Annotated in this window: 41 protein-coding genes and 4 pseudogenes (1 of these 45 running past the window's edge); 28 read left to right on the top strand and 17 right to left on the bottom strand. The window is 66.9% G+C overall.

The features are described 5' to 3' along the window. From AB0F29_RS38105 to AB0F29_RS38085, 5 genes and pseudogenes are all read left to right on the top strand, one after another. Nucleotides 1–96, top strand: a pseudogene (locus tag AB0F29_RS38105) (DNA recombination/repair protein RecA) (its annotated part extends 96 nt beyond the left edge of the window); the annotation flags it as partial. Nucleotides 97–210: 114 nt separating this feature from the next. Beyond that, nucleotides 211–954: a hypothetical protein gene (locus AB0F29_RS38100; protein ID WP_361882545.1), complete on the top strand. Its 744-nt coding sequence runs from the start codon at nt 211–213 to the stop codon at nt 952–954. Between the two features lie 130 nt (nt 955–1,084). Further along, nucleotides 1,085–1,375, top strand: coding sequence for a MafI family immunity protein (locus AB0F29_RS38095; protein WP_361882542.1), 291 nt, complete (start codon nt 1,085–1,087; stop codon nt 1,373–1,375). Nucleotides 1,376–1,424: 49 nt separating this feature from the next. After that, entirely contained in the window at nt 1,425–2,633 is a 1,209-nt protein-coding gene (locus AB0F29_RS38090; protein WP_361882540.1) for an Ig-like domain-containing protein, read from the top strand. A gap of 175 nt (nt 2,634–2,808) precedes the next feature. Continuing rightward, entirely contained in the window at nt 2,809–4,404 is a 1,596-nt protein-coding gene (locus AB0F29_RS38085; protein WP_361882537.1) for a CocE/NonD family hydrolase, read from the top strand. 32 nt (nt 4,405–4,436) lie between these two features. On the opposite strand, the pseudogene AB0F29_RS38080 reads toward AB0F29_RS38085, so the two are convergent. Further along, nucleotides 4,437–4,601 (bottom strand): annotated as a pseudogene (locus AB0F29_RS38080) (amino acid ABC transporter permease); the annotation flags it as partial. Nucleotides 4,602–5,071: 470 nt separating this feature from the next. Between AB0F29_RS38080 and AB0F29_RS38075 the strand changes: the two are divergent. Both AB0F29_RS38075 and AB0F29_RS38070 read left to right on the top strand, forming a co-directional pair. After that, nucleotides 5,072–6,058 carry an ATP-binding protein gene (locus AB0F29_RS38075; protein WP_361882534.1) on the top strand — a complete coding sequence of 329 codons (987 nt, stop codon included), beginning with the start codon at nt 5,072–5,074 and terminating at the stop codon, nt 6,056–6,058. Next, complete coding sequence (locus tag AB0F29_RS38070; RefSeq protein WP_361882531.1) at nt 6,051–8,693, top strand: S8 family peptidase; 2,643 nt, start codon at nt 6,051–6,053, stop codon at nt 8,691–8,693. Before AB0F29_RS38075 ends, AB0F29_RS38070 begins: the two co-directional genes overlap by 8 nt. Before the next feature lie 498 nt (nt 8,694–9,191). Here the strand turns inward: AB0F29_RS38070 and AB0F29_RS38065 are convergent. The 3 genes and pseudogenes from AB0F29_RS38065 to AB0F29_RS38055 form a co-directional block, all read right to left on the bottom strand. Then, nucleotides 9,192–10,414, bottom strand: a pseudogene (locus AB0F29_RS38065) (hypothetical protein). 131 nt (nt 10,415–10,545) lie between these two features. After that, the gene (locus AB0F29_RS38060; protein WP_361882529.1) at nt 10,546–10,863 is read right to left on the bottom strand and encodes a hypothetical protein; all 318 of its coding nucleotides are present in this window, start codon (nt 10,861–10,863) and stop codon (nt 10,546–10,548) included. A gap of 263 nt (nt 10,864–11,126) precedes the next feature. Continuing rightward, nucleotides 11,127–11,546: a hypothetical protein gene (locus tag AB0F29_RS38055; protein WP_361882526.1), complete on the bottom strand. Its 420-nt coding sequence runs from the start codon at nt 11,544–11,546 to the stop codon at nt 11,127–11,129. A gap of 289 nt (nt 11,547–11,835) precedes the next feature. On the opposite strand from AB0F29_RS38055, the gene AB0F29_RS38050 reads away from it, so the two are divergent. The 6 genes and pseudogenes from AB0F29_RS38050 to AB0F29_RS38025 all read left to right on the top strand — a co-directional run bounded on the left by AB0F29_RS38050 (nt 11,836) and on the right by AB0F29_RS38025 (nt 16,232). Further along, nucleotides 11,836–13,293 (top strand): hypothetical protein, encoded by a 1,458-nt coding sequence (locus AB0F29_RS38050; RefSeq protein WP_361882523.1) that lies wholly within the window; start codon nt 11,836–11,838, stop codon nt 13,291–13,293. An 89-nt stretch (nt 13,294–13,382) separates the two neighbouring features. Further along, nucleotides 13,383–13,634: pseudogene (locus tag AB0F29_RS38045) on the top strand (ISAzo13 family transposase); the annotation flags it as partial. Nucleotides 13,635–13,656: 22 nt separating this feature from the next. Next, entirely contained in the window at nt 13,657–13,860 is a 204-nt protein-coding gene (locus tag AB0F29_RS38040; protein WP_361882560.1) for a hypothetical protein, read from the top strand. 13 nt (nt 13,861–13,873) lie between these two features. Continuing rightward, nucleotides 13,874–14,626: a spermidine synthase gene (locus AB0F29_RS38035; RefSeq protein WP_361882520.1), complete on the top strand. Its 753-nt coding sequence runs from the start codon at nt 13,874–13,876 to the stop codon at nt 14,624–14,626. Between the two features lie 413 nt (nt 14,627–15,039). Further along, nucleotides 15,040–15,342, top strand: a complete 303-nt coding sequence (locus AB0F29_RS38030) for a transposase (RefSeq protein ID WP_361882517.1) — start codon at nt 15,040–15,042, stop codon at nt 15,340–15,342. Next, complete coding sequence (locus tag AB0F29_RS38025) at nt 15,339–16,232, top strand: IS3 family transposase (RefSeq protein WP_361882514.1); 894 nt, start codon at nt 15,339–15,341, stop codon at nt 16,230–16,232. The genes AB0F29_RS38030 and AB0F29_RS38025 overlap by 4 nt, the downstream gene beginning before the upstream one ends. A gap of 360 nt (nt 16,233–16,592) precedes the next feature. Here AB0F29_RS38025 and AB0F29_RS38020 read toward each other — a convergent pair whose 3' ends face one another. From AB0F29_RS38020 to AB0F29_RS37990, 7 genes are all read right to left on the bottom strand, one after another. Then, nucleotides 16,593–16,739 carry an ATP-binding protein gene (locus tag AB0F29_RS38020; RefSeq protein WP_361882557.1) on the bottom strand — a complete coding sequence of 49 codons (147 nt, stop codon included), beginning with the start codon at nt 16,737–16,739 and terminating at the stop codon, nt 16,593–16,595. Nucleotides 16,740–16,834: 95 nt separating this feature from the next. Further along, on the bottom strand, nt 16,835–17,593 hold the full coding sequence (locus AB0F29_RS38015; protein ID WP_361882511.1) for an alpha/beta fold hydrolase: 759 nt from the start codon (nt 17,591–17,593) through the stop codon (nt 16,835–16,837). Between the two features lie 17 nt (nt 17,594–17,610). Continuing rightward, complete coding sequence (locus AB0F29_RS38010; protein ID WP_361882508.1) at nt 17,611–18,831, bottom strand: cytochrome P450; 1,221 nt, start codon at nt 18,829–18,831, stop codon at nt 17,611–17,613. Then, on the bottom strand, nt 18,828–20,567 hold the full coding sequence (locus AB0F29_RS38005) for a non-ribosomal peptide synthetase (protein WP_361882554.1): 1,740 nt from the start codon (nt 20,565–20,567) through the stop codon (nt 18,828–18,830). Before AB0F29_RS38005 ends, AB0F29_RS38010 begins: the two co-directional genes overlap by 4 nt. A 132-nt stretch (nt 20,568–20,699) precedes the next feature. After that, entirely contained in the window at nt 20,700–24,716 is a 4,017-nt protein-coding gene (locus AB0F29_RS38000; protein WP_361882551.1) for an amino acid adenylation domain-containing protein, read from the bottom strand. After that, the gene (locus AB0F29_RS37995; RefSeq protein WP_361882505.1) at nt 24,637–25,401 is read right to left on the bottom strand and encodes a thioesterase domain-containing protein; all 765 of its coding nucleotides are present in this window, start codon (nt 25,399–25,401) and stop codon (nt 24,637–24,639) included. Before AB0F29_RS37995 ends, AB0F29_RS38000 begins: the two co-directional genes overlap by 80 nt. Then, nucleotides 25,398–27,041 carry an MBL fold metallo-hydrolase gene (locus AB0F29_RS37990; RefSeq protein WP_361882502.1) on the bottom strand — a complete coding sequence of 548 codons (1,644 nt, stop codon included), beginning with the start codon at nt 27,039–27,041 and terminating at the stop codon, nt 25,398–25,400. The genes AB0F29_RS37995 and AB0F29_RS37990 overlap by 4 nt, the downstream gene beginning before the upstream one ends. Nucleotides 27,042–27,475: 434 nt before the next feature. Between AB0F29_RS37990 and AB0F29_RS37985 the strand changes: the two genes are divergently transcribed. From AB0F29_RS37985 to AB0F29_RS37965, 5 genes are all read left to right on the top strand, one after another. Beyond that, nucleotides 27,476–28,288 (top strand): SDR family NAD(P)-dependent oxidoreductase, encoded by an 813-nt coding sequence (locus tag AB0F29_RS37985; protein ID WP_361882499.1) that lies wholly within the window; start codon nt 27,476–27,478, stop codon nt 28,286–28,288. Beyond that, nucleotides 28,278–28,787, top strand: coding sequence for a GNAT family N-acetyltransferase (locus AB0F29_RS37980; RefSeq protein WP_361882496.1), 510 nt, complete (start codon nt 28,278–28,280; stop codon nt 28,785–28,787). The genes AB0F29_RS37985 and AB0F29_RS37980 overlap by 11 nt, the downstream gene beginning before the upstream one ends. 4 nt (nt 28,788–28,791) lie before the next feature. Continuing rightward, entirely contained in the window at nt 28,792–30,528 is a 1,737-nt protein-coding gene (locus AB0F29_RS37975) for a carbamoyltransferase N-terminal domain-containing protein (RefSeq protein WP_361882493.1), read from the top strand. Nucleotides 30,529–30,626: 98 nt separating this feature from the next. After that, nucleotides 30,627–33,152 carry a non-ribosomal peptide synthetase gene (locus AB0F29_RS37970; RefSeq protein WP_361882490.1) on the top strand — a complete coding sequence of 842 codons (2,526 nt, stop codon included), beginning with the start codon at nt 30,627–30,629 and terminating at the stop codon, nt 33,150–33,152. A gap of 46 nt (nt 33,153–33,198) precedes the next feature. Further along, nucleotides 33,199–35,751 carry an alpha/beta fold hydrolase gene (locus AB0F29_RS37965; RefSeq protein ID WP_361882487.1) on the top strand — a complete coding sequence of 851 codons (2,553 nt, stop codon included), beginning with the start codon at nt 33,199–33,201 and terminating at the stop codon, nt 35,749–35,751. 19 nt (nt 35,752–35,770) lie between these two features. Here the strand turns inward: AB0F29_RS37965 and AB0F29_RS37960 are convergent, their stop codons facing one another. Further along, nucleotides 35,771–39,610: an amino acid adenylation domain-containing protein gene (locus AB0F29_RS37960; RefSeq protein WP_361882484.1), complete on the bottom strand. Its 3,840-nt coding sequence runs from the start codon at nt 39,608–39,610 to the stop codon at nt 35,771–35,773. 535 nt (nt 39,611–40,145) lie between these two features. On the opposite strand from AB0F29_RS37960, the gene AB0F29_RS37955 reads away from it, so the two are divergent. The 9 genes from AB0F29_RS37955 (at nt 40,146) to AB0F29_RS37915 (ending at nt 50,481) form a co-directional block, all read left to right on the top strand. After that, on the top strand, nt 40,146–41,411 hold the full coding sequence (locus tag AB0F29_RS37955) for an MFS transporter (protein WP_361882481.1): 1,266 nt from the start codon (nt 40,146–40,148) through the stop codon (nt 41,409–41,411). A gap of 25 nt (nt 41,412–41,436) precedes the next feature. Beyond that, nucleotides 41,437–42,012 (top strand): thioesterase domain-containing protein, encoded by a 576-nt coding sequence (locus AB0F29_RS37950; RefSeq protein WP_361882478.1) that lies wholly within the window; start codon nt 41,437–41,439, stop codon nt 42,010–42,012. Between the two features lie 3 nt (nt 42,013–42,015). Next, nucleotides 42,016–42,180 carry a hypothetical protein gene (locus AB0F29_RS37945; RefSeq protein ID WP_361882475.1) on the top strand — a complete coding sequence of 55 codons (165 nt, stop codon included), beginning with the start codon at nt 42,016–42,018 and terminating at the stop codon, nt 42,178–42,180. A gap of 64 nt (nt 42,181–42,244) precedes the next feature. After that, complete coding sequence (gene gntD / locus AB0F29_RS37940; RefSeq protein WP_361882472.1) at nt 42,245–43,282, top strand: guanitoxin biosynthesis L-enduracididine beta-hydroxylase GntD; 1,038 nt, start codon at nt 42,245–42,247, stop codon at nt 43,280–43,282. 70 nt (nt 43,283–43,352) lie between these two features. Beyond that, on the top strand, nt 43,353–47,063 hold the full coding sequence (locus AB0F29_RS37935) for an amino acid adenylation domain-containing protein (RefSeq protein ID WP_361882469.1): 3,711 nt from the start codon (nt 43,353–43,355) through the stop codon (nt 47,061–47,063). Further along, nucleotides 47,060–48,298, top strand: coding sequence for a cytochrome P450 (locus AB0F29_RS37930; protein ID WP_361882466.1), 1,239 nt, complete (start codon nt 47,060–47,062; stop codon nt 48,296–48,298). Before AB0F29_RS37935 ends, AB0F29_RS37930 begins: the two co-directional genes overlap by 4 nt. Before the next feature lie 267 nt (nt 48,299–48,565). Continuing rightward, nucleotides 48,566–49,600 carry a transposase gene (locus tag AB0F29_RS37925; protein ID WP_361882463.1) on the top strand — a complete coding sequence of 345 codons (1,035 nt, stop codon included), beginning with the start codon at nt 48,566–48,568 and terminating at the stop codon, nt 49,598–49,600. Then, complete coding sequence (locus AB0F29_RS37920) at nt 49,597–50,181, top strand: transposase (RefSeq protein WP_361882548.1); 585 nt, start codon at nt 49,597–49,599, stop codon at nt 50,179–50,181. Before AB0F29_RS37925 ends, AB0F29_RS37920 begins: the two co-directional genes overlap by 4 nt. A 93-nt stretch (nt 50,182–50,274) precedes the next feature. Further along, nucleotides 50,275–50,481, top strand: coding sequence for a hypothetical protein (locus AB0F29_RS37915; protein ID WP_361882460.1), 207 nt, complete (start codon nt 50,275–50,277; stop codon nt 50,479–50,481). On the opposite strand, the gene argB is transcribed toward AB0F29_RS37915, so the two are convergent. From argB to AB0F29_RS37890, 5 genes are all read right to left on the bottom strand, one after another. After that, on the bottom strand, nt 50,478–51,398 hold the full coding sequence (gene argB / locus AB0F29_RS37910) for an acetylglutamate kinase (RefSeq protein WP_361882457.1): 921 nt from the start codon (nt 51,396–51,398) through the stop codon (nt 50,478–50,480). The two genes, AB0F29_RS37915 and argB, sit on opposite strands and share 4 nt — an antisense overlap. A gap of 8 nt (nt 51,399–51,406) precedes the next feature. Further along, the gene (locus AB0F29_RS37905) at nt 51,407–52,975 is read right to left on the bottom strand and encodes an AMP-binding protein (RefSeq protein WP_361882454.1); all 1,569 of its coding nucleotides are present in this window, start codon (nt 52,973–52,975) and stop codon (nt 51,407–51,409) included. A 16-nt stretch (nt 52,976–52,991) separates the two neighbouring features. After that, nucleotides 52,992–53,645, bottom strand: a complete 654-nt coding sequence (locus AB0F29_RS37900; RefSeq protein WP_361882451.1) for an FMN-binding negative transcriptional regulator — start codon at nt 53,643–53,645, stop codon at nt 52,992–52,994. A gap of 2 nt (nt 53,646–53,647) precedes the next feature. Next, a complete protein-coding gene (locus AB0F29_RS37895; protein WP_361882448.1) occupies nt 53,648–54,940 on the bottom strand; it encodes a SidA/IucD/PvdA family monooxygenase in 1,293 nt (430 codons plus the stop codon). Nucleotides 54,941–55,201: 261 nt separating this feature from the next. Beyond that, nucleotides 55,202–55,936, bottom strand: a complete 735-nt coding sequence (locus AB0F29_RS37890; RefSeq protein ID WP_361882445.1) for a methyltransferase — start codon at nt 55,934–55,936, stop codon at nt 55,202–55,204. A gap of 641 nt (nt 55,937–56,577) precedes the next feature. Here AB0F29_RS37890 and AB0F29_RS37885 point away from each other — a divergent pair. Beyond that, nucleotides 56,578–57,397 (top strand): IS5 family transposase gene (locus AB0F29_RS37885; protein ID WP_361882442.1). Its coding sequence is split into 2 segments (ribosomal slippage): nt 56,578–56,919 and nt 56,921–57,397, totalling 819 coding nucleotides; the frame shifts between segments, so codons are not numbered across the junction. Nucleotides 57,398–57,671: the final 274 nt, after the last annotated feature.

The following is a 57,671-nucleotide window of genomic DNA, read 5'->3' as shown; positions in this document are numbered from 1 at the left end:
GGAATCGGGGTAGCGGTGGCGACTGCGGTCCCCGAGGGCGCGAGCACCGCCCCGGCCCCCGAGGCCGTCCGGGCCTCGTCGGGAAACGCCGCCTGACAGGCATCGGCACGACCCGGCCGGGGCCCCGGTTCGCGAAAGGCGGCCCCGGGGGAGCCGGATCGTCAGGACCGCCTCGAACGGTTACCCGAATGACCGATACCATGCGCGCCCATGACGGACGACGTGCGCAACATCGTGCTGGGCGTGATAGCCGCCGGGATCAGTGCCTCGCTGGGCTGGCTCGCCCGGACCTACCTCTGGCGGCGGGGACTCCGCCGCAAACAGACCTTCTTCGGACTGCCGGCGAACTCCGAATGCCTGCTTGTCGTCAACCGCTACGCGGGCGCCGAAGGGTCGGTGCACCGTCACGACGCGTTCGCCCTGCTCGAACTCTCCGCCCTCATCAAGGACTGTGCGGCACACGCGCAGATCGTCACGCACGACACGGCCCAGCAGGGGTTCGGGGAGCGCACGGAGTTCTGCGTCGGCGGCCCGACGTCCAACCAGCGGATGGCCGCGCATCTGCGGACCCTGCTCCCCGGGGTGCGGATCAACGTCGAGCAGGACCCGGGCCCCGACCGGGTGGCGTTCCAGATCGGCTCGGAGCGCTACCGGCTGGAGCCGGGGACCTCCGAGTACGTCCTGCTGGCCCGCCTGACGGGCAGTCAGGAGTCCCGCCCGGTCTTCCTGTTCTGCGGTCAGCGCGCCATCACCAACCAGGCGGCCACCCGCTACGTCACGCGCAACTACGAGAAGCTGCGCCGCAAGCACGGCGCCAAGTCGTTCTGCCTGCTGCTGAGGGTCGTCAACTCCGGTGCGTACGGCCCCGATGTGGTGGAGCTGATCGGCGATGTGACGCGCGAGGCCCAGGCGCCCGTGCCCAGCACGCCCGCTTCCCACCGGGCGGGCGGCTGACCGGGCCCGACGTCGGCGGCGCACCCGCGCCCGGCCGGCCGGACATCGCGACGGCCGGGCAGAAGCTGAGGACGGGAGCAGGGAAAGCTGCGCTGCCCGTCCTCACAGCTGACCCGTTCAAGGCCGGGCGATGGATGGGAAATCAGGTGCCATGATGCAGAATCCACGCTATCGAACCGTGATCACGGAACTCTTGACCGACTCCCCTGTCGTCCGGGAGCAGGTGGTCAAGGACGTGAGAGAGTTCCTGGCGGTCGGCGAATACGCCTTGGCTTGTGAAACGCTCTGCGGGTGGATCCACGAAGATGACCTCGCGATCTCTTCTGCCTTTCACGAACGACTTCGGCAGCCGGCCGACGGTGGAGCGTACTCCAGGCCGAGCAGTGAGGTTTCTCCGGGGAAAGGAAGGAACCCGACATGAGGGAAATGCCTCTCCCCTGGTGAGCACACCCGCCCTGGAGGTTTTTCCGTTGAGTTCCGCACGTCCGCGCATCCGTCGTTCCGTCCCGGCCGGCCGGAGGGCCCGGCTCGCCCTCACCGGGCCGGCGGCCCTGCTCGCCGCCGCGCTCACCGCGTGCGCGGGAGACCCCTCGGGCTCCGCCGAGGTGGGCGGCGACGCCAAGGCGCCCGGCACCAGCGTCTCGGTGAACCTCAAAGGCGCGGCGGCGGCCCCGGGCGGACCGGTGAAGGTGACGCTGGCTCACGGAGAGCTGAAGGCGGTGTCGGTGACGGCGGGCAAGGGCGGCGCGCTGGCCGGAAAGATATCCGCCGACGGCCGGACCTGGACGTCCGATCGGGTCGCCGCGCCCGGCACCGCGTACACGGTCGAGGCGCGGGACACGGACGGCGGCAGTGACCGGGCCACGTTCGCCACCGCCGAGGCCGAGAAGGTCAACAAGCTTCTCCTCGCGCCGGGGAAGAACACGACCGTGGGTATCGCCCAGCCGCTGTCCGTCGTCTTCGACCACCCCGTGAAGGACAAGGCGGCCGTCGAGAAGGCCCTGAAGGTCTCCACCTCCAACGACACCGAGGGCTCCTGGGGCTGGCTCCAGGACTACTCGGGCAAGGACCGCGTCGACTGGCGGCCCAGGGAGTACTGGAAGCCCGGCACGAAGGTCACCCTGGACGCACAGCTGAACGGGGTCGACACGGGTGCGGACGGCGGCTGGTTCGTCCGCGACTACACGACGACGTTCACGATCGGCGCGGCCCAGGTGGTCAAGGTCGACCTGGACCGGTCCCGGCTCGCCCTGCACCGGGACGGGAAGCAGGTCCTGGACATCCCGATGTCGGCGGGCACCCCGGGCGGCGAGAAGGCTTCCTGGCGGGGCACGGCGGTGCTGATGTCGAAGGAGGGCACGATCAACATGCGCTCCGAGACGGTGGGCCTGGGCGACGCCTACGACAAGATGGTCGACTACTCGATGCGGCTGACCTGGTCCGGGATGTACGTGCACGCGGCCCCGTGGAACGCGGGCGTTTTCGGCCAGGCCAACCGGAGTTCGGGCTGCGTCGGGATGAGCGACGCGGACGCCGCGGCCCTGTACGGACAGGTGCGGGTGGGCGACCCGTTCGAGATGACCGGCACGCAGGCCAAGGGGACGGTCGCCGAGGGCAACGGGTACGGCGCGTGGAACCTGTCGTGGGAGGACTGGGCGGCGAAGAGCGCCCTGAGGTGAGCCGGTAGCGCCCGCTGCGGCCCGGAGCGCGTGCGGGGCGCTCCGGGCCCGCAGCACTACTGACACCACGTCCAACAATCGTTACCTTCACGCAACGCACCCGGTAGTTACCAACGGTAAACAACCGGGGTTACCGTCGGGTCACTTTGCACTGACACGCGTGAGGAGTGACCCCGTGGCACGTCCGAAACCGGCACTGCGCACCACCGCTTCGATCACCACCGCCGCCGTCCTGCTCGCCGGGGCCGCGCTCGCCGCCGCCCCGGCCGCGACGGCGGCCCCCGGCACCCCGCCCGCGGGCGCGACCGCCCAGGGCCTGACGTTCCACGACATCCCCGGGTCCGGGGGCATCACCCTGAAGGGCAACGTCTTCACGCCCGCCGGGGCCGCGACCGGAACGAAGCATCCGCTGATCGTCTTCCCGACGAGCTGGGCCATGCCGCAGATCGAGTATCTGGCCCAGGCCCAGAAGCTCGCCGACTCCGGTTACGTCGTGGTGAGTTACACCTCGCGCGGCTTCTGGCTCTCGGGTGGGGAGATCGAGGTGGCGGGCCCGCCGGACATCGCGGACGCCTCCGCCGTCATCGACTGGGCGCTGGAGCACACCTCCGCCGACCCGGACCGCATCGGCATGGGCGGCGTCTCCTACGGGGCGGGCATCAGCCTGCTGGCGGCGGGGCACGACGCGCGGATCAAGGCGGTGGCCGCGCTCAGCGGCTGGGCCGACCTGATCGACTCGATCTACAGCGGGCGCACCCAGCACCTCCAGGCCGCCGCCCTGCTCGGCGGCGCGGGCCTGGTCACCGGCCGCCCCGGCGACGAACTCAACCGGACGCTCAAGGACTTCCTCGGCTCCAACCTGGAGAAGGAGCCGGAGATGATCGCCTGGGGGAAGAAGCGCTCCCCCGCGACGTATCTGGACCGGATCAACGCCAACGGCGCGGCGATCATGATGGGCAACGCCTGGGGCGACACGATCTTCCCGCCCAACCAGTACGCCTCGTTCTACGACAAGCTCACCGGCCCCAAGCGGCTGGAGTTCCGCCCCGGCGACCACGCCACCGCCGAGGCCACCGGCCTGCTCGGGCTGCCGAACGACACCTGGACGAGCACCCGCCGCTGGTTCGACCGCTATCTCCGGGGCGAGCCCAACGGCATCGACACCGAACTGCCGGTCCAGCTCAAGTCCCGTACGGAGCAGGGGTACGAGGGCTATCCGGACTGGAAGTCCGTCGGTGCCGTGAAGAACCGGATCCCGCTGGACGGCACCAAGAAGGTGTGGGCAGGCGTCGACTCCGGCGCCAACGGCGGCATCGCGATCCTGTCCAACGCCCTGGACCAGTTCCTGAAGCTGCCGCCGACGGTCTCCGTGCCCCTGCTGCCGCGCACCTTCGCGAGCGTCTGGCAGTCCACGCGGTACACCACCGAGCAGCGGATCCGGGGCACGTCGGCGCTGCACACCACGGTCACCAGCACAGAGCCGAGCGGCACCCTCGTCGCGTATCTCTACGACGTGGGGCCTCTCGGCATCGGCAAACTGGTCAGCAACGCTCCGTACACCTTCCACGGGCAGACGCCGGGCCGGCCGTTCCCCGTCGACCTGGAGCTGTACTCCACGGCCTACGACGTCCCGGCCGGTCACCGGCTCGCCCTGGTGATCGACACCGTCGATCCGTTGTACATCGAGCACAACCCGACCGGCGCGCAGCTGACCTTCTCCTCGCCCTCCACGGACCCGAGTCATCTCTCGGTCCCGCTGCGCGAGAAGTGATCACCGACTGCTGCCGGGCGGGCAGGGCCCGGCTACTGCCCTCCTGGCAGCAGCGTCCCCGGTTCGGCCGGGGCCACCCCCACCGCCTCCGTCCTCGGATTGCGCCGCTGACGGCGGGCCACCCAGGTGGCGAACCACGAGAGCAGCATGCACATCCCGATGTAGATCGGGAGGATCAACATCACGACGGAGATGAAGGACACTGAACTGCAACGAAGCAGATTTCTCGGTATCACTTGGGAGATAGATGAGAAAAGGGGCGACCAGCTGTGCGACTCGGCAGGCTCCTGCATGGCCAGGGCGCCGCGCCGGACCAACGTATTCTTGGCTTCCGCCCTGATGACCACGGGGCCAGCGCCCCCCGCGACCAGGCCTCGATGCTGCTCGACGGCCGCATCGACGTTGTCTATGTGCGGCTCTATATAGACGAGACCACATAGATCGAAGATCACCGGCAGACTGCTCTTCCGCGGCCTGGGCAAGACGGGTTCCAGGCCAGCAGGCCCGGCGGCGCTCTGGCGCCGCGATTCACTCATCCGGACATCTCGGTCGGCGCTGGATCCGGGCAGCAGCCTGGTGCCCAGGGCCGTACGATGCAGGCGCAGGGGCCCGCTGGTTTGGGTATATCTCTTCTTACAGGCAGTCCACATCGGAGGGTGACAGGCGTATGGCGGCGAACGCCGATCACCTGAAAGCTCTGGTGCGGGCGCACTCCGAAGCCAACGATGACCTCTTCTACAGCGTCGCTCTGCAGGTGGCGGCGAAGTCCGCCCGCCAGGGGCAGGGGAAGTTCGCGGTAGAGCTGCGTGAGCTGGTCGAGGCCGCCCAACAGCGGCAGGGGAAGCCGGGCACCCAGCGTGCCGCTACCCCGGTGGTGCAGCCGCGTGGTGAGCTGACCAGTCTCCTGACTGCAGGCTATCCGGACACCCAGCTCGACGACATGACCCTGGAAGCCGGACTGCGTGCGTCACTGGACCGCGTGCTGCACGAACAACGACAGCGTGCACGGCTGGAGCGCTTCGGCTTTACCCCGGTGCACCGCATTCTGCTGTCCGGGCCTCCTGGGACGGGCAAGAGCATGACGGCAGCGGCCCTGGCCGGAGAGCTGAAACTGCCCCTGTTCACCATTCGCCTGGACGGTCTGATCAGCCGGTTCATGGGTGAGACCGCCGCCAAGCTGCGTCTGGTCTTCGACGCCGTGGCTCAGACCCGTGCGGTCTACCTGTTTGACGAGTTCGACGCTCTGGGAGCCGAACGGGCGGCAGGCAACGACGTCGGCGAAGCCCGCAGGATCCTCAACTCATTCCTGCTGTTTCTTGATGAGGCGCCCTCCGAGAGTCTCGTGGTGGCAGGCACCAACCACCACCAGCTTCTGGACCAGGCTCTGTTCCGTCGCTTCGACATGATCGCCACCTACGGCCCTCCCACCGGGGAGGAAGCTGTACAGGTGCTGCAGCGACGTCTAGCCGGAATGGACACAAGCACACTACGGTGGGGCCTCGTGACAGAACGTGCATCGGGCCTGAGTCACGCCGAGCTGGTCAAAGCGGCGGAAGCAGCAGCCAAACGAGCCATCCTGGCTGACCGGGACGTGGTGGACGAACAGCTGCTGCTGGAGGCCCTGACCGAGCGCCACGCCTCCCACCATGCCTGAGCCCGACTCTTCCGCACGGCTCAGCCCGCACCTGATCGTGCCCTGGGAGGCCACCACCCTCACCCCGCGCTCCGAGGCTGCCGGTGGAAGCGGCCCGGCCCTGGTCCAGCACACAGACCGGCAGGGGCACGCCGATGCTTTGGTGGATGGGCTGGAGAAGGCCCGCCGTGAGGCAACCCAGTCCATGCAGCAGACGCCCGAGGAGCGTCAGCCTGATGGTTTCGCGGTGCGTATCGAGGCGGCTCGCGACCACCCTCTGGACCTGGAGCGCCTGGACGCTTCCGGCCTGACACTCATGAGCAGCCACCCGCAGACCGAGAACAGTCAGCAGGACGCGCTGGTCTGGATCCCCTTCGACAAAGTCGCCTCGTTCACCCAGCGGATCGCCGACTTCACGGACAACACCCCCCGCGGCAACCCCAAGCAGGCCGTGCTGGTGGCCAATATGGAACAGGTCCAGCGGGCTCTGCTGGAGCACCTCTGGCAGGAGCGGCAGGATCTGCCGCCGCTGGATGAGGAGCGTTGGTGGGAGCTGTGGTTCGATCCGCGGATCTCGCCGACGGCGGTTGACACCTTGCGTTCCCTGGCCGAAGAGCGTCGCTGGCGGGTCAGCGAACGGGCGATCCATGTCGGGGAACGCCTGGTGGCGCACGTCGCGACGACCGGCAACGAGCTGGCGTTCCTGTTGGCAACGAACGCCTGCCCTGCTGAGATCCGCAGCCCTACCTTCGCCGAGGGCCTCTACGCCGTCGACCGCGAGTTCCGACTGGACCTCGTGAAGGATCTCGCCGCGCGCATCGAGCCTGCCGCACCGGAAGCCCCGGCGGTATGCATCCTGGACACAGGGATAGCCCAGGAGCACGCCCTGCTGAAGCCCGCGTTGCACGAGCGCGCCTACAGCGTGCTTCCTGGGAGTACTCCGGCCGACCGGATTGGGCACGGCACGCAGATGGCCGGGCTCGCCCTCTTCGGGGACTTCGCCGCAGCCCTTGAATCGCAAGGTCCCGTCGTTCTCAGTCACGGTCTTGAGTCCGTGAAGATCCTCAACGACGCTCACACACTTGACGCATCCCCGCGCACCTGTGCGGAGACGACTGCGAACGCGGTCGCGACCGCCGAGATCGGCAACGGAGGCCCCGCACCGTCGGGACGGGTCTTCTCGATGGCCGTCACCCGGCAGTCCGGGGAAGGGGAGAACGGCGTAGACGGCACGGCCACCCTGTGGTCGGCCACGCTGGACGCCCTGGCAGCAGGCACGGACGTCACCGTCCGGGACGACCGGATCGAGCTGATCGGAGCACCCGATCCCGAAGCCTCACGTCTGATCATCGTCAGCGCCGGCAACATCCGCGGTGCCGTCCCCCACCAGATGCGCCGCGACGACGGCACGCTGGATCCGCTGCTTCTGTCCGACCTGTCACGCATCGAGGAACCCGCCCAGGCACACAACGTACTCACCGTCGGGGCGTGCACGCACATGGACGCCGTCCCCGATTCCGCCCTGTTCAGCGGATTCCGTCCGCTGGCCGCTCCCGGTGCTCTGTCCCCCTTCAGCCGGACCTCGGTGGCGCTGACCAACGGCTCCATCACCAAGCCCGACATCGTTCTGGAGGGCGGCAACATGCTCGTCGCCCCTGACGACAGCATCCTGGACGCACACGATCTGGTGAGCGTGGCGACCACCCACCACGACCCTGCGCGTCAGCTGACCTGGACGAACGCCACGAGCGCCGCCACGGCCCAGGCGGCTGCACTCGCCGCCACGGCGATGAGCGCCTACCCCGGACTGCGACCGGAGACGGTCCGCGCCCTTCTCGTGCACGAAGCCCAGTGGACCCCGGCCATGGTCGAACAGGGCCTGTTCAAGAAGACCGGCGCCCCCAAACTCGCCAAGGGCGACGTGATGAGACAGGTGATCCGCCGGTACGGATGGGGCATGCCCACCGCCGAACGGATCCGCAGCAGCGCCTCGAACGCCGTCACCATGATCATCCAGAACACCCTGGTGCCGTACAAGGTCAAGGGCGGGCAGGTTCGCCTGGCCGAACTCAAGCTGCACGAGCTTCCGTGGCCCCTGGAACAACTGCGCGACCTGGCCGAGACCACCGTCGACCTGCGCGTGACGCTCGCCTACATGATCGAGCCCAATCCCGGCCGGCGCGGCATGCTCGGCCGCTACAGCTACGCCTCGCACGGCCTTCGCTTCGCCATCAAAGGCCCTACCGAATCCAGCGACTCCTTCCAGAGGCGACTGGCCGAACAGGCCGAACACGAGAGCGACGGCATCGGTAACCCCAAGGCATTCGAGTCCAACAGCAAGTGGCTGGTCGGCCCCCGGGCCCGCAACCTCGGCTCTCTGCACGCGGACATCTGGCGAGGATCGGCGACCGAACTCGCCGACTGCGGCACGCTCGCCGTCTACCCCGTCGGAGGCTGGTGGAAAGCGAACAGGCGCAACGACCGCATCGGCCTGCCCGTCAGCTACGCCCTCCTGATCTCCCTGCGCACACCAGAGGTCTCCACCGACCTGTACACGCCCATCGCCAACCAACTCGGCTTGTCGATCGGCGTGGCCCCACACGCCCAGACCGAAATCGTGGACGGCATCCCCATTCAGATGGAATTCGGCTGGTAGCTGGCCAGCCTGTTGGAGTTGCCTATCCGCCCTCCTCATCTGGGGCCTCCCGGTGGCGGACTGCGAACAAGGCGGCCGGTTGGGGCCCTTCCCCTATCCCCACGATGAGTACGACTGGTTGGCCCAACACGGCCAACGCCAGCGCGGCAGCCTGGACAAGGGCACTGGCCCAGATGATCGTGTCGGGGGCGACTGAACGCGGGAACCCAGCGAGTACGACGTTGGCCGCCAAAGCTGCTATCGCCACGCAGGAGAGCCGCAACGCGCCGCGGCACTGCGGATACCTCATACCTCCCGCATACCGTGACGATCACGAACCGTCAGCCCCTACGACAAGACGACTTCAAGGTCAGTGGATCCAGGTACCTGAACGCAGTCACAGTGAAGCCCTTCAGTCGGACACCCAGCAGCCCGGCACCCCCAGCACCCACCGGGGCGGACCACAGAAGGAGCCGCCGGGGCAAGCTCCGGGCATTGGGGCCCTTCGCCGCCCGCGGCCTACGGCACGCCCAGCACGAACAGCGCGTATCCCGCGTACGAACCAGAGGCCAGTGCCGCCGTGCCGAGGGCCGTGACGAGCGGGGCCCACTTCAAGCGACGCATGGCGAAGGCGAGTGGCACGAACAGGGGGAACAGCGGCAGCAGATAGCGGGAGACGTTGCCGAAGTACTGCTGCGTGCCCATCACCATGAGGTACGACAGCACCGTGTACACCACGAGCACTACAGGCGGGCGCAGTTGGATCAGCAGCACCGTCAGCACCGTCAGCACCGGCACCAGTAGCACCACCCCGACCCCGATCATGTCCTCGAAGGGCATCGCGAAGTGGTAGTCGTCGCGGCCCACCGCGACATTCGTGAGCACATCGAGACTGTGCCGACCGTAGTCGAACTTGTGAGCCCACGCCCCGTCCTGCAGCTTGCTGTAGCCGTTCCAGACGTCCATGCGGTAGCCGACCCAGCCGAGGTAACCGACCACACCCAGCGGTGCGATCGCCACCGCGACCAGCGGCCGGTGCCAGCGCTCCTTGTGGCGCCACACGGCAAGCAGCCCCGCCACGGCGAGGGCGGCGACCAGGGTGACGGCGGTGGGACGGGAGAGGCCCGCGGTGAAGGTCAGTGCTCCTGCGGTGAGCCAACGGCGGGTCATCACCGCGTAGCAGGCCCAGGCGGCCAGCGCCGTGTACACCGACTCGGAGTACACCGCCCACTCGGCGCCGGAGCCGGGCCACACCGCCCACAGCCCGACGGCGACCAGACCGGCCCGCCGGCCGGCGAGGCGTGCGGTGACCGCGTGGATGCCGAGCGCTGCGACGAAGGAGAAAAGGACCGAGACGGTCATGTCAGCACCGTAGGGGCCGAGCCCGGTGACCGCTGACACCACCTTCATCAGGGCCGGGTACAGAGGGAAGAAGGCCGCTGAGTTGGCCTCGATGGTGATCATGCCGTTGGCGCCGGACACCGGCTCCAACGCCGGATCGTAGCCGTGCAGCGCGATCTGCTGGTACCACCAGCCGTCCCAACTGCCCAGCACGTCCCAGGTGTGCTCGCCGCCGCCGAAGCGGGGGGGGGCTTCTCGCGGAAGTCCCCGGCCGCGTCCAGCAGATACATGAAAACGGCGAAACCAGCGAGCTTCAGCACTCCGTACGTCGCGAGCACGGGACCGTAGTGCGCGGCGGCACAGCGCCACCGCTCGCGCCACCCCGGCCACCCCGGCTGCACCGGCTGCACCGGCTGCACCGGCTGCACCGGCTGCACCGGCTGCACCGGGTAAGGAACGACCGGCCAGGTCGCGGGAGACGAGGACGCGGGCGGGAACGGGTGCCGATCGGCTCGGCCGGCGCCAGCGGTGGTCATGAGGCGGGGGATCCTGTCGTACGGCGGGAGCGGCGGCCGGGGAACACCCAGGCCCTCAATAGGAGGAAGCCCAGCAGGGTCGCGGCGAGGTTGGCGACGACCAGCGTCACCAGCTCCACGCGCGCACCGGCTTCCGACGCGACGCGGTGCAACAGGGCGAGGGAGCCGCTGGTGAGGGTGAGGCCCACCAGGAAGGCCGCCAGGCCCTTGAGCTGGTGCCGCAGCACATCGCCGCCTTCGCTCGCCGCGGCCCTGCGCCACATCCGCGACCACTCCGGCCGCGCCGTGACCGTGCAGTCCGTCGTCGACCGCACCCCTCTGTCGCGACCCGCCCTGGAGTACCGCTTCACCACCCTCCTCGGCCGGACGGTCCACGGCGAGATCCTGCGGGCGGTATGCCGGAGGTATGAGGTATCCGCAGGGAGGGGGTCTGACCGCGGAGAGGCAAGCATTCCGTGAGCGGGAGCGGATGCCCCACAGAGAGTTTTCCGTCTTCAGCAGCCAGGCGCGATGTGCGGCGTCGGCTTTCTCCTGCACGCGTTCCTGGGCTTCGCGAGGCTGGGGCAGGAAGTGGTGCTCAACTCGTAGGGCCTGGCGGTGGCGATGACGACGTATTGCGGAAGCGCCTCGCTGCGCACGATGCGGGGCCTTCCAGACCGTGGGCGCGGGTACCCAGATCGGTGGCACGCCGGGCGCCGTCTAGGATGAGATCCATGTTGACGGCGCCACCTGCGGTGTTTCCGGCGCCAGCGGGCTGGGGCACGCCAGCGAGGACATCGCAGATGTTACCGGCGGCCCACACGCCCTGGACGCCGGTGAATCCGGAGGGGTCGACGGCGACCTGAACGCCGGGGACGGCGGGGTGAGGGCTGAGGGTGAGGCCGAGATCTTCGAGGAAGCCGCCGCAGGCGGTAAAGGTGGAAGCGACGACAAGGGTGTCGAGGGGGATGACGATGCCGGAGGCCAGGCGGGGAATGCCGTAGCCGGCATCCACCACGACCAGGGCCTCCGGATCACTGTCCGTCCACTGCCCGGCCGCGACCAGTCGCTCGTAATCCGGCCCGCATCAGCCTCGCCGTGCGTATGGCACGGGGTGGACAACGTGCAGCGCCCGACCTGACGATGCCGGAAGTGCCCCTGGAGGATCAGCAGGGCTATACACCAAATGCCCTCGTCCGAGGCCGAGTTCAGCCTTGACACCACTCGTATGAGGGGCCAACGTACCTCGGTCGCCGCCGTTCCCCTCTACCTTGACAATCCCATCTGCACCCTAGAGCGGAGCCGGAGTGGTGAAGTACACGGTGCCTGCACCGCAGGCCGACTTGCTGCGCGAGCTCGCGGCGGCCTCCAATACCGTGCGCATTCCACCCGGCCGTACACAGGTCGCCAGGGCGCTGGAGCAACGGGGGCTGATCAAAAGGACCTGGCGCGGCAGTGTTCACGTCGCCGTGGTAACTGCGGAAGGCCGCTACTACCTCAAGCACGGCAAACATCCCCGGCAGGTCCAAGCGGAGAAGGAGCGGCTGGAGAATGACAGCGCTCAAGCCGCGCTCGCCCCGGCCGGCGGGACAGAACTGGTCTCCCGACTGCAATCGGCATCAGGGACGATCACGGTTCCTGATCCTGCGCCTCGGACCCGGGGGCAGTGGCGGGCCGCCTATTACGACGCACTCCACCACGGGCACCTCCCCGAAGGTCACAAAGTGCGGTGGAACGGCCGCCAACACGGCGACTGTGTCTTCACCCTGGTCAACGAAGAGGCCGAGAGAGCTGCCCAGCCCCCTCCGGTACCGAGCATCGACATACCGGAAGTTCTGGATCGGCCTCACCCTCTCGTCCGTGCGACGCGTAACGCCATGGGCCGCTCTCAGGGCACGGTCGACACCCGCGGCAGAGCGGGAGCCATCCCGTTGCATGTGTCGCGTCCGCTTGCCGACCGCGCCCTACGAATCATGCACGCGCTACTGACCAAAGCTGAGAGCCGCGGCTATACAGCTGAGTCTCAGACCGACCTCCAACGCGGGGAGGCCGTCCACACACTGGCGATCGTGATCCGGGGCCGAGCCTTTCCCCTCGTCCTCACGGAACGCACGGCCAAAGTCCCGCACGAGCCGACACCGAAGGAGGTACGCCAGAAGGAGCGCAATCCCTGGATCCGGCCCCCCAAGTGCGACGAGGAGTTCAACGGACGCCTCGCCCTCGGTGCACCCGCCAAGAGCCGGTACCAGCACTCGTATGCGCAAAGCGACGGGGCGCGCTGGACCTTGGAGTCGCGCCTGGGTCTCTTCCTACAGGACCTCGAACGTCTCACTGCTGAAGGCGAACGCAGGGACCGGGAGCAGGAACTCCTCGAAGCCGAGCGGCGGCGCCAATGGTATGCAGCTATTGCACAGGCTCGTGAGCAGCAGATCGCTCAGCAGCGCACGAAGGTACTCGCCGAACAGATGAGCGCCTGGAATCAGGCTGCCGAGATCCGCGCCTTCTGCCAGGCAGCCCGCGCTCGAACCGGCAACGCTCCGATTCCGGCCGGCGAGGCGGAGTGGCTGCAATGGGCGGAGGCGTACGCCGCACGGCTCGACCCGCTGCACCACGCGCTGGTTACTCCGCCGGATCCCCCGGCCAGGCGGGGGGTTCTTGGCGAACTTGTAAAGGTCGACGTCTACGCCTATCCGTGGCCGTTCGACGCTGACGGCCGCTGGGTGCTCCCCCAAGAACAGCCGACCGACTCGAACTCAAATTCGTGACCTCGTTCCGCGTGCAGAAGACTTTGCCCCCGTCCAAGCAGGGCAGGGGCGAAGGGCGTGCGGAACTCGCGGTCGGAGCACCAGCGCTGGGGCGGATACGTAGACCGGGCGGCGGGCGCAAGTCCGCCGCTGCTGAGCGCGACCCTGGTCTGCTGGCGGCTCTCGAAGTATTGATCGAGCCGCATGCGGTGGGTGATCCTGTGTTCCCGTTGCGCTGGACTATTGCCTCGTTGCGGGACTTGTCCCAGGAGTTGACCGTTGCTGATCATCCGGTCAGCGCTCCGGTGGTCGGCGGTCCGCTGCGTGCGATGGGATTCAGTCTGCAGGGCATGGCCAAGACTCGGGCGCCCGACTTCCCTGCCCGTGGATTCGAGCACGCCCCCCTTCGTGCCCGTGATTCCGCTTATCGAGATGACCCTGGCCGCAGCGGCGCAAGAGGGCATCGGCGAGCTCCATCAGGTTGAACAGCGCATCGCTCACGCCGTCGCCTCCTGGGCCTTCCGCAGCCACCGCCGCGAGCCGCCGATCATCCCGTCGTCATTGGCGTCTGACACCCCGTCACGCTAGAGGAGCCCCCACCATGACCACCCGCTTCGAGGAACTCGACTGGAAGCCGACACCGATCGGCGATATCAGCCTGCGGCGCCGGCGCGACCCGTTGTCGGGAGACGACGTGTACGAGGTGAAGCTCGGGGACGAGTTCCTGATGTCCAGCCTCTTCACCGAGGGCGAGATCGCCCTAGCCAGACTTGGCCTCGCCCCTCTCGCGCACCGCCCGGGTCTCGATGTCGCCGTCGGCGGCCTCGGCCTCGGGTACACGGCACACGCCGCTCTGGAGGAGCCAGGGGTCCGCTCGCTGATCGTCGTCGACACCCTCGGCGAGGTCATCGACTGGCACCGACGCGGTCTGGTACCGCTCGGCGCCGCGCTCGGCTCGGACGATCGCTGCCGACTGCTGCACGGCGACTTCTTCGCCATGGTGCGGGAGGGCCACGGACTGGACCCCCAACAAGCTCCGGGCCGCCTCTTCCACGCCATCCTGCTGGACGTCGACCACTCCCCCCGCCATGTGCTGCACCCGAGCCATGCCGCTCTCTACCAGCCGGGCGGCCTGAGCGCCCTTTCCCGCCACCTGCACCCCGGAGGCGTCTTCGCCCTGTGGTCCAACGACCCGCCCGACCACGACTTCATCTCCCTCCTCACCAACGCCTTCCAGCACGCCACCGCCCACGTGGTGGAGTTCCCCAACCCGCTGCGCGGCGGCACCTCGACCAACACCATCTACGTGGCCATGGCGGGTAGCGCAGGCAGCGCACCGGAACTGAAAGTCTGACCACCCTGCCTGGATTCGCCGGACGGCGCACACCGCAACGCTCCAGACTGCACTCTCCCGCCCCCTGCCCCGGTGTGCGCCTCCGACAGAAGCCCCACATGGATCTACGGCATCTGGGCCGCGATTCGGTCTATGGCCCACACGGGACTTGGCTACCCGGCTGCCCAGGCTCCGCAGACGGCCGGATCCGCAGTGCGGTCACATTTTGAAGGAGAGAGCACCAAGTAGGGAGCGGATGTCCGAGTGGTGCGCTAGAAAGCAGTACGGGACAGAAAATGTGGGGGGTTCGTGACGTTACCAGTCGCCTGTAGTGGGGTCCGCGGTCGCCATTGGGCCACGGCCGAGTGAAGCTCCCCCGTTGACCTGGACACGTGGACACTGGGACAGATGGGTCCCAGGGGAAGTAGTTCAGGTTGAGCAACAGCAACCGCAGCAAGCGGTACACGGAGGAGTTCAAGCGAGATGCCGTCGTGTTGGCGCTGGCCTCCGACAAGACGGTCACCGAGGTCGCCCGTGACCTTGGCGTGAGCCCAGAGGGGCTGCGGGGCTGGGTGAACAAGGCGAAGGCCGACTGCGGCCAGGGCCGGCCCGGTGAGCTGACCTCGGCCGAGCGCGAGGAGCTCAAGCGGCTGCGCAGGCAGAACGCCGAGCAGGCCAAAACCATCGAGGTGCTGCGAAAAGCGGCGGTCTTCTTCGCGAAGGAGAGCGATCGATGACCGGGCTCTACCGGTTCATCGAGGCGGAGAAGACCACCTTCGGCGTCGCTCTCCTGTGCCGATTGCTGAAGGTCGCCCGGTCCTCCTTCTACGCCTGGGCCGAGGGCGAGGCCGCCCGCCGGCGCCGCCAGGAGGCCGACGACGCGCTGGCTCACCAGATCACCGTGCTGCACGTCGCCTCGCAGCACACCTACGGGGCTCCTCTTATCCACGCGGAACTGGTCCGACTCGGGCACCAGGTCAACCGCAAGCGGGTGGAACGCATCATGCGGGAGCGCGGCATCACCGGTGTCACGCGCCGCAGGCGCCGATCTCTGACCAGGCCGGCGAAGCGGGCGGTGCCCGCCCCGGACCTGATCGGCCGAGACTTCACCGCCGCTGCCCCGGGTCTGAGGCTGGTCGGTGACATCACCTTCATCCCCACCGGGCAGGGCTGGCTCTACCTGGCGACCTGGATGGACCTGGCCACCCGCGAGGTCGTCGGGTACGCGATGGCCGACCACCACCGGGCATCACTGGTCGTCGACGCGCTCACCATGGCCGTCGGCCGCGGCGGCCTCGAGCCCGGCTGCATAGCCCATTCGGACCGCGGCAGTGAATACACTTCCGAGGAACTCCGGTCCCATATGAGGCGGTTGGGCCTGCGGCAGAGCATGGGACGGACCGGCTCCTGCTACGACAACGCCGCAGCTGAGAGCTTCTTCGCCGTCCTCAAGGCAGAGATCGGTATCCGCGTCTGGCCGGACCGGACCACCGCCCGAGCGGCGATCTTCACCTACATCGAGACCTTCTACAACCGACGACGGCTACGCAAGCACCCTCTGTGGGGCCACCTCACCCCGCACGAAATCCGACAGCGACACCAGCAAGGTCACTCCCTGGCAGCGTAAGCAACGAGTGTCCAAGGTCATGGGGGAACTTCACTGAGCCTCTACCGCATCGTCCACGAGTTACAGACCCTCCTCGCAACATGGGCCGGCGCCTGCCCCACCTGCCACCGCGACATACCCACCCCCGCACCAACATGACCAAGCCCTACTAGTGTTCTGAGTCGGAGACTCGTCGGCAGTAGTCATGTCCACGCGGACCCACTTTGGTCGGTTGATCGTGACCACGTGGCCTGCGGTTGTGGTGGTTCAGTCGGTCTTTGGTGGCGGTGGGGACGCGGCCAAGTTGCCGTCCTCGTCCGCGCATGCGGTAGGAGTCGCCTTTCAGTGAGTGGACTTCGGCGTGGTGGACGAGGCGGTCGATCATGTGGCGGCGGCCACGGCCTCGTGGCCGAAGACCTCGCCCCAGCGTCCGAAGGGCTTATTGCTCGTGACGATCACGGACGCGCGTTCGTATCTGTTCGAGATGAGCTGGAAGAACAGGTTCACGGTCTCGGCCTCGAAGGGGATGTAGCCGACCTCGTCTACGACGATCAGCGGATAGCGCGAAAGCCTGCCTGCGGCTCAGCCATCCCGGGCGTCGGACGGCACCCTCATGAGCGCGTTCAGGTCTCTGCGACAATCTCAGCCACCAGTCGTCGCAGCACGGTAGGTGCCTCGGGTCGTTCGAAAAGGTAGAAGTGACCGCCCGGGAAGCCGTGGAAGGTCACGCCGTCCGAGCTCTCGTCATCCCACGACCGCATGTCCTCCACAGTCAAGGCTTCGTCCTCGGTCCCGTACCAGACCAGGTACGGGATACCGATGGGTTGGCCGCCGACCGGCGCGTAGGTGTCCGCGAGGTGCAGGTCGTGGCCCAAAACATCGACGAAGTGCGCGACAAGTTCCGGGTCGTCGAACAACTCTGGTGGGCAGCCCCCGTAGCGGCCCAGCTCCTCGCGCACCGATTCCCTGGTCCGTGTCTTAAAGGGCGCTGCCGGCATCGTCGCGAGCCGCTCGGCGGACCGCGGCGACCGTGCCGAGGAGACCACGACGACACGGATCGCCTCGCGTTGCCGCGGTGCGAGAGAGCCGACGAGGTGGTGCGCGAGTATCGCTCCCATGCTGTGAGCCATGATAATGGTGGGCCGGTCGACCGCAGCACGGAAGTCTGCGGCGAAGCGCTCTACGGCGGCTGTGAAGTCCGGGGAACGGAGCTCTCGTTCGCCCTCGTCCCGGCCGGAGAGTTCGAAGAGAAGGGACTCACATTCCATCTGAACGATCTGGGCGATCGGCAGGAACGAACTCGCCGAGCCACCGGCGTGGTGGAAGGCCAGCAGCCGGACCGGTGCGTCCGCGTTCCCGACCCGAAGGTACGTCTGTGGCATACGGATCGGCCTCCGAGTCAGCGTTGGCTTTCGAAGTGGATCGGGAAGCTGGTGATGCCGTTGATAAAGTTCGACCGGAGGCGTTTGACGGGGCCCGCGAGAGCGGCGGTCATCTCGATCCCGGCGATCTTGCCGAACAGGATGGACAGCTCTGTGTGGGCCAGCATCGCTCCGATGCAGCGATGGAGGCCGGCACCGTAGGAGAGATGCCGGTTGGGCGTACGGGCGAGGTCGAACACCTCGGGTGCGTCGAACTGGGACGCGTCGCGGTTCGCCGAGACGTTCCACAGCGTAACGACATCGCCGCTTCGGATCGTCCTGCCACCAATCTCGACATCCTGGAGCGCACCACGCCGAACGTAGAGGTTGGTGGAGCTCCAGCGGAGGATCTCGTTCACCGCGCTGTCCAGTTGCCCCGGAGAGGTGCGGAGTTTCGCGTACTGACGAGGGTGCGCGATCAACGCCTCCACCCCGGAGCACGCCGTGTACGAGGAGGTCTCGTTGCCACCCACCACGACATTTAGACAGTTGTAGAGGATTTCATCCTCGGTCCAGGGACGCCCGTTCATCTCTGCCCCCAGCAGGAAGCTGACCAGATCCTCCCCCGGATTCTTACGGCGCTCCCGGACGATCTCGGCGAAGAACTCGAAGATGTCTGCTTGTGTCATGGCCAGATGCAGCCGCTCGTCCTCGGCCATGTCGCTGAGGCTGGGATCCCGGAAGCCGATCATCCGCCGGGTCATCCCGATGAGTTCGTCCGCGTCCTGGTGCGCGATCCCCATCATGGCCATGAGCGCCCCGGCCGGAAGCTCTGGCGCGATGTCGGTGGAGAAGTCGCAGCCTCCATCGGTGACGGCCCGGTCCACCGCAACGTCCACCAGCTCCGAGACCCGCTCGGCGATCTTCCTGAGCATGCCCTGGCTGAACGCCCAGTGCAGTTGCTGGCGAATCATGCGCTGGCGTGGGAGATCCGTGGCCACCAGCATCAGTCCGGCGGCGGGGTCCCGCTCGCTGCGGAACGACCCGCCCAGCATCGGCCCGCTCTCCGAGCTGAACGTCGCGTGGTCGAGGTAGGCCGCCGACACCTCCTCGTAGCCGGTGACCGCCCAGAAGCCGACGCCCGGCCCGGTCTCGTGCCAGTGCACCGGGTCATGCTCCCGCAGCCAGGCCAACATGGCGTGGTGTTCCTGCGCCACGAAGCGATCGGGGTCGGTCAGATCGATAGGTGGCCAGGTCATGCCTGCACCGGTTCCTTCCGGTCGCGGACGAGACTGGCGAGCGCCTCCAGGCGACTTGTGGTCAGCACATCGCGCGAGCTGAGGGTGACTCCGAGGTCCTTGGCTACGCGGCGAAGCAGCCGGAAGGAGAGCAACGAGTTTCCGCCGAGTTCGAAGAAGTCGTCCGTGGCACCGATCCGCTCGACCACGAGCAGGTCGCGCCAGACGCCAGCGAGGTAGTGCTCCTCGGCGTCGCGTGGCGGGACGTGGCCGACGGACCTGCGCCGGTGTTCCTCCGCGAGCCGCCCCAACTGTTCCAGATCACGCTTGCCATGGATGGTGGCGGGGATCTCGGACACCCGGATCAGGGAACTGGGCACCATGAACTCGGGCAGCAAGGCCTCCGCGTGCTTACGCAGGTCCCGGAGCGAGATCGCGGAGTCCGAGACGACGAGCGCGACGAGGTACCGGTCGCCCCCTTCCCCGGCCACCAGCACCGCAGCCTCGCGGACGTCGGACTGACGGGCCAGCATCCGCTCCACTTCGCGGGGCTCCACCCGGTATCCGCGGATCTTGACCTGATCATCCGTGCGACCCAGATAGTGGAAGTCGCCTTCCTTGTCCTGGTACACCAGGTCGCCGGTCGCGTACATCCGCGTGCCGTCCCCGGCGAACAGGTCCGGCGGGAATCGCTCCTCGGTCAGTTCCGGCTGGTCGAAGTAGCCGCGGGCCACTCCGGGGCCAGCCACGTACAGCTCGCCGGGGGCCCCCCGGGGCACCTGGGCCCGTGACTCGTCCAGGACGTACACCAAAACCTCGGCCAGCGGCCGTCCGATCGGTATCGAGTCGGCGTCGGGTGCTACGGACAGGACCTCGTGGGCAACGCACGCTGTGGTGGCCTCGGTGGGACCGTAGAGGTTGAACAGCCGGCCGGAGAACGAGCCGGCGAGAAGGTCACGGGAGGTCTGCGGGAGTACGACGTCTCCGCCCGTACACAGCACCCGCAGCGAGGAGAACGCCTCCCGGTCCTCCCGCACCACGTGGTTCAGCGCCATCGTAGGCACCAACATGACGCTGATTCGGTGCCGGCGTAGTTCACGCTGAACGTCCCGGTTGACCAGGTCCGGCATGCTGGGCAGCACCACGATCTCGGCTCCGCTCGCGAAGGCGGACCAGGTTTCGTAGTGGAAAGCGTCGAACGACAGACTCGACACATGACCGACCCGGTCGTCCGGCCGGAGTCCAGGCAGCGTCTCGTTGCGGGCGAAGTGACAGAGATTCCGGTGTTCCAGGACCACGGCCTTGGGCGTGCCGGACGATCCGGAAGTGAACAGCAGCGCGGCAGGCTGATCGGGCTCGACGACACCCGGATCGACCACGACCGACTCGTCACCGGCCGGCCCGGGAAGGCTCGGCGGATCGTACTCAAGGATGCCGACATCCAGCCCGGGCATTCGCTCGGCCCCGCCCCGCTCGGCCAGCACCAGCTTCGGCCGGCTCCGCACAATCATCAGATCGCGTCGGGCGTCCGGGTAGCGGGTGTCCACGGGTACGTACGCCGCACCGGTCTTCAGAATCCCCAGCAGCGCCGCGAAGACCTTCACACCGCGGTCAAGGTGGAAGGCGACCCTGTCTCCCCGGGCCACCCCAGCGCCTCGCAGCAGACCGGCCACAGCGTTCGATGCCCGGTCCAGCTCCCGGTAGGTGAGGCTCTCTTGGTCATGTCGCACGGCCGGCCGCTCGCCGTGCCGCCGCACGCTTTCACGGAACAGCTCGACCAAAGTTATTCCGGGCCTCGACCCGTTGATGTTTGAGGCGTTACGTTCCACAGCTCCAGGATTCCTGACTAGACGGCACCAGGTCTAAAAGATGCGACCTGAGGGGATTGTTCAGAAGTCGTATCGTGTCGAACTCCAACTCTGTTCCTTCGCTGCCCGCCCGGTGTCGGGCCTCGCTCCCGGTGCTCCGGAGCCGATCGGGGTCCGCGGGCGGCTCGCCGTCTCGGACACCAGCGAGGCGAGCTGATCGGAGAATGCCTCGGCCTCCTCAGCTGTCACCAAACGGTCGTCATAAGTAAGGTCGAGACGCAGGCGGTCGCCGCGTCGGCTCGCGTAGAGCCACAGGTCACTGCTCGCTGGCAAGTGGTCCGGCAGTACGTCCTCGATCAGGTAGGACTCTGGGCCCATCGTCGCGTTCTCCCAGCTCACCCCGAGGTCCAGCAGCACGCTGCGGCCCGGTCGGGCCGACAGCGCCAGTCGTTCGGCCAGGACGTCGAAGGGCAGTCGGGAGTGCTCGTAGGCCTCAACGATCCTGTCCTGGACGTGGCCGAGCAGCGTCGCCAGGTCGTCGCCCGGGTCGTACTCCAGCCGTAGCGGCACGGCGTTGGCGAGATATCCGACCAATGCGTCCGCATCGCTGTGCTGTCGCAGGCTGGCCGGGAAGCCGAGCACCAGATCGCAGGCTTGGGTGGCCCGGTGCACCATCGCGGTGAATGCCGTCACCACAACCGCGAACGGTGTACCGGCGGCCGTGCCGAGAACCGCCGCCGGGAGAGATCGCCGGACGAGCCCGGCGGTCCCGCGACGGGCGCCGCGGCGAGCGGGGTCGACCAGGTCAGGTGTCTTGACCACCCCGGCGAGGCGCTTGCGCCAGAATGACTCCTGCTGCCCGGCCTCGGCGCTGTCCAACCAGTCCCGCTCCTCCTCCGTCCAGTCGCGGAAGCTGTAGGTCAGCGCCGACAGCGCCGGTGACTCCCCCGCCACGGCGCGCTCGTACGCGGTGAACAGGTCTCCGAGCAGGACATCAACGCTGGCGCCGTCGTAAACGAGGTGGTGGGCGGTGACGGTCAGCAGGTCTCCGCCGACCGGCCCCTGGAGCAGGCGGATCTCGAACAGCGGGGCCCGCTCCAGATCGAAGGAGATCTCCCGGGCGTCATGCAGCGCGTCAGCCACGTCCGGACCGTACGGGTCGGCTCCGGGCAGCTGGATCACCCGTAGCGGTACGCCGTCCGCGAGCCCGTCCAGCACCACCAGGTCCGCCGAGTTACCGGCCGGGCGTATGTGCGCGCGGAGCATTTCCTGGCGGGCCACCACCGCCATCAACGCGGCTCGCAGAGCGTCGGCGTCGATTGTCCGACCGGTCCTGAGCAGATCGGATATGATGAATACGTCCGCCGAGTCACGGCGTGAGCTCAGCCAGACCCGACGTTGTGCGCGGGACAGCGGTGTCGCGCCGACAGCGCGGTCCGGCGGCACGGACCTGCGAGCCGGTGCAGTCGGCCAGGTGTCCCCGACCACTCGGGCCAGCGAGCGTACAGTTTGGTTCGCGAAGACTGTACTAACGGGGATTCCGAGTTCCTGCGCGATCCGGGCAGCGGCAAGACTGTGCCCACCGGACTCGAACAGGCCGGCGTCAGGACTGGTGACCGGCTGCTGGAGTAGCTCGGACCACAGGCGCGCGATGCGCTGTTCCGCGGCGGTGAGCGGCCCGGCCTCCTCGGACTCCGGCCGCCGCGGGCTGTCCTGCGGTGCCGGCAGTGCCTTACGGTCCAGCTTTCCGTTGGGAGACAGCGGGAGCGAGGAAAGCCACAGGAATTCCTCGGGAACCATGAACGCGGGAAGACGCCCGGCCAGGAAAGCGTGCAGTGCGCCGTGCTCGGCGTCACCCACCACGTACGCCACGAGCCGGAGTTCGCCGGACGCTCCTGGAATCGCGACGACGGCGGCACCCCGTACACCCGGCGCCTCCGAGATGACAGCGGCCACCTCTCCCGGCTCCACCCGGTTGCCCCGGATCTTCACCTGGTCGTCGATCCGGCCCAGGTAGAACAGACTCCCGTCGGGCAGCCAGCGGGCCAGGTCACCGGTGCGGTACATCCGTTCACCGCCGCGGACCGGACTCGTCACGAAGCGCCGCGCGGTCAGTTCGGTGTCCCCGCGGTACCCGCGAGCCAGACCGACACCGCCGATACACAGCTCCCCGGGTGCGCCGAGGGGGACGAGTTCGCCGCGCTCGTCGAGCAGGTCCACCCAGCGGTCGGGAAGCGGGCGGCCGATCGGCACCTCCGTATGTCCCGGCTCCAGCCGATGCAGAGTGGAGAGCACACTGTCTTCGGACGGGCCGTACTCGTTGTACAGCACCGACCGCGGCAACAGTTCGGCGTGCCGGTCCGCGAGCGCGTCGGTGACGCGCTCACCGCCGAGCACAATCTGCCGGACCGAGCCGAGGGACGATCCGGCGTAATCCAGCAGTAGTTGGTAGAGGCTCGGGACCATCAGCGCATGGGTGATCCGCTCGCGCCGGATGACAGCGGCGACCTCGTCCGGGTCGAGCAGCTGCTCCCGCGTGATGACCACCAGTGGGGTGGCGGAGGCGAGCGCGGTGAACACGTCGGCGATCCCGGCATCGGCGTAGATCGGATCCACCTGCAGTACACGGGAGTCCGGACCGAGCCCGTAGTAGCCCATGCGGAAGTGGACAGTGTTCAGGATGCCCCGGTGCTCCACCATGACGCCCTTGGGGGCGCCCGTGGATCCGGAGGTGTACACCACGTAGGCGAGATCCCCCGGGGCGGCCGGCCGGAACTTCGGCGCCGCGGCCAGCTCTTCCTCCATGCCCAGCACGGAGTCCAGGGAGACGGTCACGACCGGTGTGCCGCCTTCGGCCAGTGCGTCGGTCAGTGCGGAACCCAGTGCTGTGTCGACCAGTACTGCCGTCGCCGCACTGTCGCGCACCAGGCGGCCGAGGCGGTGCGGTGGTTGCTCCGGGTCCATCGGCAGGAAGGCCGACCCGCTCCTCAGAATGGCGAGCAACATCACCACCATTAGCCCCGACCGGGCGCACACGAACGCGACGACCCGGTCCTGGCCGGTCTGGGCGCCTTCGGCGAGCCGGGCCGCCAGGACCGAGGCCGCCCGGTCCAACTCGGCGAAGGTCAGCGTACGGTCGCCACAGATCACCGCATCGGCATCCGGCCGCCGCGCGATCTGTGCTTCGACGAGGTCGAGAAGGTTCCTCCCGGCGGGAAAGTCCGCCGTCCCACCGGATCCGAGCGCCAGCAGCTCAGCGCACTGCTCCGGCGGGAGACTGGGCAGCGAAAGGATCGGAACCTCAGGAGCCGAGATTATCTGCCCTACAAGAAAACGGAGTTGATCGGCGAATCGGCCGACCGAGGAGTGGTCGAGAACATCGGGACGGTAGGTGATCAGGACATCCACACGGCCGGACGTATCCGGTGCCGTGATCTCGAACACGAGATCGCAGGAGTGCGCCGGGCCGGAGGCCGGGAGATCCGCTGCAGGGCCGGACCCGGCCGACAGGACCAACACGTCGAAGACGGGGTGACGGTCGGCGATCTGTCCAGCGGCCAGCTCCTCGACGAGGGTCGCGAAGGGGTAGTGCCGGTGTTCATGGGCGTCGTCGGCCGAGCGGGCGACAGCGGCCACCAGGTCACGAAAACCACGCTCGGGCGCCAGCTCGGTCCGCAGCACAACGGCGCTGACCGGCCCGCGTCCCTCCGCATCGGCCACGAGAGTCCCCAACGGCACGTCCTCGGACCGGCACAGCCGGAAGAGCAGAACGCGCACTGCGGCGACCATCGCCGTGAAGGGGGTGGCCCCCAGTTCGTCGCACAACGCCAGGAGCCCGCCGGTGGTCTCCTCATCGACGGACACCCTTACAGAGCCGCGGGACTGACCGCGTGAGACCTCGCGGCGCCGGTCCAACGGCAGTTCCACAGAGGGAAGATCGGCCAGCGTCCGCCGCCAGAATTCCAGGCCTCGCTCGCCCTCCGGTACTGAAAAATTCTTATCCAACGTACAAAACCCTTCAGAAGTCAAGGCCCGAGAGATCCTCGGCGATGTCCCCGAGGAGCGCGGGAAGGTGCTCCGCCAGATAGAAGTGACCACCTGAGTAATGACGTTGTCTGAAGACACCTGTCGTTTCCTCGGACCACCCCGCCAGCTCCTGTGCCAGGACTCGCCTGTCCTCTTCCCCGACGAAGGCGGAGACCGGGCAGTCCAGCGGCGGCCTGCGCCGGTAGCGGTACGCCTCCAACCAGGCCATGTCGGCCCGCAGGGCCGGGAACATCAGTTCCAGGAGTTCGGGCCTTGCCAGCAAGTCGTCCGAGACACCGCCCTGATCGACCAGCCAGGCGAGCAGAGCGCTGTCGTCCAAGCCCGACACTGCACGACGCGGGACCACCAGGCTGGGATGCGGGGCGCCCGAGACGCCCAGGTAGACGGGGCTCGATCCTCCCTCCGTGAGCAGGTGCGCCAGCTCGAAAGCCAGTAGTGCTCCGTTACTGTGGCCGAACAGGACTAACGGGCGGTCACCCTGCTCGGCCAGGATCTCCGCCGCGATCGCGTCCAGGTCGATGTCGGGCCGCTCCCGCATCCGATTCTCCCGGCCGGGCAGCTGGACCGCCGCGACCGTGATCCAGTCGGGCAGGCCACGCGACCAGTCGCGGTAGGCCGACGCACCGCCACCGGCGTGCGGCAGGCAGTAGAGAGTCAGCTGTGGGTCCGGTCGCGGATGCGCCGTCAGAAAACAGTGGTCGCCTTCCGGCACCTGGGCAGCGGCGGGAGAGTTCATGTCACCTGGCTCCGGTATGGGGATTGGCAGGACCGGCCATCGACCGCCGACCAGACATGCTCAGCCTGTCGATAGAGCAGTTGCGAGCCGACGCCGCGTGCCGCGCTGAGCTCGATCAAGCGCTTGCTCTGCAGCACCGGTTCGGAATCGGCTTCGAACTCGGAACCCGTCAGGTGCTTGAGCCACGGTTCCAGGCCCATCGCGTAGGAGTAGACATGGGCCGCGCCTACCTGCTGTGCGAGACGGTCCGCCATGTCCGCGTCGGAGCCCTTCAGGCGCCGGGACTCATTGTGCTCGCGAGACAGCGGGGCCTCCATGATCGGTCCGTAGAGCCAGCTGAGTGGCGCACCCACACACTCGAGCCCGACAAAAAGGGCGTCCACTTGGCCGACGACGTCCTGCACGAGGCCGTATAGCGCGGGTTCCACCGGGGTGATGTCGGTCGCGAACATGAACGAGCGGCCCAGGGCCCGCACCAATGGGACCATCTTGGTCCGGATGTCGAGGTCGGCGTGCTCCCCGATGAAGGGAAGTGCCACCACCTGCATCCGCTCGGCGACATCGAAGGACTCCAACTCGCCTATCTCCCGCACCTGCTGGAAGCCCAGCGTCTCGAGCATGATCTTGAGGCTGGGGTCCTGGAGGGAACCTCCTGAAGCGCGAGGTACGAGGACGGTGCCCACCCGCGTGCGCAGCTGCAGCAGCGTCTCGAGCGAGAAGTGGTCGGAGTGGAAGTGGCTGATGACCACGGTGTCAACGAAAGGCGGCAGGTCCGCCATCGTCAGGTGCTCGTAGCCGTCACCGGTGTATCCGATCAGCGGGTCGAGCAGCACCGAGCCGACCGAGGTCTCCACCAGGACCGTGGCATGGCCAAAATACCGCATCCGGACCTCGTCCGGCCCCACACTCTGGTACGGAACTGGCTCCTCGTCACCGAAGAGTGTAGCGAAGAGTGCCGCGTCGCCAGGGTCGAGATTCAGCCGATCGGCCAGACCTGCCACATCCACGGCGTTGAGTCGAGCGGAGAAGACGTCGTTCCAGACGTCGTCGGCGAACGGGACACCGATGTCCAGCCGGTCCTGGTGCGGGAGGATCGGGCTGCCGTAGACAAACGGCTGGTCGCGCGCCGGGACCGCCGTTAGGGAGACCTTCTGGCTGTGCCGCTCGAAGGCCGGCGTCCGGTACAGCAGGGCCTCGAAGAACCTGAACGACGGCCGGTTCGCCGTGTCGTAGACAAGTTCCACACAGCCCCGCAGGGATTCCGGGACTTCGAGGTAGAGCCGCTCCAGTGAGCCACCGGTCGCCCGCTCCCGCAGCAGGCTCCGCAGCCTGTCCATGTCGTCCGCGAGTGTCAGGCGGGCCTGCCCGTCCCGCAACGTCGTCTCCAGAAGCGCCTCGACGTCGGCGGACGAGGCGTGCACGGGGTTGAGGAAGGGGCCACCGTACCGTGATGGCGAGGACAGCGCGCTCTGATGGACGCCGGGTGATGCGAGATAGCTCCGCATGATCGGCAGCAGCCGCTCACGCAGGTTCAGTGCTCCCGTGTGAGGCGCTATCAGATAAGGCCATGCATACCAGTGATGAAGCAGCGGTTGAGCCGCGACAGATTTGTGGAGATATAGCTTCCGGGCGGGTAACATTCTGGACAATCCCCCATATGTCTGGGTCGAATCGGATCCGCCAGTACTTTGCACACAGAAGGCGAGTTACAGATTGCCGCACAAGGGTCGGTTCTTCACGACCCGCCGGAAGGATCTGGCCGAGACTATCGGGGATCTGGCCGAAAAGCTCGCCATCTCGGGCGCATTTCACCCAACGAGGACTCAAAGGTGGCGTCACGCGAGGTCGGCTGTAGCTATGCCCGATCGAACGAAAATTGCGCAGATCTTCAGGCGGGCATCGGGTTTACCCGTCCGCCTACCGGGGAATTTTTTTACAGGTTACCTGACCCTGCGTTCGGTTCCGAGCGCGGAGTGGCCGCAAGATGGCTGGTATGCCACTTCCTTGAGGTTCGGTCCGGACGCGTAAATCAACAACGTGCTGAAATGAGTGCACGCCTCAAAGGGGATACAAAATGGGGCAGAATGGGCGTGATGTCGCGGTAGTCTCGGGGGCTTCTTCTGGTTTCGGCGCGCGGACAGCCGAGCTTCTTGCCGTCCGCGGGTTCACGGTGGTCGCCCTCGCCAGGCGTACCGAGCGACTGGAAGAGCTGGCGCGCCGATACTCCGGCGTTGTTCCGCTCATTGCCGATGTTCGCGACGCGAAAGGCCTGCGCGAGGCATTCACCCAGCTACCGGACGAGTGTCAAGATGTGTCCGTGGTCGTGAACAATGCGGGGTTGTCCAAGGGGTTCAGGACGATCCAGGACGGAAACCCCAACGACTGGCAGGAGATGGTCGATACCAATGTCACGGGTCTGTTGAACCTGACAGACCTACTACTTCCGGGGCTGGTTGCGCGTCGATCCGGTCATGTGGTGAATATCGGCTCCATCGCGGCTCGTTATCCGTACATGGGAGGGAATGTATATGCCGCGACCAAGGCGTTCGTGCACCAGTTGAGCCTCAATATGCGGGTGGACCTGCAGGGGACGGGCGTTCAGGTCAGCTGTATCGCACCGGGGATGGCAAAGACCGAGTTCGGGGAGGTGCGGTTCAACGGTGACGTCGAGCGCGCGGACGCGCTGTACGAGGGGGTTGTACCCCTCTCGGCCGACGATGTCGCCGAGTGCGTGCTCTGGTGCCTCTCGCGTCCGCCGCACGTCAACGTCAACATGATCGAAATCATGCCCGCCGACCAGCCCTTCGGGCTGGGCTTCGCGCAGACCGGACGGGGCCGCGCCGCGCCTGCGGGCGAATCAGCGGTCGGCGGTGTCGATGTGGGATGAGATGCTGGCGGTCGGCGGCTGCGAGGGAGTCTCGCCGGGGGTCGTGGTGCGGCCCGCGCGGACCGAGGACGCCGTCCTCATTGCCGAGCTTTCGGCTTCCTTCGTCGTCAGCGACAAGCTTGTCCGGAGATCGCTGAAGGAATTGAATGAACGCATCCATGAGCTCTCGGTGGCAACTCGGGACGGCATCCTTGTCGGCTGCATGGGGCTATCCAGGTACCCCCAGGGAATCCTCGTATACAACTTCTGTATAGCCCCTGATGCACAAGGACGCGGGATCGGCGGACTGCTGGTCGATCACGCGGCCGACTCGGGGCGACAGAGCGGATCCCGCCGACTGCTGGCCGCCTCAAAATATGCTGGCGACTGGTTCATCAAGCGAGGCTTCGAAAGGATCCTCCCGGAAAATATTCCCGATGAATGGCTGCAGTTCCTGTGTCCGGGCCGCGGGTCGCGCCTGTTTCAGCTCGAACTGCTCGGCCAGAACTCTTCCGATTAAGGTATTGAGTATCTCGCGCGAGGATGTGGACCTCTTGAAAACTTGCGGACTCAAGCTCACACATGACGGCGCTGTGGCGCTGCTCGAAGATGATCGACTGGTTTTCAGTGTCGAGATAGAAAAGCTAAATAATGGACGCCGATACAGCGCCGTCTCGGATTTCAGTCAGATTTCCGGCATCCTGGCCGATTTCGGCTACACGCCGGAAGATGTCGATGAATGGGTCATCGACGGGTGGGATGGTGACGTATCGGGGCAGGTCGAATTGCTCGACCATGGCACACCCGTATTAGTGAAGGTCGGGCCTTACCGAGAATCTTCCGCTTGCCCTAACCTGGTGAAACCCGGCGCTGACGGCGAGTTCACCATGAACGGACAGCCTTACACATACACCAGTTACGCGCACGCCGCAGGTCATGTGGCGAGCGCATACTGCTCCAGCCCCTTTGCCGCACGGGACGAACCCTCTTTCGTCCTGATCTGGGACGGAGGCCTTTTTCCCCGTCTGTACTGGGTCGATCCTGAGACGGGTCTAGAGTCCTGCGGCGAACTCTTTCCGGTCATCGGGCACGCCTATGCGGTGGCAGGGCACCACTTCGGTCCGTTCCGCCGGGAAATCCAGTCGCCTACGGTGGACGATCTCTCGGTGGCCGGCAAGCTGATGGCGTACATCGCCCTGGGCGAGGTCCGTGACTCCGTCCTGACCGTCCTGCGCGAGGAGTTCCACAGACTCTTCGAGGGCGAAAGCGAGCAGGCGGAGGAATACCGCCGGACGGTAGGTGGTTTCGGCAGCCTCTTCGAACCGTCCGTCCTGCCTGTACACGCCTTCTTCCAGGCGGTACGTGAACGAATCCCACCCGCCGAGACCTCCGATGAGGACGTGCTGGCCAGCACGCATCACTTCTTCGAGGAGTTACTCCTGGAGCGGATCGCGGACAAGGTCAGGACGTTGAAGGCCGACGGCCCCTGGAACCTCTGCTTCGCCGGGGGATGTGCGCTGAACATCAAGTGGAACAGCGCGCTGCGCTCGCTGCCCCTCTTCCGCGATGTGTGGGTGCCACCGTTCCCGAACGATTCCGGCTCCGCGATCGGTGCCGCTGCCCTGGGCATGATCCAGCAGCGGGGTTTTCGTGCCATCGACTGGAGTCCGCGTCTCGGACCCGCTCTCCACCCCATCGTGGATCTCCCTGACGGCTGGTCGGCCACTGCCTGCGGTATCGCCGAACTCGCCGGTGAACTGCACGAGTCCGGTGAGCCGGTGGTCGTTCTCTACGGCAGGGCCGAGCTGGGCCCGCGGGCGCTCGGCGGACGTAGCGTTCTCGCCCCGGCGACCGACGTGGCGATGAAGCAGAAGCTGAACCGGATCAAAGACCGCGAGCACTATCGTCCGGTGGCCCCGATCTGTCTGGTCGCCGAGGCCCCGAAGATCTTCGACCCGGGCACCCCCGACCCGCACATGCTCTTCGACCACGAGGTGCGTGCCGACTGGCTCGGCCGGATTCCCGCAGTCGTCCATCTCGACGGCACCGCGCGACTCCAGACGGTGGGAGAGGACGACAACCCGGTACTCGCGCAGCTTCTGACGGCGTATCAACGTCTTTCCGGTGTCCCCGTGCTCTGCAACACCAGCGCCAACCTCAACGGCCACGGCTTCTTCCCCGATGTGGCGTCCGCCATGGCCTGGGGGCAGGTGGACCGGATCTGGAGCGAGGAGACGCTGTACAGGCGCGTCAAGCACTGAGCCGCTCCGCGGCTGCCCCGCCCACCGGCTGGATCACCGAGGAATGCTCAGCCGACCGAGAACATGCTTGGAGTGGATACCGCATGCCTTCCCGACCGATGACGTCTCCCACTCGGATCCGCCCCCGGCTTACCGCGCCGCCTGCGGTGGAACGGGTGGAATCGGCGCTGCCTCTCTCCGACGCGGGCGAGCGGGGCCTGGCCCGGATTTCCGGAGGGCGACCGCTGGAGGAGTTGGTCGTGCTCGCTACGGCCGCGGCGTTGGTGGTCTCCGCGGCGGAGGACACGTCCGAACCCGCCGTCGGGGTTGAGGGGCCGGCCGGACCGGTCGTATTCTCCCTGGACGTGACGGCTCAGGCGTCGATCACCGAACTGGTGCGCGGCGTCGACTCCGCGCTCCGGCAGGCGCCGCCCGAACGGGGTGGTGCGGGGCCGGATCTGTCCGAGGGGCTGCTGGTCCGCTCGGAGCGGGTCGAGCCAACCGCCCGTACCGGGGGCAAGACAGCGGCCGCGCTGGAGGTGACGGTGACGAAGGCCGGTCCTGACGGTGGCCGTGTCATCAGCGCTGCGGCCGACGGGGGCCGGGTGGAGCGCTGGTTCCTGGACGTGCTGCTGCGGGCCTTGGCCGCCGCGGTAGCGGCCTTCGACGATCCGCAGCGTCCACGTGAGGAACTGCCCGGAGCAGCTGCCGAAGACCTCAAGACTGCGGTCCGCTTCGGCAGCGGCCACTTCCAGGACGCGATCGCGCGGACCACGCTGACGGCACCGGTACTCAAGACGGTCCGTGAACGTCCGGACGACCTGGCTGTCGTCGTCGGGAAAGAATCCCTGACGTACGCCGAGATGTGGGGCGAGGCCGAGCGAATCGCCGCCTGTCTGATCACGCTCGGAGTCGGCCCTGGGGACCGAGTGGCGCTGCTGACGGGCAAGTCCCCACATGCTGTCCCCGCGATGCTGGGGACCATGCTGGTCCGTGGGATCCATGTGCCTCTTGACGTCCAGTCTCCCCCGGCCCGGCTGGCCGAGATTCTAGCGGACGCCCGGTGCGCGGCGGTGCTGGTGACCGGCGACGGCGCAGGCAGACTGCCGTCCGATGCCGTGCCCATTGTCGATCTCGACACCGCCGTCAGCGCCTCCGCCGTCCTGACGCTTCCGGCGCCCCCCGGTCCCGACGACCCGGCCTACCTGATCTACACCTCCGGATCGACCGGCAGCCCCAAGGGGGTGGAAGTGAGCCACGGGGCAATTGCCAGCCACGTGCGTTGGAAGCTCGATTACTACGGGCTGGACTCCCGTACCCGGACGCTGCAGTTACCTTCACTCTCCTTCGACAGCTCAATGGGAGACATCTTCCCCACTCTCTCGGCGGGTGGATGTCTGGTGCTGGCGGACGCCGTCAAGCTGCTTCCGCGGCAGCTGGCCGAGCTGGTTTCGCGGCATCGGGTCACTCACATGCTGGTGGTGCCGAGCCTGTACCGGATGCTTCTGCCCGAGCTCTCCGGTGTCCGGGAGTCGCTACAGGTGATCACCGTGGCCGGGGAGGCGACGACACCCGATCTCGTCCTGCGGCACCACACGGACATGGGGGGGATCCGGCTCGTTAATGAGTACGGCCCGACGGAGAATTCTGTCGCAGCCACGGCATTCGATCAGGAGGCCGACGCGGGACCCGTATGCCCGATCGGACGGCCACTGCCCAACACGATGGTGAGCGTGGTCGGTCCGGACGGCCGGACACGCGCTCCCGGCTTCGTGGGGGAGATTCAGCTCGCGGGGCACGGACTCGCCAACGGCTACTGGAACCGACCCGGGCAGACCGCTGCCGCGTTCGTCACGGACACGAAGGTGCCAGGCAGCCGGCGCTACCGCACCGGCGATCTGGGGTGGTGGCGCCCGGACGGAATTCTGGAGTTCGCCGGACGCACGGACGGCCAGGTGAAGGTGCGCGGGCACCGGGTGGAGTTGGGCGAGATCGAGAGCGCGCTCAGCCGGATATCCGGAGTGGAGGCCGCGGTGGTGGTCGCCACCGCGGGCCCGGACGGCACGGCATCGCTCACGGCCTTTCTGACGGCAGAAGCGGGAAAGGACCCCCTCGTGGCCGAGGTGGTCATGGAAGCGGCTGCCACTCTGCTTCCTCCTGCGATGGTGCCCGCTCGCCTGGAGCTGATCCCCGAACTGCCCCTGCTGCTGAACGGCAAGCCCGACCGGCGTGAGCTCACCCGGCGCGCGGCGGCCGTGCCTGCCTCCGGGACACCGTCGCCGAACGAGCTCGGTGGGGGGAGTACGGACGAGTGCGAGAGGGCAATCACGAAGATCTTCGAAGAAGTACTCGGTGGCGGGGTGAGGGTTGGACTCGACGACGACTTCTTCCTCCTCGGCGGGCACAGTCTTATGGCGGTGACAGCCATCACAAGGATCGAGGAGGAACTGGATGTTCTCATCGATCTCGGGGAGTTCTTCACCCTGGCCACAGTGCGTGCGATCGCCGATCTGATACGGGCCGAGGAAGGGGCGTCCCCGGCAGGCCAAGTGCCAGCGGCGCACGCGGTGGAGGACCCTGACCCGCTGCTCAGGCTCCTGACCGGCTTCTCGAAGACGGACGATGACGGGCGTCAGGTCGGCTGAGCCCCACGTCGCGCCCCGAAATGACGGCCAAGCACCAGGAGTCTCCTTGCGGTACGGATATTTTGAGCGTTTCAGGGCTCTGCCTGCGGAAGACCAGGAGGATTTTCTGCGGAGCCTTTCCGCGGAACCTGCGGCCCTGCGCCAGGCGTCCCTGTCCTACACCCAGCGGAGGCTGTGGTTCCTCTACAAGTTGGATCCGCGGAGCGCGGTCTACAACGCGCCCGTGCTGCTCAGGTTCCGTGGTGGTGTGAACATCGAGGCTTTGCGACGGGCCGTCAACGGGGTGTGCGAGCGTCATGAAGTGCTCCGGTCACGATTCGTCGAGTGGCTGGGCGAGGTATTCGTCCTTACATCCGTCGAAGAACCGCCCTATGAGCTTGTCGAGTTGGACGAGGACGGAGCGGACGCGCGCGAGGCCTCCTGTATGCGACTCCTTGCCGACGAGGTCACCAGGCCCTTCGACCTGATCGGCGAATCGCCGATTCGTTGCCTGATCGTGAAGGTGGCCGACGACGACTTCGTCCTCGCTCTGAACATGCACCACATCGTGGTGGACGGCTGGTCCACGGGCATCATCTACCGCGACCTTGCGGCGCTCTACCGTGGGTTCTCCCGAAATGAACGGGTGTCCCTGCCGGAACCCCAGCTCAAGTACGTGGACTACGCGGCCTGGCAGAGCGGCCTCTTGCGGCAGGAACATGTGGAGCGGGAGGTCACGTATTGGCGGAACGCACTCGAAGGTGCGCCGACCACGCTGGAACTGCCGATCGACCGACCCTACCCCAGGCGGCCCAATTTCTGCGGGGACTCGGTCAAGTCGATCGTGAGATCCGATGTGGTGCGTCGCCTGCACGACATCGGACGCTCCCACGGGGCCACACCTTTCCTGATGTTCCAGGCGCTCTTCGCGGCGATGTTGATTCAGCAGTCAGGACGCGACAACGTTTTGGTGGGCATCCCAGAATCCGGTCGCGGCACCTCTGATTTTAGCCACGTCGTAGGTATGTTCGTGAACTCGGTCGTATTGCGGGCGGACGCGACGGGAAATCCGCCCTTCACCGAGTTCTTGAATCGGTCCCGCAAGACCGCTCTGGATGCTTATAAGCACTCCGTTCTGCCGTTCGACATGGTCGTGGAGCATCTGGGCGTGGTGCGGAAGAACGGCAGGAACCCACTGTTCCAGGCGTTCTTCGTCCATCACCCGCTGTCCAATTCTGCGGAGTTAGACGGGATTCCCGGCGAGCCGATCGAGATCGGGACGGACACCGCGAAGTTCGATGTGGAGCTGGCGGTGCTTGACCGTCCGGACGGGACTGCCGAAGCCATTCTCACCTATGCGACCGACCTTTTCGACCAGACCACAGCCGAGAGCATGATATGGCATTTCCACCGAATCGCCGAGGCCGTGGCCGCCGATCCTGAAAGGGCGATCGGCGCACTGCCTCAAGCGGAAGGGCTCAGAAGTCCCACGGCGGTGGGACTCCCGGATCCGGCTACCGACGCATCACGTGAGCGGCCGTGTGTGCCTCCGCGCAACGACACCGAGAGGCGACTCGTCACAATCTGGCACAGCCTCCTGGGCGAGCGGGAGATCGGGGTGTATGACGACTTCTTCCGACTGGGCGGCCAGTCGTTGCAGGTGGTGCGGCTGATGGCACACGTCAGGAAGCAATTCGGCGTTTCCGTGCAGATCTCCAAGCTCATCGAAGCGCCTACGGTCGCCGCACTCGCCGAACTGGTCGACGCGGGCGCCGCACCGTCAGGGGCGCCGGTCTTGGTGAGGCTGCGTCGGGGCGCCACGCGTACCTCCGCCGTGGTGATTCATGCCATCGGCGGCAGTGTGCTGATGTACTCTGAACTCAGTCGCGCCTTGGCCTCCGACCGCCCGGTGTACGGCTTGGAGGCCCCTGGCCTCGACGGCGGGAGAGCACCCCTGACCACGGTCCCGGAGCTTGCGTCCTACTTCCTCGACCAGCTTGACGCCGAGGGTGTCACAGGAGCTGTGGTGTTGATCGGCTGGTCGATGGGCGGGGCCATCGCCTACGAGATGGCCCGTCAGCGGTCGGTGCGGGGACTGCCCGTACCACCGGTGGTCCTGCTGGACACTCCTCTCGAACCCGAGGAGTTCTCCGGGAACTCGGCACAAGTCATGGCGGGATACAGCCGGTTTCTACTGGAGTCGGCGTCCGTGGGCTCGCCCCTGGACGATCCTGAGATCATGTCCCGTTCGCTGACGGCCTTTGATCTGACGGGTATGGACGAGCCTCAGCGGTTGAAGACGCTCCTGGAATGGTCTCGTAAGCAAGATCTGGCCGGTCAGGAACTCACGGCGGCCAGGCTCAGCGACTCCGTCGCCGTATACAGCGCCAACATGGCCGCCCTGAGCGTCTACCGGCCGGGCCGGCTCAGCTCGCCAGGGTTGTATCTGGCCGCTTCCGCAGGAGACGACGAAGACCTGACGCTGCCGTGGCGAGAACGCATGGGGGGCTCCCTGACGGTCCAGGAGGTCAGCGGCGACCACTACACCATGCTGCGGCCACCGAATGTGTCGCCGATGGCCGAGGAAATCGAGATCTGGCTCCGCTCACTGGGGCACTGACCGTCGCGGCGTTCCGTCTCTACAGCGCCTTGGCCAGCGGCACGGCGGGGTTATCCAGAAGTACCTGGAGCAGTTCGCGCAGTTCCTCACCGATGCGCGCGGCGCTGCGCGCATCGAACAAGTCACTGCGGTAGCCGATCGACACCTCGGCCGTCCCGGCCGACTCCGACTCCGGGGTGAGGAAACTGAAGCAGAGGTCGAAGTCCGAGGCATTCTCCGCCATCCGGAGATGCCTTGCGGCCTGCCCCTCCTGGACAGTGCTCTTCTGTCCCGTGCCGGAGATGACCGTCTCGACCAGCACGTCGAAGAGCGGATTGCGGCCCTCCTCGCGCGGGAGGTCGAGCTCGTGTACCAGCCGGTCGAAGGGAAATTCCTCATGCTCCTGTGCGTCAAGCGCGGTCTGCAGGACCGCGTCCACCAGATCCGTGAAGCTGCCTTGGGAGTCAAGGCTGGTACGCAGTACCACCGTATTGACGTACAGGCCCACTTCACGGGCCAGATCCGGTGTGCCACGCCCGGCGACCACGGAGCCCAGTGGCACGTCGGCGGCGCCGGTGATCCTGTACAGCAGAGCCCGCACGGCCGCCACGTACACCATGAACGGGGTCGCACCGCTGAGCACCGACAGGTCACGGACCGCACCGGTCACGCGCTCCCCCAGGTCGATCCGGGCGGAGCCGCCCGCGTTGCTGCGCCGCGGGCCCGGGGAGCGGTCCGAAGGCAGCGCGGGAGCCGACCCGAGGCCTGCCAAGGCCGCCTTCCAGTACCGGGCGTGCTCCTCGCCCCGTGCACCGGACAGCCGCTCGTCCAATGCCCGGGAATGGGCGAGATAGCCGGCCGTCCTGGGCAGCCGGGGTGTCTCACCGCGTTCGTACGCGCGGGCGGCCGTCAGCAGGTCGCTTACCAGTACGCTGTACGACCAGCCGTCGTTTACCGAGTGGTGGATGTTGAATAACAGAACGGGCGGCCGCCCGGTGGTGGTGAGGTACCGCAGCCGCATGAGTGGACCGGTGGCCAGGTCAAACCGCCAGCGGGCCTCGTACGCGCGAGCGCGGGCCAGCGCGGCATCGAATGCCTGCGGTTCGACTCGCTGTACGCGAGGCCTCACCCGATGCCTGCCCAGCGGTATCACGACCTGCCACAGCTTGGTGGAGCCCTGCTCCACCGGCATCTCGAACAGCGTGCGCAGCGCTTCGTGCCGGTCGACCAGAAACTTCACCGCGGCTTCCAGCGCGGCCGGATCCACCGGTCGGCCCAGCTCGTAGGCCTCGACCATGTTGTAGGTGCGGATCTCCTCGTGGTCGAGCGACTCCAGCAGCCACATCCGTGCCTGGGCGTTGGTGGCCGCCCATTTCACCTCGCGGGTTCGGTCGACGGTCTCCGTGACCCGCCCCGCCTCGGCGGCCCCGGGCCGTCCGGTGCCGCGCCCGGTGCTCTGCCGCAGCGCGGCCGTGAGCGCCGCCGGGGTACGGGCGGTGAAAACCTGCCGGAGGGACAGTTCCTGACCGAGCGGGCCCGCGCAGAGCGCACCGACCAACTGGGCCGCGGCCAGGCTATGGCCGCCGGCGGCGAAGAAGTCTTCTTCCTCGGAGCGGGGCCTTCTGCCGAACACCTTCTCCCAGGCGACGGCCACGGCCTCGGCGAGTTCGTCGGAGGGGGCCCAGCGATCCGCTGGCTCGGCCTCGGCCTCGGCAGCGAGGGCGAGCCGGTCGGTCTTCCCGTGCGGGGTACGGGGCAGCTCGCCCACCTGCCGCAGGATTCCTGGGACCATATGCCGGGGCAGCAACTCGGCCAGTGCGTCACGGACGGCCTCGGGCGCGATCAGAGTGTCCGCAGTGTACCAGGCCGCGAGGACCAAGCCGTTCGCACCGAGGGCGCGGGGCAGCACAACCGCCTCACGGATGCCTTCCAGCTCCACGAGCGTCTGCTCAACCTCACCCGGCTCGACCCGGTTCCCGTGCAGCTGGATCTGGTCGTCCATGCGGCCGAGGAATTCCAGCGTCCCGTCGACGTTCCAGCGGGAGAGGTCACCGGTCCGGAAGGACCGGCCGATCCCCGGCAGTGGGCACTCCACGAATCTGGCGGCGGTGGCCTCGGGAGCTGCCAGATAGCCCGGCGCCACCGCTGGCCCGACCAGGTACATTTCACCAGGGACACCCACCGGTGCCAGGGTCCCTGTCGGTGTCAGCAGCAGCACTCCGTAACCGGGCATGGGCCGGCCGATAGGTGCCGCCGCCAGAGCGACCGCCTCAAAGCCCCGGCAGACGAAGGTCGTACAGGCGATGGTGGCCTCACTCGGCCCGTAGAGGTTGGCGAAGGTGCCGATGTGCAACCTGCCCTGGGTGCGGGCCAGCAGGCCGCGCGGGACCGCGTCCCCGCCGAGCAGCAGGTACGGCAGCTCGATTCCGGCGTCCTCCGGCAGGATCTCGAGCATGGTCGAGAGCAGACTGGGCACACAGTTGACCATGGTGACGCCGAAGGTGCGTAGCCGCTCCCAGAACGCCATCGGTTCTAGCTCGTCCGGGGCCCCGATCGCGACCAGCGCGCCTCCCACGTCGAGTGTGAGGAAGATCTGGTAAGTGGTGGCGTCCGAGGAGATCGCCGAGAGCAGCGCGCAGCGGAGTTCCTGGTCGACGCCGAGCAGCTCCGCCGAGACGACTACCTGGTGGCTGATCTGGTCGTGTCGCAGTATCACCGGATGAGGCGATCCGGTCGAGCCGGAAGTGAAGAAGACGACGGCGTCGTCCCGCGGGTGAACGCGGGGCAGGACCGGAACCGGGCTCGACTCTCCGTCGAAGTCCGAGGCGCCCAGCAGTTCGCCGGGCTGAACAGTTGGCAGTTGTCCGTTCGCACCGACCACGCCAATGACGAGCTTGGCCGCGCTGCCTTCGAGCAGGTTCTGGATCCGTGCGGCGGGGTGCTTGGGGTCTATCGGGACGAAGGCGGCTCCGGTGCGCAGCACGGCGAGCACTGCGAGCACCAGTTCGGCCCCGCGCGGCAGAGCCACCGCCACCCGGTCGCCCCGGCCGATGCCGTGTACCTGGGTCAAATACTGCGCCGCCCGGCGGGAACGGTCCGCGAGTTCGCCGTGCGTCCACTGCGACGCCCCGTCGACCAACGCCGTCCGGTCCGCACCGCGTACGACCGAGGCGTCGACGAGGCTGAGCAGGGTCCGGGGGGCGAACCGGTCGGGCAGGGGAAGGCCGCTCCACATCTCCAACTCGGCACGCTGGTCAGGGCCGAGTACATCGACGGTCCCGGCTGACTGGTGCGGGTCCGCCACGACGGCGGCCAGCACCACGGCCAAGCAGCGTGGAAACGCCGCCATGGCCGCGGGGACCAGGCCTTGCACTCCGGTGACCTCCAACCGCACCGCGCCGTCCGCCGTCAGATTGCCTTTGACGAGCACTTCGGCAGGGGTCGCGAGGCCGGCCCCGAGGTACGCGCCCTCCCAGGAGACGGCCAGTTGGGCGACGGCTGCGCTATCCGCCCCGCCGACGGCATCGAGCCGGGCGACCAGGTCGGCCCGGTCTTGCCAGGCGAAGTCCGCCGCAGTCGCCAACTCGTCCTGGAGAGCGGTAAGGAAGCCGCTCACCTTGGTGTCCGGGGTCAGACGCGTACGCAGGACGACCTCACCGGCACCGGAGAACGCCGGCGCGGGGCAGAGCACCGCGAGGTCGTCCTCGGCACCGAAGGCCGCCAGGGTCAGTCGGGTGGCGGCGAGAAGGAGCAGTTGAAGACCTACCGGGTCGTCACTACTCAGATGCCGCAACACCGCGGCCTGCTCCGGCGGCATGCGTACCGCCTCGGGCGCGGGGACCTTGGCCCCGCCCACCGCGAGCAGTGGCTCACGCTTCATTCCGCGCAGGGCAGTGAGCCAGTGCACTCGGACCGCAGCGTTTTCCAACAACGATTACCCCCTGGAAGGCTCCCCTACTCGCCCACGTGCCGCTCGATCAATTCGAATCGCACAGGCGGTATGCAAGGGAGGTATTGGGTATCACAAGCCTTTTTCAGTGAACGCCGAAGCGGAAAGGGTCGGAGCCCGGACAACGCTGCCGGATATACGTCAACGGGCAGTCATATTCTCTGTGAACAAACCGGAGTTGACACTCAACGACAAATAATCAAAACATAATGACCATCCGCCGTCAATGTGACCCAGATCACAGCCCCTGAGAATTGAGGTGTTCATCGCAATACGGTTAGGGTTGGGAGTCTCGCCCCGGCCGGGTCGCCAGAATGCCGGAATGCCGAACCGACAGATCATGCTGACACCTGGATTGCGACCGCGGCCAGCGCGCGTCGGTGTCGTTGGGGATGAATTACAAAGATGTGACCGGCCGGATATTTGTGGCCGAAAAACATCCACACCCCCGGGAAAGAGGAGCTGAGTGAATTCACTCCAGTTATTCCGCACGAATCCGGCATTCGGTCGATACTGGTCCGCCCGTTCGGTCTCCCTGGTCGGTGACGGCGTGGCTGCGGTCGCGCTGCTCCTCCTCATCACCGGCAGCGGGGCGGGCGCCACCGGAGTCGCGACCTTGCTGCTCGCCCAGGCGGTCCCACGGTTCTTCGGACCGATCGCCGGAGCTCTGCCCGACCGCTTCGAGGTCAAGCGGCTGCTGATCCTCGCCGAGCTGGGGCAGGGCGTCATCTTCATCGCCATCGCTCTCGTACCGACCCGGGTCGCGCTACTGGTACCACTCGTCGCGCTGGCCTCCGCGCTTGCCACCATCTTCGGCGCCGCAGGCCGCACCGTGATGCCGCGGCTGGTCGAAAAGTCCCAGCTGATGCCCGCGAACGCCTGGATGGGCACCGCGTTCAATCTTCAGGCCGCCGTCGGACCAGTACTCGGCGGCGCTCTCGCTGCGGCCTTCGCGCCCCGCGGCGCCCTGCTGGTCAACGCCGTCACCTTCTTCATCGGCGGCGCGCTCATGCTGGGCATGCCCAAGATGGAGCCCCACGCTACGGACGGCGGTACGCGGCCCGGATTCCTGACCGGAATCGGGGCGGGCATCGCCTTCACCTGGCAGCACCGGACGGCTCGGGCGATCTTCCTGCTTCTGCTTTTCGGAATCATGTTCGCGTCACTGGACAACATCGCCCTGATCTTCCTGGCGCGCGAACTCGGCGCTGGCGCACTTGGCTTCGGCCTGCTCGGCACCGGTTCAGGCGTCGCCATGGTCGCCGCTTCGCTATGGCTGACCCGCCCCACCGCGAACTTCTCGCCTGTGGCGCTGCTGGCCAGCGGCTGGATCATCGCCGGCCTGGGGATCGCGTTGACCGGCGTGGCGCCGATCCTGGGCATCGCGGTGGCAGCGCAGGCTCTGGCCGGCGTGGGCAACAGCATCGCCTTGATCGGCGAAGAGACACTCCTCCAGAAGAGCGTCCCACCGGACATGCTGGGTCGTGTGGGAGGCGCCTTCTCCTCAGCCGCCTTCGCCGGCAGTGCGCTCGCGTACGCGGTCGGCGGATTTGTCGTCTCGGCTGTCTCCCCGAGGACCGCGCTGGTAATCGCCGGACTTGGCCTGACGGCGATCACCCTCCTGTGTCTGCCCGCGCTGCGCCACGGCACAGCAGGCAAGGGCAGCAAGTCCGAGGTGGCAGCCCACCACGACGACTCTGCCCTCGACGCGCCTTCCTCGCCGTCGGCGTGAGCGTCGCCGTCACGGACCAGAGGGGGTGGCGGTGACCGGCCCCGAGCCGTGGCTCGTCTCCTGGAACACACCGAGGACGGCCCGCACCCTCCTCCTATGCCTGCCGCACCCCGGCTCGGGCGCACAGCAGTTCAGGCACTGGCCAGAGTCGCTCGGACCACGCGTCGCACTGCTCGCGGTCCGGATCCCAGGGCGGGAGAGCCGCTTGCAGGAGCTACCGGCCACCAAGATGAATGAGAATCCCGGGCAGTTGATCCCGGCCCCTTCCGCCCGGCGCGATCTGTGGTACCTCTGGGGACACAACATGGGAGCGCTGCTCAGCCATGAAGTGACGGTGGCCTTGGGCACCCATCAAGGCTGGCCCAGACACTTCATCACCTCGGCGCCCCGGGCCCCACACCGGCAGTCCCACGGCAGCGGGTCGGCCGAACTCGGTGACCACAAGTTGGCGGCTCAGCTGATCGCTCAGGGCTCTGTCCCTGTGTATGTCGGGCGCACGACGGCTGGTCCGGTTCTTCACCCGGCCATTACAAGGCGGCCTGGCTGTCCGCGGCGGCTACGTCCCTGCCCGGTCGAGGGCTGGCGGGAGGAGGCGGATTAGGGGGTGGCACACGTTCGCATCCAAGAGTGGAGCGCCTGTTCGGCGATCGGCACCATGGTGCACGCCTTCGCCGGTGGCTACCTCTACCACGCTACGGACACGCACGCCGTCATCCATGAGCCTCGTCGGACCACCGCCGACGTCGACGCGTCGGCGACGCCAGGCTAACCGCACGGGTCGCCGCGAGGAGCACTCACCACCGAAACCCACGGTACGAAGCCAAGAAGGAGTCATGGCGACCATCACAGATACCAACAGCCAGACCGTACTCAGGCTGACCACGGAAGAGGCGGCGCATACCGCCGAACTGGTTCTGGACCTCTCCGGACACTTCTGCGCCGCGGACGATCCTGAACTAATGCAGGAGGCACCGCTGCTGGCCGCTCAGCTCCCGCCACGGGCACAGCGGTTCCTGCGCGCCTTCGCCCTGGACCAGTCGAGCGGCTTCTGCACCGTCAGCGGACACTTGGTGGACGACGGACGCATCGGCCCGACGCCTCCGCACTGGAAGGACGAAGCGCGACCGCACCATGAGTTCCCGGAGGAACTGCTACTGGTGCTCTACGCCGCTCTGCTCGGCGAGCCCTTCGGCTGGGCCACTCAACAGGACGGCCATCTGGTCAACGATGTGTTCCCGATCAAGCAGTACGAGAACCAACTGCTGGGCACCGGAAGCCAGAAGGCTCTCACCCTGCACACCGAGGACGCCTTCCACCCTTACCGGGCCGACTACATCGTCCTCGCCTCGCTGCGCAATCCGGACGCCGTTCCTGTCGTCGTGTCCGAGGCCGACTTCGGTGAGCTCTCCCGGGCGGACCTGAACGTCCTCCACGCCGAGCGGTTCCACATTGTTCCCGACAGTTCCCATCTGCCGAAGAACAACACAGTCCGGGACGCGGCGGACCAGCTAGTCTTCGCGAGCATTGAGCAACTGATCAACAACCGCGAACCGGTCTCCGTACTGTTCGGCTCGCACTCCGATCCCCTACTCCGCTTCGACGCCACCCATATGACGGCGGTGGAGAACGACGAGGAGGCGGCCCGGGCCTTCGCCCTGGCAAACGACCTCCTCGACCGGGCGCGTCAGCCCTGCCCGCTGGGACCGGGCGACTTCGTCTTCCTGAACAACCACCGGGTCGTGCACGCGCGCAGCTCCTTCGCCGCCCGCTACGACGGCACCGACCGCTGGCTGAAGCGGATCAACGTCACGCACGACCTGCGCAAGTCGCTCAGCCTGCGCCGGACCGCCACCCCCCGGCTGATCGGCTGACCCACCCGTCCGTTCCGCTCGACCACGGGTCGGCGACGCCTCCACCAGTACACCTGAGAGGACACCCGCAATGACTTCCGACGAGCCGACGACCCGCGCTCAGGACGAACCGGCCAGCCTGGATCAGACCATGCTGATCACCGCTGCAGCCGCGGTGCTCGGCCACTTCGACGGCGACGCCGACCAGGAGCTGACAGTCTGGCACAACGGCTCGGCCGCCACGTTCCGGGTGTCCACCACACCTGCGGCGGTGTCCGGTACCTTGCTGGAAACCGCTCGTACGGCGCTCTCCCGGACCGAACCGACCCCGATCGAGCAGGCCACCCGGGTGATCGACCTCTCCGGAGACTGCCCCGAACTCCCCGAGGCGGACCTCCTCGTCCGGCTCGGAACAGGCGGCGAGGGCCCCCGACTCACGGTCAGCACGGGTACCGCGTGGTCCCGCGCCGCGACTCCTGTGCGTCTCGCGGAGATGATCGTCAGGGTCGCCGGGTTCCTCGCCGACCCCGGCAACGCCGACGCTCCCCTGGCCCGGCTGCCGTTCCTCACCGCCGACGAACGTCGCCTGCTGGTGGTGGAGTTGAATGACACGGTGGGAGAGGTATCGGATCGAACGGTGGCCCAGTGGCTGGCCGACCTCGCCGACGAGGACCCGCAGGCACCGGCCGTGATCACCCGCGACCGGGTGATCAGCCGAGACGAACTGCGGCAGCTGGCCCGCCAGTTGGCTGACAACCTGACAAGTGCCGGGCTCCGCCAGGGCGATTCGGTCTACGTCTGCCTGCCCCGCTCCGCGGAGCTGGTGGTCGCCTGGATGGCCGTTTTGGGGATGGGTGTCGTCTGCGTCCCAGTGGACCCCGCCTACCCGCCACACCGCATCGCGCAGATCGTCAGCGCGGAGCGGCCGACTGTGATCACGGTGCCCTCGACCGCAGACCTTCTCCCGCAGGCACGTCAGATCTCAGTGTCCCTGGAGACCGAGGACGGCCGTCCGGCCGAGCCGAATCCCTGGCCGGCCCAGGTTCCCCCGGACTCGGTGGTTTACGTGATGCACACGTCCGGCTCCACCGGCGACGCGAAGGGTGTGGCCATCCGGGAGATCGGCCTGCGCAATCTGATGTACGTCTCCGCACGACAGTTCGGACTCGCCCCTGGCCGGCGTTCGCTGAGTCTGGCCAGCCCTGGATTCGACGCGTCCGTCTGGGAGCTGCTTGCCCCCCTGTATGCCGGCGCCGCTGTCGTCCCCTTCGACGACCCGATGATCTCTGCCGACGGACTGGCCTCATGTGTCCGGGCCACCAGAACGGACACCTTTTTCCCCTTCTCCCCCCTGCTGGCGCGCCTCGACCCGAAGGACTTCCCCGACATCCGTACGGTAATCACCGCAGGCGAGCTGTTCAGCCAGGAACTGGTCGACCGCTGGCAACCGGGCCGCGACATGATCTACGCCTTCGGGCCCACCGAGGCAACGGCGCTGCAGTCCTGGCACTACTGCCGTGCGGGCTCGGATGAACCTGCTCCCACGATCGGGCGGCCAATGTCCAACCTCCGTATGTGGCTGCTCGACCCGTGGGGCGGGAACGCCGCACCCGGCGCCGTCGGCGAGCTCTACATCGGCGGGCTCGGCGTCGGCGCGGGCTACGTCGGACTGCCGCGGACGACCGCGGAAAAGTTCGTGGTCGTGCCGGAACTCGACCCAGACGGAACGCTGTACCGAACCGGGGACCTCGCCAGTTTCCGCCCCGACGGAAACATCGACTTCCGTGGCCGGAGGGACAACCAGGTCAAGTTACGCGGTTTCCGCGTCGAACTCGGCGAGGTCGAGACCGTGCTCGCCAGGCTGCCCGGGATCGACACGGCTATAGCCGTGCTGCACGAGGCCACCGGCGAGCGCTTGCTGGTGGCCCATCTCATCCCGCTGCCGGGCGCGGAGCTGCCGTCGGCCGCCGAACTGCGCGAACATCTCGCCGCCGTGCTGCCGTACTACATGATTCCGAGCGCCTTCGTGCCGCTCGTCCAGGTGCCGTACACCCCGAACGGGAAGATCGACCGCGCGGTACTGGCTGCCTGTCCGCTGCCTGATGCGCCTGCCGGGACAGTGTCCGCCCCGGGTGCCGACGAGGAGATGCTGACCGGAGTCCGTGCCGTCTTCGCCACCGTGCTGCGCGTTCCTGAGATCGCACCCGACCAAGACTTCTTCGTCGCCGGCGGCCACAGCCTCGGCGTCGCCGAGATCGCCGCCAAGCTCAAGGACCGCTACCAGGTCGAGGTCCGCGCTCGCGACCTTTTCGAATGCCCCACCCCTCGCACTCTCACAGCCCGCATCGCCGAACATGTCCCCGCCACCACGGCGGGCACGAGGGCCGGTGCTGGCGACGAACTGGGCCTGCTGCCCGTCCAAGCCTGGCAGTGGCTGCTCCAGCAGGCCCGTCCCGAGGACGAGGCGGCCTACAATGTCCCCGCCCTGTTCACCTGTGGCGGCGACCCCGATCCGGCCAGGCTGCGCCAGGCACTCGCCGCCCTTCAGCTGCGCCACCCGATGCTGCGAGCGACGATCCGCGGGGTGAAGGGCGTCCCGCAGGTGGCTCTCGACGGTCCGGAACTTCCGTTGGAAACGCTGGATCTCCGTTCACAACCGGACCCCGAGGCGGCCCGCGCCGAGGCCGTACGCGTGCGGTCCAACCAACCGTTCGACCTTGCCGCTGGTCCCGCTCTGCGCACGACCCTGCTGCGCCTGCCGGGCCACCGAGACGAGCTGCTGACCGTAGCCCACCACATCGTGTGTGACGGACCGGGCATCGACGTACTCGCTCGCGATCTGGTCGCGGCGTACGAAGCGGCCACGCCAGTGGGCGAACCGCAGAGCTCGGCGGTGGTTGCCCCGCTGACACGTGACCCGTTGCGGGTCGGCCACACCGAGTCGGCGCTGCTGGACGAGGGAGCTTTCGACTGTCAGCTGGAGCAATGGCGACAGCGGCTCCTGCCGGCTCCCGCGCCGCTGCGGCTGCCCGTCGATTACGCGCGGGTCCACCTCGGCGGGCGCCGTACCTCGGCGATTCAGGTCGAGCTCGGCCAGGACATCACGCAGAGGCTGCGTGATATCGCAAAGCAGGCGCGCACCGGACTGGCCGCTCCGCTGGCCGCCGCGGTGGCCGTCCTCCTGAACCATTCCACCGGGCAGGACGACATCTGCGTCGGTACGCCCGTCAATCTGCGCGGCCAGCTCGATCTGACCGAGCACGTCACCAACTGCGCAAACACGGCGGCGCTCCGGCTCCGGCTCCGGCCGGGCTCCTGCTCCAATCTGATCGGCGATGTAGCCGAGCTGATGCATGAGGCGATCGACCAGGCCAGGTTTCCGTTCCACCGGCTGGTGGCCGGGCTCGAGGTGCGGAGCGAGCCGTTGCGCAACGCACTCTTCGACGTTTTCGTCACCTGTTACAGCCAGAGCGAGGCTGGCACTGCACCCGGTCTGACACTGTCCGGCCGCGTCGTACCGCTGGACTCGGGCCTGTGCGACCTGTCCTTCCAGGGCTGCGAGCACGCGGACGGACTCACGCTGATCCTCCAATACGACCGCGATCTCTACCGTGAGGACACCGCGCAGCTCTTGCTCGATCAGTGGCGGCTCGGGCTTGCCGAGTTGTCCAACACTCCGGAGACCCCGTGGTCCCAGCTCAGCCTGCGAGCACCGACCGAGGAGTCCGCCTCGCGGCTAACAGGGTTCGGCGGTTTCAAGTTCGGACCTCCCACCGACCTCTCGACGGGGCAGAGCCTGTGAGCGGCACACTCCCGACCGCACCCGAGCGATCACCGGTCACCGAATTGGCGAGCGTGAACCTCGCGGATCCAATCGTCCACGCCGAGCACGACCTCGCTCCGATGTGGGAGAGGCTGCGCGCCCGGGAGCCGGTCGCCCGGCATGACCATGTCCCGGGCCAGCAAGGCTTCTGGGTCGTCTCCCGGCATGCCGACGTGATGTCCGTGTACCGGCAGCCGGACTTCTTCGGTTCCACCGAGGGGAACGTCATGGACACCTTGCTGCACGGCGGTGATTCCTCCTCCGGCCGGATGCTCGCGGTCTCCGACGGCGAACAGCACCGTGGAATGCGCCGGACAGTCCAGCATGGTTTCTCCGCCGAGGTCCTGGACCAACTGGGCCACTCGATCCGTGCGGCCACCGGGAAGCTGCTGGCGCAGGCCGTGGAGCGCGGCTCGTGTGACTTCGCCAAGGACGTCGCGGCACATATCCCGATCGCCGCCATCTGCGAGCTGCTGGGTGTCCCGGCGGCGGACAGCGCGTACATCATGGGGCTGTCGAACTCCGCACTCGGTTCGGACGCACCGGGTCAGACCCAGCGGGACGCGCAGCTCGCACAGAGCGAGATCCTGGTGTACTTCGCACAGCACGCCCGGAAACTGCGTGGCTCTCCGGGCAATGACCTCGTCAGCATGCTGACGACCAGTGAGGTCGACGGGCGGCCGGTGCCGGACGACGTGATCGTCTTCAACTGCTACTCTCTCGTCCTCGGTGGCGACGAGACCACCCGGCTGAGCATGGTCGGCGGACTGCTCGCGCTGATCGAACACCCGGAGCAGTGGCAGCGGTTCAAGAACGGCGACATTCAGGTCGACCGACTGGTCGAAGAGGTGATGCGATGGACCACCCCCGCCATCCACGTGGGCCGCACAGCACTGCGGGACACCGTGTTGGGTGGCCGGAAGATCGCCGAGGGCGACGTAGTGACTCTGTGGAACTCTTCGGCCAACGTGGACGAAGAGGTGTTCACCGACCCAACAGCTTTCGACTGCTCTCGCTGGCCGAACCGGCACGTGAGTTTCGGTTTCGGCCCGCACTTCTGCGTCGGTGCGCAGCTTGGCAGGCTGGAGCTCGAAGCCCTGTTCAGCGCAGTGCGGGTGGAGGTGTCGCGGGCCGAGCTCAGCGGATCGGTTGGCAGATTCTACTCCAACTTCCTGAGTGGGATCAGCAGTCTCCCGATCGTCCTGCACCGCTGACAGCGCGGGACGGGGCGGTGGGTGACCGGCCCGCCGGCCCCCGCGAGCCCGACAAGATTGGCAAGGCCCTGAGCTTGACTCTTTCGGGGATCTTGGAGTTTCCCGGTGCGGCAGCACGATCGACGGGGCATGCTCGGATAGTTCCGCCGACCGATGCAGCTGTCGAGGTGCCCGTTGTCCCTTCGCCCCCGTTCCGGTGAGCAAGTTCCGCCTCTGACTGCGCGGATCGCGCGGGCGAGCAACCCGGCTGGTACAACGGCGATATGGGTGCGCGATCGGCTGGATGGGCTGTGGTGCGACGAGGACTTCGCGGACTGGTACCCGCGTGACGGGCGTCCGGGTCTCTCGCCTGCTCAACTGGCCACCGTCTGTGTGCTGCAGTTCTTGCTCGGTCTGTCGGACCGGCAGGCCGCCGAGGCGGTCCGCTGCCGCATCGACTTCAAGTACGCGATGGCCATGGAGCTGGATGACCCCGGCTTCCACCACAGCGTGCTGGCCGATTTCCGCGACCGTCTCGCCGAAGATGACCGCGCCGACCGCCTCCTCGACCTCGCGCTGACCCGCCTCAAGGAGGCCGGACTGGTGCGCGAGCGCACCACGCAGCGAACCGACTCCACCCACGTCCTGGCCTTGGTGCGCGACTTGACCCGCCTGGAGCTGATCACCGAGGCGGTCCGCGCCGCACTCGAAGAAGTCGCCGGCACCGCCCCTCACCTGCTGGACGAACTGGTCGACGAGGACTGGGGGCGCCGCTACGGGCGGCCGGTCCGCCTGGGCAAGAACCCCACCAGGCCCAAGACCAGGATCCTTGCCACCGGAAGTGATGCTGTCCGGCTCCTGGAACACCTCTACCAGCACGGAGCAGCCCGCGCGTCCGGCCCTCGCGTCCAGGCCCTGCGCCAGATCATCGTGCAGAACTACCACCATGACACCACAGGACACCTGCGCTGGCGCACCGCCGAAAAGGAAGACGGTCCCGGACTGCCGCCCTCGTCCCGGGCGATCGTCTCCCCCTACGACACCTCGGCCCGCTACGCACGCCATGGACACATCATCAGCTGGAAGGGGTGTACCGCTCACCTGACCGAGACCTGTGCTCCCGACAGCCCCAACGTGATCACGGACGTGGCCACCACCGCGGCCACCACCCACGACAGCAAGGTCCTGCCCGGCATCCACACCCGCCTGGCCCGTCGCGGACTGCTGCCCGCCGATCACCTGGTCGACGCTGGCTACACCTCCCTGCCCCACCTGGAACAAGCCCCACCCGTGACCACCAGGTCACCGTCTCCGGGCCGCTGAACAGCAACCCCACCCGCCAGCACCGTCGGAACGAGGGCTTCGCCCGGGACGACTTCCACATCGACTACGACCGCCAACAGGTCACCTGCCCCCAGGGACAGGTCAGCGCCGGCTGGCACGGCCCCTACCCGACATCCTCACCCACCGCGGCTCCGCTGATCGGGGCCAGGTTCACCAAGAGTCAGTGCCGCCCCTGCCCAACCCGCGCGCAGTGCACCAGCACCGCAGACAGCGCCCGCACGGTGGGCTTTCCCCCGCGAGAACTCCGCGATCTGCAACTCCGTGTCCGAACAGAGCAGCAGACGCCCGAATGGAAGGCCCGCTACGCGATCCGCTCCGGAGTGGAGGGCACGGTCAACGAGTTCGCCCACGGACACGGCATGCGACGCTGCCGCTACCGAGGACAGGGGAAAGCCCACATCCAACACGTCCTGACGGCCATCGCCGTCAACATCGAGCGCCTCAGCAAACTGCCACCTGCTGAGGACGCACCTGCACCCCGCCGACCGACTGCCTTCCAGAACTACCTCGACCAGCGCGAGCTGCCCCGACTGAAATCCTGGCGAACCCTGGGCACCTGACCTCGACCACTCCAAGATCCCCGACAGAGTCAAGCCGCTGCGGCCGGCGGACGTCACTGCAAGACCCGCGAGAAGACCGCCGCCCGGATCGGCGTGATCGCCGCCAAGCGCCGCGTCACGTCCTGCCAGCGCTGGACCGTCACCGAGAACGAACAAGGCATCCCCGCCGTGGCGTGGCACTTCGGCCAGAACGTGCTGGACGTCGGTGTCCAACTCCACCTCCTTGATCTCCTCGACACCGCCATCAGGCAAACTCGCTGCCACAGACCTGAAACGGTGAATGGCGAAGTCCGGGCCTAGTCAGGCACCACAGTGGTGCCCACGCCCTCGTACGTCGAAATCGACAGCAGGACGGAATGATGGACGCGGCCGTCGATGACGCGGGCGCTGCCGACTCCGTTCCGCACCGCACGCAGGCAGCCCTCCATTTTGGGGACCATGCCACTGGAAAGCCCGGGCAGCAGACTCTCCAGCTCCTTCGCCCTCAGTTCGCTGATCACCTCGTCGCTCTTGGGCCAGTCCTCGTAGAGCCCTTCGACATCGGTCAGCACCATCAGTGTTTCGGCTTTCAGAGCAACGGCGAGCGTGGCGGCCACTGTGTCAGCATTGACGTTGTAGACGTGATGGTCGTCGGCGGAGCAGGCGATGGAGGAGAAGACCGGGATCCGGCCGTCCAGGAGGAGCGCCTCGACCGCACCGGTGTCGATGTCCGTGATCTCGCCGACACGGCCGATGTCGACCGGCTCTCCGTCGATCTCCGGTCGGTGCCGGGTCGCGGTGATGGTACGGGCGTCCTCACCGGTCATGCCGATGGCGAGCGGGCCGTGCCGGTTGAGCAGCCCGACGAGTTCGCGCTGGACCTGACCGACAAGCACGCCCCTCACGATATCCATGACTTCGGGAGTGGTGACCCGCAGCCCGGCCCTGAACTCGGTGACTATGCCGTACCGATCGAGTGCGGCATTGATCTGCGGGCCGCCGCCGTGCACCACGACGGGCCTGAGGCCAGCGTGGTGGAGGAATGCTATATCCTCGGCGAAGGACGCCTTCAACTCCTCGTCGACCATGGCATTGCCACCGAATTTGATGACAACGGTCTTGCCTCGGTGGCGGGAGAGCCACGGCAGGAGTGCCGCGAACGGCACCCGGACCGGGAGCACCACCTCATCGGTGCCGTCTCTCAACACCTCGGACGTCTTGAGATCCCTCGTCGTCATCCGCGCTGCTACGAGAAATGCCGCAGCAACGACCCGGCGACCTGGTCCCGATCGATCTTCCCGCTCGGTGAACGGGGGAGCGCGTCCACCACGGTGATCGACGTCGGCACCGAAGCCGCGGGCAGCACATCCGCGAGCTCGGCCATCAGTACGTCGGAATCCACCGGCACCCCATCCCCCTTCACCATGATGACCGCACGCAGCGTGCGAACCCCTTCCTTCGCCTCGATCGCGACACATACGGCTTCGACCACTCCGGTCTGCTCCAGCAGCCAGGCGTCCACCTCCAGCAGATTGACCCGGACACCACGGATCTTCACGTCCTGGTCCATCCGGCTGAGGAAGTACACAACGCCTCCCCCGAACCGGACCATATCGCCGGTTCGGAAGGCCCGAGTATGTCCCTCGGGTGTCGGCTCGAGCGTGATGTACCGCTCCCTGTTGAGGGGTTCCTGGTTGAGATAGCCCAGGGAGACCGGGAGTCCGGCCACCAACAGCTCGCCCACATTGGGTTCCGCCGGATCCAGCGGATCGATCAGCAGCTCACAGCCCGGCAGTGGGGTTCCGATCGGCGGCAGCGAGGGCCAGGCGTCGCTGGGCCCGTCCAGAATATGAGCGGTGACCATCGCGGACTCGCTCTGCCCGTAGTGGTTGTTCAGCCGACAGTCCGGCAGCCGCTGGAACAATTCGCGGATGGTGGGCGTGCAGACGACCTGCTCCCCTGCTGTGTTGATCTCCGACAGCGCCAAATCGTCAAGGGAGTCTTCCACCGAGGCTGCCACCGCCAGCATGTTCAGCGCGAGGTAGGGCAGGAACAGTCGCTCGATCCTGTGCCGGCGGAGCCAGCTCAGCAGCTCGAAGGGGTCTCGCCTTAGACTCTCCGGTAGGACGAACAGCGTGCCCCCGCCGCAGAGGGTTCCCAGCACCTCCTGGAACCAGACGTCGAAGTTGAGCGGTGCGAACTGGCCGGTGCGCAGATCCGTCCGGCGCGAATGACTGACCTGCCAGGCGGCCATGTTGTCCAGGCAGCTGTGGGGGACTGCCACGCCTTTGGGCCATCCCGTGGTGCCGGAGGTGTAGATGACATAGAGAGGCCGTTCAGGTCGGCAGACTGCGGGTCGGCTGTCGCGACCTGCGAACGGGACCGGCTCACCAGGGCGGGGCGGCTCGGGTATGCGTACAAGCGTGGCTGTGGTTTCGAACGTGGGCCCGTCCCCGGTGTACAGCAGGATCTTTGCCGCACTGTCCTCGAGCATGTGCGCGAGCCGTCGCGCCGGGTACTCAGCGTCGAGGGGCACATAGGTGGCTCCCATGGACGCCGTTGCCAAAAACGCAGCGACCACAGCGGCACTGCGTGGTCCCGCCACCGCGACCCGCTCTTCGTGCTCCACCCCGTGCAGGGTCAACACCTCGGTGATGGCGTGTACCCATGCCGCCAACTGGGCGTAGGTGAAAGTCATTTCCTGATCGACGACAGCGACAGCCTCGGGCTGGTCCGAGGTGATCCGTCCCCATGAATCGAGGAGGCAGTCGCGGGACGCCGCACCGCCCCATAGAGTCAGCGGCTCGGTGAGCACGTCGTTCCCCTTCTCGTCAGGCATCATGATCAACTGGCAGGGTGAACTCATGCATCAGGGAGGCCAGTTCATGGGCGCAGCCGGTTTCCACGTCGAACCGGTCGGCAACCCTTCGCTGAGTCCCGATGTCCTTTTCCTGACTGAGCTTGAACATCGCTTCCACCGAACGCACTTCGAAACGGAAGGCACCGACAGCGGGGCCGATCGTCCGAAAGTAGTCGAGCGACTCTTCCATTTGCCAACCGTCTCCGAAGGTGCGCTCGAACGCGGAGACTGTCGACCGGACGACATACAGTGTCTCCTCGAAGTCGGTGATGGGACGCAGTGTCCCTTCGATGTGCACCGCGACAAAATTCCAGGTCGGTGCCGCCGGCACCGTATCGTAAACAGCAGGACTCACATAGCCGTGCGGCCCGGAAAAGACCAGTTTCGCACTCATGGAATCGAAGAGAGAACTCCAATGAGAATTTGCTCGATTCATGTGCCCGAACATCGATGCGCCCGCCAGTTCGTCGGCGACGACATCATCATGGGGTGCAAATATCACGGGCAGATGTGTCGCGAACGGCACCGCAGGGCCGTTTGTCGCCAGAGTGGCGAGTGGGTACCGCTCCATCACATGCCGGATCTGCCTGCGATCTATGGCTTTATAAACCGGAGGAACATGCATGCCTACCTCTTGAGAATCGAGTCGGTGATTTCTCCGGACCGAACAGCGGTGTTCGACAGCAGACCGGCCGCCAGACCGTGGGAGTGCTCCGAACTCGCTCCGTGCACGTAGATTCTGCAGCGCATCATGTCCGACGTGACGACCCGGTAGTCCCGATCGAGTACGAGTCGGCCGTGGTCGTCGCGCCTACATTCCGGAAGTACGTCCCCTAGTATGGTCATCGGGTCACTCGGTTCGTAGCCGGTGGCGCAGACAACACCGTCTGCTTCGATCACTTCGGTCACGCCTGTCGCCAGGTTCTGGAAAGTCACCCGCACGCCGTCCGGGTGTTCTTCCACCGAGACAAGTCGCGACATCTTGCGGATTCGCAGCCGCTGCAGCCCGAGAACGCCTTCCTGATAGCTCGTTCGGTACAGAGTTTCGGCGAGATCGAGGTCGACGACCGAGTAGTTAGTATTCCCGTGGTAGTCCAGAAGACTCTGCTTCACATCGGGGGAGGCGGAGAAAAATGCGTCAACAGCCTCTGGGTCGAATATCTCGTTGACGAACGGGCTGTCGTCGGCGACGCTGTACCCATATCGAGCAAACACTGCGTTCACTTCAGCGTCCGGGAAAGTGCGATGCAGGTATTCGGCGGCCTCTGCGGCACTCTGGCCCGCACCGACCACGACGAAACATTTGGGCGCACCATCCATTTCTGCCACCCGGTCCAGTAATCTTGAGCTGTGCCAGACCCTCTTCGACTCTTCGACATCGGTCGGCAGACGCGGAACAAGACCGGTGCCGATAGCGACGTTGCGGGCACGACGTACGACAGTTGATTGCCTCCCATCGACTGTCACGCGGACCTCTACGTCGAGATATTCCGAGAGGCCGTCCTCGATCACGGGGGTGAGGCGGACGACCTCGGCACCGTAGGACACAAAGGAATCGAATTGCCGGGCAACCCAGTCGAGATAATCGTGAAACTCCACGCGCAGCGGAAAAAGAGTCTTGCTATTGATGAACCTGACCAGCCTGTTTTTGACTTTGAGGTATTCTGTGAAAGTGTAACGGCTTCTGGGATTACGCATGGTGACTAGGTCCTTGAGGAACGAGACCTGCATGGTCGCACCCTCGATCAGCATGCCGCGATGCCAACCGAAGACGGGTTGCTTCTCGAAGAACTCCATGCGCGTACCTGGCGACTCGGACTCGAACGCGGAAGACTCTTCGAAGGATATCGCCAATGCCAGATTAGAAGGACCAAAACCGATTCCAATTAGATCCACTACAGATGAGCCCCGAGGTAACATACAAAAATCGACCTTCCATTCCTGCGTATGCCGACCGGGCTTTCCACGTCAGAGATGCGCCCCGCACTCGAGAGCCTACCCACGTCCAAAGCCCCCTGTACAGGGGGCCGAGCCAAGGGAGGACGCCCCCGAACACAGTGTTGCTCGGACCACGACAAGACTTCGCCGAACAAATGCCGCGAGCAGTTTTACATCTACACATTTGTTCGTAACTGTGAAATGTGAAGTCCAGCCCGCCCAGTTGTCCGGTCGGCAAGGGGCCTAAGAGGTACGGCGAAGTACCAATGTGAGGAAGCCCCAGCAGCTGCGGTAATCGCGCAGCCATTCCGACCGGTGGGTAGACGCCTTGGCAAGGGCCATGGCGCTGTTCGGGTCGTCGGGATGGTCCAGAGCCCACTTCGCCAGAGATCCGGTCCAGTTCCACTCGTAGTCGTCGAGCTCCTGGCGGGTGCTGACGTGTCCGTACACAGACATCCAGCCACGGCGTTCCACGAGTTCAATGGTGGTCGCCAAGTCCTCGCAGTCGCCGAAGATCCCACGGGCCTCGGGGCTGGGTTCCCCCTCCCAGAAGCCGTCACCGACGAGAACTCGCCCACCGGGGGTGAGGTGCCCGTGCATGGCGTCAAGGGCGGGCAGGAGGCCGCCGAAGGCATGGGCGGCACCGACGCAGAACACGGCGTCGAAGGGCTGGGGAGACGTGAACTTCGTCGCCCTCCGGTGGTGTAAAACAAGCCGGTCCTCGACGCCCAGGGCCGTCGCCCTCTCGCGGGCCCGGGCCAGGGGAGGTAGGGAGATGTCAACTCCCTCCGCCGTGACGCCCGGATGGGCGGCCAGCACCGACAGGAGCCAGGCCGCATCACCGCAACCGAGGTCGAGTACACGCTCGTCCCCCTGGTACACGGTCCGGCGGAGCAGTTGGCGCGCGGACTCGTCGTCGACCGGGTTCGAGATGGCGTGATCGACGTGGGCCAACTCGTAGACCAGTTGTGGATTCATGGCGCGTGGTCCCTTCGGGTGAGGTCGCCGGCTGTGCCCCGCCCTGGAACTCGGGTCCGCCGACGAACTGTACGAACTGTGCCGATAGGGGTCGAACGAGGAAGCGGCCGTACGACGTGGGCCTGCGGCCCTCGGCGAGCCACAGGCACACCGGCGACATTGGTCCGGCCCAGTTGGCGGTCGGCGCGTCGCAGCGGACCCGGAACGGTCGCCTGTCCTGCACCACACGCTTGGCTTCCTCGATCCAGCCGCCTTCGTCCACGCGGGTCGTCCGGCCGCCGAATGAGATCGTGTGTGATTCGCTTGAAACGATAATGAAGCGATCCAGGAACAGCAACACCCCTGTGATCTAGTCAAGTTCAATGGCCTGTATTAGTACGAGGGCAGTGTGCGCCGGCCATGGTCCCGCAGCCGGTCAGCATGATCCAGCCGCGTGCGCTTCGGCAGCGGCCACTGACCGCCGAAACCCGACCGGGCTCTTCACAGGATCTCGACGGCGGAGTCACGCACTTCACGGGGGCCGAGACGCACGGGCGAAGGCCCCGGAAACGGGTTCTCCTCGCCCAGTAGTCGATGCGGACCAAGTATCCTCAGCTCACTAAGGCCGTGTCCTACGTGGTGAGGCGGTCGTTGGGCCCATCATGGGTCGGGATACGTGGAGTTGGATTGTTCCGGACGGACTGTGGGAGATCGCGAATCCGTTGATCCCGCCGTCGAAGGTGCGGCCGCAGGGTGGCGGCACGCAGGACACGCCTGATGAGACGGTGTTCGCGGCCATCGTCTACGTGCTGGTCAGCGGCTGTGCCTGGCGCGCGTTGCCGCCATGCTTCGCGATATCGAAGTCGACGGCCCATCGCAGGTTCGTGATCTGGTCGCGGGCCGGCATGTGGGGCCGACTGCACAAGGAGATCGTGCACCGGCTCTACGACGCCAGCCTGCTCGACCTGTCGCGTGCAGTCCTCGACTCCGCCCACGTGCGCGCTAAAAAAAGGGGGCGAACACACAGGCCCGAGCCCCGTGGACCGAGGCAAGCCGGGCTCCAAGATGCACGTCCTGTCGGACGCAAACGGACTGCCCCTGGTCGTCGGTGTCTCCGCCGCCAACGTCCACGACAGCCTCGCGCTGAAACCCATGGTCGCCGGTCACCAAACGAGAAACGACCCACACCGCGGCCGGCACTTCAAGCCTCAGCGTCTTCACCCCGACAAGGCGTACGACGTTCCTCACCTGCGCAAATGGCTACGCGGCAAGCGCATCGGCGTCCGCATCGCACGCAAGGGCATCGAGTCCAGCGAACAACTCGGCCGCCGAAGGCGGGTCATCGAGCGCACCATGTCCTGGCTCACGGGCTACCGCCGGCTCAACCACCGCTACGAACGAAATCCCCGCAGCTACCTGGCCCTTCTCGGCCTCGCCGCCGCCCTCTGCTGCTACAAGCGACTCATCCGCCTCACCACGTAGGACACGGTCTAATACTCCAGCCGGACTTCGGTGTATGTCCTGGTCAACGGCTTGAGCGTGGGGATTCTAGCGGGGTGGTGCCGGGTGTGGGGCGGGTTCGCCCGGCCTGTCCCGCGAAGGAGTGACCGCGCCGTGTGTAGTGACAGCGGCGGGGACAGCCATCGCATGTGATCGATGACGTACCCGCCTCCGCGTGGGAACAAGAGCTGGAAGAACTCTTCTTGCGGATCGGACACCGCTTCCCCCGCGTCGAGCCCAGACGCCGGATGCGGGA

The sequence above is a fragment of the Streptomyces sp. NPDC026589 genome (assembly GCF_040638385.1).
Taxonomy (GTDB): domain Bacteria; phylum Actinomycetota; class Actinomycetes; order Streptomycetales; family Streptomycetaceae; genus Streptomyces.
The sequence above is the reverse complement of the archived record's forward strand: the minus strand, read 5'-3'. Positions and strand labels throughout refer to the sequence as shown.

What these genes read in the sequence shown, in the direction of transcription:
- gntD (WP_361882472.1), top strand. Translation starts at nt 42,245, where the DNA reads ATGGCGACCATCACAGATACCAACAGCCAGACCGTACTCAGGCTGACC.
- AB0F29_RS38015 (WP_361882511.1), bottom strand. Translation starts at nt 17,593, where the DNA reads ATGCCACAGACGTACCTTCGGGTCGGGAACGCGGACGCACCGGTCCGG.
- AB0F29_RS38070 (WP_361882531.1), top strand. Translation starts at nt 6,051, where the DNA reads ATGCCTGAGCCCGACTCTTCCGCACGGCTCAGCCCGCACCTGATCGTG.
- AB0F29_RS37960 (WP_361882484.1), bottom strand. Translation starts at nt 39,610, where the DNA reads ATGAAGCGTGAGCCACTGCTCGCGGTGGGCGGGGCCAAGGTCCCCGCG.
- argB (WP_361882457.1), bottom strand. Translation starts at nt 51,398, where the DNA reads ATGACGACGAGGGATCTCAAGACGTCCGAGGTGTTGAGAGACGGCACC.
- AB0F29_RS37935 (WP_361882469.1), top strand. Translation starts at nt 43,353, where the DNA reads ATGACTTCCGACGAGCCGACGACCCGCGCTCAGGACGAACCGGCCAGC.
- AB0F29_RS37980 (WP_361882496.1), top strand. Translation starts at nt 28,278, where the DNA reads ATGTGGGATGAGATGCTGGCGGTCGGCGGCTGCGAGGGAGTCTCGCCG.
- AB0F29_RS38035 (WP_361882520.1), top strand. Translation starts at nt 13,874, where the DNA reads ATGACCACCCGCTTCGAGGAACTCGACTGGAAGCCGACACCGATCGGC.
- AB0F29_RS37900 (WP_361882451.1), bottom strand. Translation starts at nt 53,645, where the DNA reads ATGCATGTTCCTCCGGTTTATAAAGCCATAGATCGCAGGCAGATCCGG.
- AB0F29_RS38100 (WP_361882545.1), top strand. Translation starts at nt 211, where the DNA reads ATGACGGACGACGTGCGCAACATCGTGCTGGGCGTGATAGCCGCCGGG.
- AB0F29_RS37895 (WP_361882448.1), bottom strand. Translation starts at nt 54,940, where the DNA reads ATGTTACCTCGGGGCTCATCTGTAGTGGATCTAATTGGAATCGGTTTT.
- AB0F29_RS38010 (WP_361882508.1), bottom strand. Translation starts at nt 18,831, where the DNA reads ATGACCTGGCCACCTATCGATCTGACCGACCCCGATCGCTTCGTGGCG.
- AB0F29_RS37985 (WP_361882499.1), top strand. Translation starts at nt 27,476, where the DNA reads ATGGGGCAGAATGGGCGTGATGTCGCGGTAGTCTCGGGGGCTTCTTCT.
- AB0F29_RS37990 (WP_361882502.1), bottom strand. Translation starts at nt 27,041, where the DNA reads ATGTTACCCGCCCGGAAGCTATATCTCCACAAATCTGTCGCGGCTCAA.
- AB0F29_RS38025 (WP_361882514.1), top strand. Translation starts at nt 15,339, where the DNA reads ATGACCGGGCTCTACCGGTTCATCGAGGCGGAGAAGACCACCTTCGGC.
- AB0F29_RS37970 (WP_361882490.1), top strand. Translation starts at nt 30,627, where the DNA reads ATGACGTCTCCCACTCGGATCCGCCCCCGGCTTACCGCGCCGCCTGCG.
- AB0F29_RS37890 (WP_361882445.1), bottom strand. Translation starts at nt 55,936, where the DNA reads ATGAATCCACAACTGGTCTACGAGTTGGCCCACGTCGATCACGCCATC.
- AB0F29_RS38095 (WP_361882542.1), top strand. Translation starts at nt 1,085, where the DNA reads ATGGATGGGAAATCAGGTGCCATGATGCAGAATCCACGCTATCGAACC.
- AB0F29_RS38075 (WP_361882534.1), top strand. Translation starts at nt 5,072, where the DNA reads ATGGCGGCGAACGCCGATCACCTGAAAGCTCTGGTGCGGGCGCACTCC.
- AB0F29_RS37995 (WP_361882505.1), bottom strand. Translation starts at nt 25,401, where the DNA reads ATGAACTCTCCCGCCGCTGCCCAGGTGCCGGAAGGCGACCACTGTTTT.